General features: G+C 39.6%; 53 protein-coding genes and 1 riboswitch (2 of these 54 only partly in view). Of the genes, 35 read left to right on the top strand and 18 right to left on the bottom strand.

Going from position 1 to position 57,671, the window contains the following annotated elements; genetic code table 11:
• Together ACOMC3_RS15430 and ACOMC3_RS15425 are read left to right on the top strand one after the other, a co-directional pair.
• Nucleotides 1-1,660, top strand: the 3' portion of a protein-coding gene (locus ACOMC3_RS15430; RefSeq protein WP_420316781.1) for a YfbK domain-containing protein. The gene continues 176 nt to the left of window position 1, outside the view; only the last 1,660 of its 1,836 coding nucleotides appear in the window; its start codon lies beyond the left edge, outside the window; the stop codon is at nt 1,658-1,660.
• 63 nt (nt 1,661-1,723) lie between these two features.
• Nucleotides 1,724-2,713: an aldo/keto reductase gene (locus tag ACOMC3_RS15425; protein ID WP_420316780.1), complete on the top strand. Its 990-nt coding sequence runs from the start codon at nt 1,724-1,726 to the stop codon at nt 2,711-2,713.
• A gap of 3 nt (nt 2,714-2,716) precedes the next feature.
• On the opposite strand, the gene ACOMC3_RS15420 is transcribed toward ACOMC3_RS15425, so the two are convergent.
• From ACOMC3_RS15420 to ACOMC3_RS15410, 3 genes are all read right to left on the bottom strand, one after another.
• A complete protein-coding gene (locus ACOMC3_RS15420; protein WP_420316779.1) occupies nt 2,717-2,995 on the bottom strand; it encodes a hypothetical protein in 279 nt (92 codons plus the stop codon).
• 110 nt (nt 2,996-3,105) lie between these two features.
• Nucleotides 3,106-5,328 carry a TonB-dependent receptor gene (locus tag ACOMC3_RS15415; protein ID WP_420316778.1) on the bottom strand — a complete coding sequence of 741 codons (2,223 nt, stop codon included), beginning with the start codon at nt 5,326-5,328 and terminating at the stop codon, nt 3,106-3,108.
• 62 nt (nt 5,329-5,390) lie between these two features.
• Nucleotides 5,391-5,504: riboswitch (TPP riboswitch) on the bottom strand.
• Nucleotides 5,505-5,555: 51 nt separating this feature from the next.
• Nucleotides 5,556-7,424: an ABC-F family ATP-binding cassette domain-containing protein gene (locus tag ACOMC3_RS15410; protein WP_420316777.1), complete on the bottom strand. Its 1,869-nt coding sequence runs from the start codon at nt 7,422-7,424 to the stop codon at nt 5,556-5,558.
• 61 nt (nt 7,425-7,485) lie between these two features.
• Here ACOMC3_RS15410 and ACOMC3_RS15405 point away from each other — a divergent pair, with 61 nt between their 5' ends.
• The gene (locus ACOMC3_RS15405; RefSeq protein WP_420316776.1) at nt 7,486-8,421 is read left to right on the top strand and encodes a hypothetical protein; all 936 of its coding nucleotides are present in this window, start codon (nt 7,486-7,488) and stop codon (nt 8,419-8,421) included.
• Between the two features lie 117 nt (nt 8,422-8,538).
• Nucleotides 8,539-9,087, top strand: coding sequence for an NUDIX domain-containing protein (locus ACOMC3_RS15400; protein ID WP_420316775.1), 549 nt, complete (start codon nt 8,539-8,541; stop codon nt 9,085-9,087).
• Here the strand turns inward: ACOMC3_RS15400 and ACOMC3_RS15395 are convergent.
• On the bottom strand, nt 9,077-9,907 hold the full coding sequence (locus ACOMC3_RS15395) for a polysaccharide deacetylase family protein (protein ID WP_420316774.1): 831 nt from the start codon (nt 9,905-9,907) through the stop codon (nt 9,077-9,079). The genes ACOMC3_RS15400 and ACOMC3_RS15395 overlap by 11 nt on opposite strands.
• Nucleotides 9,908-9,965: 58 nt before the next feature.
• On the opposite strand from ACOMC3_RS15395, the gene ACOMC3_RS15390 reads away from it, so the two are divergent.
• Together ACOMC3_RS15390 and ACOMC3_RS15385 are read left to right on the top strand one after the other, a co-directional pair.
• Nucleotides 9,966-11,276: an MATE family efflux transporter gene (locus tag ACOMC3_RS15390; protein ID WP_420316773.1), complete on the top strand. Its 1,311-nt coding sequence runs from the start codon at nt 9,966-9,968 to the stop codon at nt 11,274-11,276.
• A gap of 55 nt (nt 11,277-11,331) precedes the next feature.
• The gene (locus ACOMC3_RS15385; RefSeq protein ID WP_420316772.1) at nt 11,332-12,567 is read left to right on the top strand and encodes a TCR/Tet family MFS transporter; all 1,236 of its coding nucleotides are present in this window, start codon (nt 11,332-11,334) and stop codon (nt 12,565-12,567) included.
• Here the strand turns inward: ACOMC3_RS15385 and ACOMC3_RS15380 are convergent.
• The 3 genes from ACOMC3_RS15380 to ACOMC3_RS15370 all read right to left on the bottom strand — a co-directional run bounded on the left by ACOMC3_RS15380 (nt 12,545) and on the right by ACOMC3_RS15370 (nt 16,064).
• Nucleotides 12,545-15,145: an ABC transporter permease gene (locus ACOMC3_RS15380; protein ID WP_420316771.1), complete on the bottom strand. Its 2,601-nt coding sequence runs from the start codon at nt 15,143-15,145 to the stop codon at nt 12,545-12,547. The two genes, ACOMC3_RS15385 and ACOMC3_RS15380, sit on opposite strands and share 23 nt — an antisense overlap.
• Nucleotides 15,142-15,468: a PadR family transcriptional regulator gene (locus tag ACOMC3_RS15375; protein ID WP_350207189.1), complete on the bottom strand. Its 327-nt coding sequence runs from the start codon at nt 15,466-15,468 to the stop codon at nt 15,142-15,144. Before ACOMC3_RS15375 ends, ACOMC3_RS15380 begins: the two co-directional genes overlap by 4 nt.
• A gap of 239 nt (nt 15,469-15,707) precedes the next feature.
• Entirely contained in the window at nt 15,708-16,064 is a 357-nt protein-coding gene (locus ACOMC3_RS15370) for a hypothetical protein (RefSeq protein ID WP_420316770.1), read from the bottom strand.
• A gap of 180 nt (nt 16,065-16,244) precedes the next feature.
• On the opposite strand from ACOMC3_RS15370, the gene ACOMC3_RS15365 reads away from it, so the two are divergent.
• The gene (locus ACOMC3_RS15365) at nt 16,245-16,889 is read left to right on the top strand and encodes a DUF6503 family protein (RefSeq protein WP_420316769.1); all 645 of its coding nucleotides are present in this window, start codon (nt 16,245-16,247) and stop codon (nt 16,887-16,889) included.
• 9 nt (nt 16,890-16,898) lie between these two features.
• Here the strand turns inward: ACOMC3_RS15365 and ACOMC3_RS15360 are convergent, their stop codons facing one another.
• The 3 genes from ACOMC3_RS15360 to ACOMC3_RS15350 form a co-directional block, all read right to left on the bottom strand.
• On the bottom strand, nt 16,899-17,735 hold the full coding sequence (locus ACOMC3_RS15360; protein WP_420316768.1) for a CPBP family intramembrane glutamic endopeptidase: 837 nt from the start codon (nt 17,733-17,735) through the stop codon (nt 16,899-16,901).
• Between the two features lie 246 nt (nt 17,736-17,981).
• Nucleotides 17,982-20,531, bottom strand: coding sequence for an ABC transporter permease (locus ACOMC3_RS15355; RefSeq protein WP_420316767.1), 2,550 nt, complete (start codon nt 20,529-20,531; stop codon nt 17,982-17,984).
• A 53-nt stretch (nt 20,532-20,584) separates the two neighbouring features.
• A complete protein-coding gene (locus ACOMC3_RS15350; protein WP_420316766.1) occupies nt 20,585-20,929 on the bottom strand; it encodes a PadR family transcriptional regulator in 345 nt (114 codons plus the stop codon).
• A 292-nt stretch (nt 20,930-21,221) separates the two neighbouring features.
• Here ACOMC3_RS15350 and ACOMC3_RS15345 point away from each other — a divergent pair, with 292 nt between their 5' ends.
• Genes ACOMC3_RS15345 through ACOMC3_RS15325 form a run of 5 tightly spaced genes read left to right on the top strand, consistent with a single transcriptional unit; the run spans nt 21,222 to nt 28,081 of the window.
• Nucleotides 21,222-21,551, top strand: coding sequence for a PadR family transcriptional regulator (locus ACOMC3_RS15345; RefSeq protein WP_420316765.1), 330 nt, complete (start codon nt 21,222-21,224; stop codon nt 21,549-21,551).
• Nucleotides 21,552-21,554: 3 nt separating this feature from the next.
• Nucleotides 21,555-24,188: an FtsX-like permease family protein gene (locus ACOMC3_RS15340; protein ID WP_420316764.1), complete on the top strand. Its 2,634-nt coding sequence runs from the start codon at nt 21,555-21,557 to the stop codon at nt 24,186-24,188.
• Nucleotides 24,188-26,815: an ABC transporter permease gene (locus tag ACOMC3_RS15335; RefSeq protein ID WP_420316763.1), complete on the top strand. Its 2,628-nt coding sequence runs from the start codon at nt 24,188-24,190 to the stop codon at nt 26,813-26,815. The genes ACOMC3_RS15340 and ACOMC3_RS15335 overlap by 1 nt, the downstream gene beginning before the upstream one ends.
• Entirely contained in the window at nt 26,812-27,702 is an 891-nt protein-coding gene (locus ACOMC3_RS15330; protein WP_420316762.1) for a M28 family metallopeptidase, read from the top strand. Before ACOMC3_RS15335 ends, ACOMC3_RS15330 begins: the two co-directional genes overlap by 4 nt.
• On the top strand, nt 27,689-28,081 hold the full coding sequence (locus ACOMC3_RS15325; RefSeq protein ID WP_420316761.1) for a hypothetical protein: 393 nt from the start codon (nt 27,689-27,691) through the stop codon (nt 28,079-28,081). Before ACOMC3_RS15330 ends, ACOMC3_RS15325 begins: the two co-directional genes overlap by 14 nt.
• A 23-nt stretch (nt 28,082-28,104) precedes the next feature.
• Here ACOMC3_RS15325 and ACOMC3_RS15320 read toward each other — a convergent pair whose 3' ends face one another.
• On the bottom strand, nt 28,105-28,467 hold the full coding sequence (locus tag ACOMC3_RS15320) for a SnoaL-like domain-containing protein (RefSeq protein ID WP_420316760.1): 363 nt from the start codon (nt 28,465-28,467) through the stop codon (nt 28,105-28,107).
• Nucleotides 28,468-28,715: 248 nt separating this feature from the next.
• On the opposite strand from ACOMC3_RS15320, the gene ACOMC3_RS15315 reads away from it, so the two are divergent.
• The 9 genes from ACOMC3_RS15315 (at nt 28,716) to ACOMC3_RS15275 (ending at nt 34,032) form a co-directional block, all read left to right on the top strand.
• A complete protein-coding gene (locus ACOMC3_RS15315; protein ID WP_348280047.1) occupies nt 28,716-29,588 on the top strand; it encodes an RNA polymerase sigma factor RpoD/SigA in 873 nt (290 codons plus the stop codon).
• Between the two features lie 68 nt (nt 29,589-29,656).
• On the top strand, nt 29,657-30,292 hold the full coding sequence (locus ACOMC3_RS15310) for a hypothetical protein (protein WP_420316759.1): 636 nt from the start codon (nt 29,657-29,659) through the stop codon (nt 30,290-30,292).
• Nucleotides 30,289-30,621 carry a tRNA-binding protein gene (locus ACOMC3_RS15305; RefSeq protein ID WP_420316758.1) on the top strand — a complete coding sequence of 111 codons (333 nt, stop codon included), beginning with the start codon at nt 30,289-30,291 and terminating at the stop codon, nt 30,619-30,621. Before ACOMC3_RS15310 ends, ACOMC3_RS15305 begins: the two co-directional genes overlap by 4 nt.
• A 73-nt stretch (nt 30,622-30,694) precedes the next feature.
• On the top strand, nt 30,695-31,471 hold the full coding sequence (locus ACOMC3_RS15300) for an exodeoxyribonuclease III (protein ID WP_420316757.1): 777 nt from the start codon (nt 30,695-30,697) through the stop codon (nt 31,469-31,471).
• Nucleotides 31,472-31,476: 5 nt separating this feature from the next.
• Nucleotides 31,477-32,559 carry a glycine cleavage system aminomethyltransferase GcvT gene (gene gcvT, locus ACOMC3_RS15295; protein WP_420316756.1) on the top strand — a complete coding sequence of 361 codons (1,083 nt, stop codon included), beginning with the start codon at nt 31,477-31,479 and terminating at the stop codon, nt 32,557-32,559.
• A 61-nt stretch (nt 32,560-32,620) separates the two neighbouring features.
• On the top strand, nt 32,621-32,812 hold the full coding sequence (locus ACOMC3_RS15290) for a hypothetical protein (RefSeq protein ID WP_420316755.1): 192 nt from the start codon (nt 32,621-32,623) through the stop codon (nt 32,810-32,812).
• Between the two features lie 41 nt (nt 32,813-32,853).
• Nucleotides 32,854-33,090: a hypothetical protein gene (locus ACOMC3_RS15285; RefSeq protein WP_420316754.1), complete on the top strand. Its 237-nt coding sequence runs from the start codon at nt 32,854-32,856 to the stop codon at nt 33,088-33,090.
• Nucleotides 33,087-33,788 carry a 2-phosphosulfolactate phosphatase gene (locus ACOMC3_RS15280; RefSeq protein ID WP_420316753.1) on the top strand — a complete coding sequence of 234 codons (702 nt, stop codon included), beginning with the start codon at nt 33,087-33,089 and terminating at the stop codon, nt 33,786-33,788. Before ACOMC3_RS15285 ends, ACOMC3_RS15280 begins: the two co-directional genes overlap by 4 nt.
• Before the next feature lie 25 nt (nt 33,789-33,813).
• Nucleotides 33,814-34,032: a hypothetical protein gene (locus tag ACOMC3_RS15275; protein ID WP_420316752.1), complete on the top strand. Its 219-nt coding sequence runs from the start codon at nt 33,814-33,816 to the stop codon at nt 34,030-34,032.
• 8 nt (nt 34,033-34,040) lie between these two features.
• Here ACOMC3_RS15275 and ACOMC3_RS15270 read toward each other — a convergent pair whose 3' ends face one another.
• Together ACOMC3_RS15270 and ACOMC3_RS15265 are read right to left on the bottom strand one after the other, a co-directional pair.
• Nucleotides 34,041-34,367 carry a nucleotide pyrophosphohydrolase gene (locus ACOMC3_RS15270; protein WP_420316751.1) on the bottom strand — a complete coding sequence of 109 codons (327 nt, stop codon included), beginning with the start codon at nt 34,365-34,367 and terminating at the stop codon, nt 34,041-34,043.
• Complete coding sequence (locus ACOMC3_RS15265; RefSeq protein WP_420316750.1) at nt 34,364-34,927, bottom strand: hypothetical protein; 564 nt, start codon at nt 34,925-34,927, stop codon at nt 34,364-34,366. The genes ACOMC3_RS15270 and ACOMC3_RS15265 overlap by 4 nt, the downstream gene beginning before the upstream one ends.
• A gap of 248 nt (nt 34,928-35,175) precedes the next feature.
• On the opposite strand from ACOMC3_RS15265, the gene ACOMC3_RS15260 reads away from it, so the two are divergent.
• A complete protein-coding gene (locus tag ACOMC3_RS15260) occupies nt 35,176-35,694 on the top strand; it encodes a DUF2911 domain-containing protein (RefSeq protein WP_420316749.1) in 519 nt (172 codons plus the stop codon).
• Between the two features lie 45 nt (nt 35,695-35,739).
• Here the strand turns inward: ACOMC3_RS15260 and ACOMC3_RS15255 are convergent, their stop codons facing one another.
• The 3 genes from ACOMC3_RS15255 to ACOMC3_RS15245 are packed head-to-tail and all read right to left on the bottom strand — an operon-like array spanning nt 35,740 to nt 40,881.
• The gene (locus tag ACOMC3_RS15255) at nt 35,740-36,615 is read right to left on the bottom strand and encodes a YicC/YloC family endoribonuclease (RefSeq protein ID WP_420316748.1); all 876 of its coding nucleotides are present in this window, start codon (nt 36,613-36,615) and stop codon (nt 35,740-35,742) included.
• A gap of 23 nt (nt 36,616-36,638) precedes the next feature.
• A complete protein-coding gene (locus ACOMC3_RS15250; protein ID WP_420316747.1) occupies nt 36,639-39,860 on the bottom strand; it encodes a translocation protein TolB in 3,222 nt (1,073 codons plus the stop codon).
• Nucleotides 39,841-40,881 carry an NAD(P)/FAD-dependent oxidoreductase gene (locus tag ACOMC3_RS15245; protein ID WP_420316746.1) on the bottom strand — a complete coding sequence of 347 codons (1,041 nt, stop codon included), beginning with the start codon at nt 40,879-40,881 and terminating at the stop codon, nt 39,841-39,843. The genes ACOMC3_RS15250 and ACOMC3_RS15245 overlap by 20 nt, the downstream gene beginning before the upstream one ends.
• Nucleotides 40,882-40,920: 39 nt before the next feature.
• On the opposite strand from ACOMC3_RS15245, the gene ACOMC3_RS15240 reads away from it, so the two are divergent.
• The 7 genes from ACOMC3_RS15240 (at nt 40,921) to ACOMC3_RS15210 (ending at nt 51,524) form a co-directional block, all read left to right on the top strand.
• Nucleotides 40,921-41,559 carry an MBL fold metallo-hydrolase gene (locus ACOMC3_RS15240; RefSeq protein WP_420316745.1) on the top strand — a complete coding sequence of 213 codons (639 nt, stop codon included), beginning with the start codon at nt 40,921-40,923 and terminating at the stop codon, nt 41,557-41,559.
• Nucleotides 41,559-42,212: a CDP-alcohol phosphatidyltransferase family protein gene (locus tag ACOMC3_RS15235; RefSeq protein WP_420316744.1), complete on the top strand. Its 654-nt coding sequence runs from the start codon at nt 41,559-41,561 to the stop codon at nt 42,210-42,212. The genes ACOMC3_RS15240 and ACOMC3_RS15235 overlap by 1 nt, the downstream gene beginning before the upstream one ends.
• A gap of 34 nt (nt 42,213-42,246) precedes the next feature.
• Nucleotides 42,247-45,573, top strand: coding sequence for a type IX secretion system sortase PorU (gene porU / locus ACOMC3_RS15230; RefSeq protein ID WP_420316743.1), 3,327 nt, complete (start codon nt 42,247-42,249; stop codon nt 45,571-45,573).
• Nucleotides 45,574-45,673: 100 nt separating this feature from the next.
• Nucleotides 45,674-46,885, top strand: a complete 1,212-nt coding sequence (gene porV, locus ACOMC3_RS15225) for a type IX secretion system outer membrane channel protein PorV (protein WP_420316742.1) — start codon at nt 45,674-45,676, stop codon at nt 46,883-46,885.
• 88 nt (nt 46,886-46,973) lie between these two features.
• Entirely contained in the window at nt 46,974-48,170 is a 1,197-nt protein-coding gene (locus ACOMC3_RS15220) for a pyridoxal phosphate-dependent aminotransferase (protein WP_420316741.1), read from the top strand.
• A 1-nt stretch (nt 48,171) separates the two neighbouring features.
• The gene (locus ACOMC3_RS15215) at nt 48,172-49,170 is read left to right on the top strand and encodes a bifunctional heptose 7-phosphate kinase/heptose 1-phosphate adenyltransferase (protein ID WP_420316740.1); all 999 of its coding nucleotides are present in this window, start codon (nt 48,172-48,174) and stop codon (nt 49,168-49,170) included.
• A 17-nt stretch (nt 49,171-49,187) separates the two neighbouring features.
• Nucleotides 49,188-51,524, top strand: coding sequence for a response regulator (locus ACOMC3_RS15210; RefSeq protein WP_420316739.1), 2,337 nt, complete (start codon nt 49,188-49,190; stop codon nt 51,522-51,524).
• On the opposite strand, the gene hemE is transcribed toward ACOMC3_RS15210, so the two are convergent.
• A complete protein-coding gene (gene hemE, locus ACOMC3_RS15205; RefSeq protein ID WP_420316738.1) occupies nt 51,518-52,558 on the bottom strand; it encodes a uroporphyrinogen decarboxylase in 1,041 nt (346 codons plus the stop codon). The genes ACOMC3_RS15210 and hemE overlap by 7 nt on opposite strands.
• Nucleotides 52,559-52,620: 62 nt before the next feature.
• On the opposite strand from hemE, the gene sdaAA reads away from it, so the two are divergent.
• Nucleotides 52,621-53,532 (top strand): L-serine ammonia-lyase, iron-sulfur-dependent, subunit alpha, encoded by a 912-nt coding sequence (gene sdaAA, locus ACOMC3_RS15200; RefSeq protein ID WP_420316737.1) that lies wholly within the window; start codon nt 52,621-52,623, stop codon nt 53,530-53,532.
• Here sdaAA and ACOMC3_RS15195 read toward each other — a convergent pair.
• The gene (locus ACOMC3_RS15195; RefSeq protein WP_420316736.1) at nt 53,529-53,978 is read right to left on the bottom strand and encodes a hypothetical protein; all 450 of its coding nucleotides are present in this window, start codon (nt 53,976-53,978) and stop codon (nt 53,529-53,531) included. The genes sdaAA and ACOMC3_RS15195 overlap by 4 nt on opposite strands.
• A 92-nt stretch (nt 53,979-54,070) precedes the next feature.
• Here ACOMC3_RS15195 and ACOMC3_RS15190 point away from each other — a divergent pair, with 92 nt between their 5' ends.
• The 5 genes from ACOMC3_RS15190 to ACOMC3_RS15170 all read left to right on the top strand — a co-directional run.
• Nucleotides 54,071-54,646 carry an adenylate kinase gene (locus ACOMC3_RS15190; protein ID WP_420316735.1) on the top strand — a complete coding sequence of 192 codons (576 nt, stop codon included), beginning with the start codon at nt 54,071-54,073 and terminating at the stop codon, nt 54,644-54,646.
• Nucleotides 54,647-54,652: 6 nt separating this feature from the next.
• Nucleotides 54,653-55,639, top strand: coding sequence for a GTPase ObgE (gene obgE, locus ACOMC3_RS15185; protein ID WP_420316734.1), 987 nt, complete (start codon nt 54,653-54,655; stop codon nt 55,637-55,639).
• A gap of 72 nt (nt 55,640-55,711) precedes the next feature.
• Entirely contained in the window at nt 55,712-56,290 is a 579-nt protein-coding gene (locus tag ACOMC3_RS15180) for a nucleotide exchange factor GrpE (protein WP_420316733.1), read from the top strand.
• A gap of 1 nt (nt 56,291) precedes the next feature.
• A complete protein-coding gene (gene dnaJ, locus ACOMC3_RS15175; protein WP_420316732.1) occupies nt 56,292-57,410 on the top strand; it encodes a molecular chaperone DnaJ in 1,119 nt (372 codons plus the stop codon).
• A gap of 125 nt (nt 57,411-57,535) precedes the next feature.
• Nucleotides 57,536-57,671, top strand: the beginning of a protein-coding gene (locus tag ACOMC3_RS15170) for a hypothetical protein (protein WP_420316731.1). It continues 755 nt past the right edge of the window; the window shows 136 of its 891 coding nt (coding positions 1-136); it begins with the start codon at nt 57,536-57,538; its stop codon lies beyond the right edge, outside the window.

Here is a 57,671-nt window from a genome sequence, read left to right as displayed (position 1 = left end):
AAACGGTGATCAGTCTATCCTTGAGTTTATGCATGAAGATTACGTTTTTGCTGATAAGAAAGTAGGAAACCGGAAGGTATTAGACATACAGCTAAGACTAAAACCAGAGCCAACAGAGGATTTGGAAGAGGCAGTAGTTGAAAGATCTTATAGAAGCGCAAAATTGAATGCTACAGGTGCTGTTAGTAGAGCACTTGCATCTCCAACTGCGGGAATGTATATGTCTTATGATCAAGGCTATTACCACAATACCGAAGAATATGCGACAATTCATGAAAATGGATTCAAGAAAGTTTTAGATGATGCGCTCTCCACTTTTTCAATAGATGTAGATGCGGCATCATACAGCAATATGAGACGATTCATTAACAATGGTCAACTACCACCGAAAGATGCAGTGCGGATTGAGGAGATGATCAACTATTTCGGATATGATTATAAAAATCCAACAGGAAAGGACCCTTTCTCCATTAACACAGAAGTAGCAAAAGCTCCATGGAATGAAAAACATTTGATTGCTCAGATCGGCCTTCAAGGGAAGAAAATTGAACTGGATAATTTACCAGCATCCAATATTGTATTCTTGCTTGATGTATCCGGATCTATGAGTGCTCCAAATAAGCTACCTCTTTTAAAATCTGCTTTCAAATTATTGGTAAATGAGTTACGTCCTCAGGATAAAGTGTCAATTGTGGTTTATGCGGGAGCTGCTGGATTAGTACTTGAGCCAACCGATGGAAATGATAAAAAGAAAATCATGGAGGCTTTGGATAAGCTGCAAGCAGGTGGATCTACTGCTGGAGGAGCTGGAATTGAGCTGGCTTATAGAACAGCTAAAGAAAATTATGTTGAGGGCGGAAATAACCGAGTAGTGCTAGCTACAGATGGTGACTTTAATGTAGGCGCTTCTAGTAATGCATCTATGGAGCGATTGATCGAGCAAAAGAGGAATGAGGGTGTCTTCTTAACGGTACTTGGTTTTGGAATGGGTAACTATAAAGACTCTAAAATGGAAATCCTTGCTGACAAAGGAAATGGCAACTATGCCTATATCGACAACATGAAAGAGGCGAAAAAAGTATTGGTAAATGAATTTGGAGGTACCATGTTCACGATTGCCAAAGATGTAAAAATCCAGGTAGAGTTTAATCCTGCTGTTGTTCAGGCGTACCGATTGATTGGATATGAAAATCGACTGTTAAATGACGAAGATTTCAATGATGACAAAAAGGATGCAGGTGAACTAGGAAGCGGACATACGGTAACTGCTCTTTATGAAATCATTCCGGTAGGAGTGAATAGTGAGTTTGTGAAAGATATTGATCCTCTGAAATATCAATCAAATGATCAAAAAGTGACTAGTACAACCGATGAATTGCTAACTGTGAAATTCCGATACAAGGATCCTGATGGTGAAAAAAGTAAGCTGATTACCAAGATTGTAGGAAACGAAATTGGAAGGTCTAGCGATAATCTAGATTGGTCAATGGCAGTTGCTGGCTTTGGCATGCTACTTCGAGATTCAGAGTATAAGAATGACTTGAATTATGCCAATGTTTTGAGTCTTGCAAAATCAGCAAAAGGAAGTGATGAGTTTGGCTATCGTGCAGAGTTTATTGAGTTAGTGGATTTGGCGAGCCGAATGAATGCGAGGCAGTAATTATTGTTGAGTTTAGTTCGAAGGCGAGGAATTATTCCTCGTCTTTTTTGCTTCATTTGTAATATGGATAAAGTACAACTCGGAAAATCAGATTTATTTGTTTCGCCTATCACATTTGGAGCTTGGGCCATTGGAGGTCAGGCTTGGGGAGGAAATGACGATAAGGATGCCCTAAAGGCAATGACTAAGAGTTATGATCTGGGTGTTACTTCCATTGATACAGCACCAGTATATGGATTTGGTCATAGTGAATCATTGGTTGGAAAAGCAATTAAAGAGATCGGAAGAGATAATCTTGAGATACTTACCAAGTTTGGTTTTAACTGGAAAACAGAAAAGGGAGAATATCAATTTCCAACAAGTGATGGAGGGAAAACCTATGCATACGCTGGCAGAGACGGCATTATGCAAGAAGTGGAGGACAGCCTTAGAAGATTAGGAACAGATTATATAGATCTCTATCAGATTCATCGGCCGGATGCCACGACACCTATCGAAGAAACCATGGAAGTTCTTAAGGACCTTCAGCAGCAAGGTAAAATCCGAGCGATTGGGATGTCTAACCATACAGTGGAAATGATGAAACGCGCAGATCAAGTAATTGAATTGGCATCTACCCAATCTCCATACAGTATGGTGTACAGAAAAATCGAAAAAGACATCCTTCCATACTGCCTGGAAGAAAATGTAGGGATTTTGGCTTACAGTCCTCTCCAACGAGGATTGCTAACAGGTAAGATCACATCTGATTATCAATTTAAAGGGGACGATCATCGTGCGGAGAATAAATTCTTCAAAGAACCAAATCGCTCGAGAACTAACGCTTTCCTTGATAAAATTAAGCCGATAGCTGAAGAACACGGCGTTACACTAGCTCAGCTTGTGATCAATTGGACGGTTCAACGAGAGGGTATCACCGTGGCATTGGTTGGTGCGCGAAATGAAAAGCAAGCTGAAGAGAATGCAAAGTCGTTGAGTATTAAATTATCAAAGGAAGAAATTAATACCATCAACTCGGAAATGGAGAAGGTGGAGATTGACCATGAGGTTTAACTGCTAGTAGTAGAGACCAATAAATACAAGAAAGCCGACTACCAAAGCAGCTTCAATGGTGTTTTGAATTCTGAGTGGTTGTTCTAATATTGTTTTCTTACAAATAAAACCAACAACCCAACTTACTAGAAATCCTGCAATTCCAATAGCAGCAAGACCGAGGCTAAACAAAAGTCCCCAGCCCTTGCCGTCATCCAACTCATTGTAAAACCAGATAGTCCACCCGGAGGTCAAAATAAGGTGGATGATTGAAACAACTTTGAGAACTGATAGCTTTTTCATGTGTTTTGCTCTTTTCTAATGTCACACGGAATCTTCGATTACATACGCTCAAAGTAAGATTTCAAATGGTGCATACCTATGACATTAAGCATCGCACCACATGATTTTTTTTAGAATCTAAGATTCAATGCCAAAAGAAAATTTCTACCGGCCTGAGGGTAGAAATAATTTTCTCTCACCTCATATTCTCCACCAGCATAACCAAACGTGTATCCATTAGAAGAGTACTCTACATCCAACAGGTTATTGACGAGTAAGCTAATATTCACATTCTCAATGGTAGAAACGGCGAAATTATAGCTCAATCTGACATCATTAACGAAATAAGGATCAATACTTCGGTCATTGTCACTAGTATTATCTAGATATTGCTTACCAACATATTTACTTCGCAAGGCAGCCTCAAACCCGTCAAAGGGAGAGTAGCTCAATTGACTACCTCCAATTACATTTGGAGAGAATGAGATATCTGTGTCTTGATGCTGTGTTTCTTCAATATTGAATTCATCAAAATTTGTCCCATAGTTGTAAAGTACTTCAGTAAAGTTTTGAATTTTATTCTTACTCAAGGTTAGGTTAGCATCCCATCTTAGTTGGTCTGTGAATTGATAAGCTCCTACTAATTCAATACCCATTCGATAGCTATCCGGGACATTCTGGCGAATACTTGATCCTACATCATTTAGCTCACCAGTTAGAACTAATTGGTTTTCATAATCCATCAAGTAATAATTGGCTTGGAAATTAAAGTCCTGTCCAAACTTGCGATATCCCACTTCCAGGTTTCTTAATGTCTCGTGCTTTGGAATTACTCCTCCTGGCGCATCGATAAAGTCATTTCTAACCGGTTCTCGATTGCCTATTGCAAAAGAAGCATATATGTTGGAGCTTTCATTTAACGTGTAAGTTGTTCCCACTTTGGGATTGAAAAAAGTGAAGTCGTCTTCAACACTAATGGCTCTTAAATCATTGTCAATGCCTACTGTCTCATAATTGATCTTTCTTACCTGCAGGTCAGCAAATAAATTGAGATCATTCAGTTGATAGTTTGTTTTTAGATAAACATTGAAATCCGTTTTTAGACCAACATTATCATAATACCGTTCTCGAATGTCACTATTGCTAGCATATTGCGCCCAGATGATCTCACCAAAATGATCCCCATCGTATTTATTCCAGGCTCCTCCTAACGTGATATCCAGATCATCATTTAGGTAATTAAATGAGAAAGTAGTCCCATAGAAATCATTATCCAGCCACCTTCTTCTAATCAGATCTGAAGAGGTAATGGTTGTATCACCCAGTACCACATTTCCCAAACCATAATCAGAAAAATCATCATCATTTCTGAACTGTTCAAAGTATCCTCTTCCGTATGTGTAATGCCCAGCTAGATTTACTGTCAAGGCATCACTCAATTGATGTGACAAGTGCAGTTGGTAGTGATCCTGTTTGTAGTTGTCTACCTCATTTTCATACAGGTAGTAGTTGAACGTTCGCCCTGCTGTACGAATGTTTTCGGCTTGTTCTTGCGTATAGCCATTATTAGATATCACTTCTTCTATGCCATCTCGATCATTTTCCAATACGGCTTGTGGAGTTCCCCACCAGCTTTGATAAGTAATCTCATGACCTCCGAAAACCAATGCCTTAACAATGGTCTTGTCACCGTAGTAGCCTCCTGAGAGAAAGTACGATTGAAGGTCGGATTCTGCACGGTCAATGTATCCATCGGAGGCGATTTTAGACAACCGTGATTCAAAAGACCACTTATCGTTTAGCAACCCTGTATTATACATCAAGGTATGCTTACGTGTATTGAATGAACCGAAACTATTGTTTACCTCCGCATAGGCATCTCTTGATGGCACATTGGTTTGAAGATTTACTGTAGCACCAAATGCAGCAGCACCGTTTGTGGAAGTACCCACTCCTCGTTGTATCTGGATGTTGTCCACCGAGGAGGCAAAATCCGGCATGTTTACCCAAAAGACACCATGTGATTCTGAGTCATTCACGGGTATGCCATTAATGGTCACGTTGATGCGTGTGGCATCACTACCGCGAATTCTCAGACCGGTGTATCCTATACCAGCACCAGCGTCGGAAGTGGTAACCAGAGACGGTGAAAGGTTCAATAAAACGGGTAAGTCTTGCCCCAGATTTACGTTTTCGATTTCTTTTTTAGAAATCTCTGAATAAGTCGTTGGTGTGTTTTCGTTGGCACGTGTGGCATATACGATCACATCGTCCAATTCCTGTGTTTTTAAACTGTCTTGCGAGTATGCAAAACCTGTCAGTAGCATTGCTGCCGACAACCATAAAGCTCTCATGTTGATAAAAATTAAAACATTTAACCATCGGAAAGCGGGGACTCTCCACCATTGGTTATCATACTTCGGTCTTTGACCGTTCCTACGCCGGCATTATCCGGATCAGGTATATGGGTATGATCTCAGCCCTGCCTAGACTTCTTGCGTCTATGCAATTGGCACCCCTTAATGTTTCGCAAAGGTAGGATGGATTCCGTCTAATGTCTAAATTTCTAACATCTAAAATCTTAATCAACTTCACTCAACTCCAGCCAACGCAGTTCTTTCTCCTCTAGCTCATCTTCAGTAGCTTTGATCTGATTGCTGATTTCTTGCAGTTTTTCGTACTCAGTTTCAGAATTCAAAGATTCTTGTAGCTTAGCTTTCTTTGCTTCTAACTTTGGAATCTCCTTATCTAGCTGGTCCAGTTCTCGCTGTTCGTTATAGGTGAGTTTGCGTGTACTTTTTTCTTTTACTGGTTCAGCTTTTGGTTGCTCTTTTTTTTCTTGAGGTAATTCAGCTACCGGCACTCCCTCTTTTGCACGATAATCTGTATAGTTACCAGGGAAGTCTCTGATTTTACCATTCCCTTCGAAGACAAACAAATGATCCACCAAGCGGTCCATGAAATACCTGTCGTGAGAAACAATCATCAGGCAACCAGCAAAATTTAGTAGGTAGTCTTCCAGCACATTCAAAGTGGTAATGTCAAGATCATTTGTTGGCTCATCCAGAATCAGAAAATTTGGATTGGCCATCAGTACTCGTAGTAGCTGAAGCCTTCTTTTTTCTCCGCCACTCAACTTGCCAACAAAGTTGTGCTGCATTTTCGGAGGGAAAAGAAACTGATTTAAAAGCTGAGAGGCAGTAACCTGGCTTCCATTATCCAATTGGATGTATTCAGCTACTTCCTTTACAATATCCAGAACCTTTTTAGAAGGATCAAAGATGGTTTCATCCTGAGTGTAGTATCCAAATTTGGTGGTTTGGCCAACATCAATCTTACCAGTATCCGGTTTGATTTGCTGTGATAAAATGTTAAGGAATGTGGATTTTCCAACGCCATTCGGGCCGATGATGCCAATTTTTTCTCGTCTTTTAAAGACGTAACTGAAATCTTTGACTAGTTGAATATCACTATAAGATTTACCGACATGCTCGAGTTCTAGAATTTTCTTTCCTTGCCGTTCACCTTTTAGGTTTACCTCCATTTTTTGCGTTTGAACTGCACTGTGCGCTTTGGCTTTTACATCTTGAAATGCATCTACACGATATTTGGCTTTTGTACCTCTGGCTTTAGGCTGTCTGCGCATCCATTCCAGCTCTGTTTTGAATAAGTTTTTGGCTTTATCAATGCTGGAAGCCTCCATCTCCATTCGCTCAGCTTTCTTCTCCAAAAACTGGCTGTAATTGCCTTTGTATCGGTAGATTTTTCCATGTTCTATCTCCAGGATTTCATTCGTGACTCGATCCAAAAAGTAGCGGTCGTGCGTCACCATCAGCAAAGTGAGATTGGCAGTTGCCAGGTAGTTTTCCAACCACTCGATCAACGCCAGATCCAGGTGGTTGGTAGGCTCATCTAAAATTAGGAAGTCTGGGTTAACGACCAGTGCCTGGGCCAGAGCCACTCGTTTCTTTTGACCTCCGGAGAGGTCTTTCATTTTCTGATCCAGATTGTGGATGCCTAGTTTACCAAGAAGTCCCTTAATTTGATGTTCATACTCCCAGGCATTGAGCGCATCCATTTTTTCAAGAATTGGTGAAAGGTCTGGTGCATTCTCAGGATCAGTCTCGGTTTTATACATCGCCAACTCATAGTCACGAATAACATTGAGTTCTTCTTTATCTTCAGAAAATACTGCTTCAAGAATAGAATCTTCCGGATTGAAGTCTGGATGCTGACGGAGCATGGAAACTGTCAGTCCTTTTCGAAAAGAGACAATTCCTTTATCAGGAGGTTCAATCCCTGCAATTACTTTCATTAACGTGGACTTACCAGTACCATTCACCCCAACCAAAGCAGCTTTTTGTCCCTGGTCTAGTCCGAACGTAATGTTTTCAAAGAGCTTCTTTTCATCGTAACTCTTACTTAGCTCCTCAACCGATAGATAGTTCATGCCGCAAAAGTAGCTACTCCATGATTGGAACAAATCACCTCTAAATGGTTTTATATTAGATATGAAGCACTTTACATTTTCCTTATTGATTTTATCATTGGTAGCATGCGCTCCTTCTAACTCTCAGAGCAAGAAAGAAGCAACTCAGCAGGTTGAGAAGCCTGATAAGTTTAATGAATACTGGTACGCAGGTGAAGCCGAAATCACAAGTTATAAACTTGAACAGGCTAGATATGGAGAAATTCATTCAGGACAGGCGGTTCTTGTATTCGTTACTGAACCCTTCTCAAAAAGTAAGCAGGTAAAACTGGATGACTGGCGGGATGCAAGTGAGGATAATGTGAGCGTGATGAAGCTGAATATGACGAAAAAATTTCTGACAGGCATTTATCCTTACTCCATGATGATGAGTACGTTCACACCTGTATCGTATGATCAATATCCAGACCCATTCAAAGTGACCACCTCGTCTCAGGAATGGTGTGGACATACCTGGATGCAATTGAATTTACAGGATGAGAATTATCGCTTAAAAGGCTTTTCTTACTTTGAATCTGAAGGCGATGTGGACAAAACAGTGCCAAATATCATTTTGGAAGATGAATTGTGGACACGTCTTCGATTTAACCCTGAGAACCTGCCAACAGGTGAGGTTGAGATTTTTCCATCCACTTTCTATCTGCGTTTGAGGCATCAAGAAACCAAACCTTTGACGGCAAATGCTTCAAACCTTGACGTGCATACTTCAGAGTTCTCAGGTAATCCTCACAGTATTTATACGCTGGAGTATGAAAACCGCAAACTATCGATTTACTATGAAGAAGAGTTCCCATTTACAATTCTCGGTTGGGAGGAAACGTATATGAGTGGTTTTGGTAATCCTGAAAGGCTAACTACTAAAGCGAAGCGGATAAATACTATTAAGTCTGCTTACTGGGGAAAGAACAGTAATAAAGATCGGGTGATAAGAAAGGAGTTGGGATTGGGAGTGGATTGAAACAACCCCCTCCGTCTGCACTTCCTTCGCTAGCCCCCTTCAAAGGGGGATTGCTTCTGATTATTTATTTTGCGAATGTCCCCTTGAGGGGACAATAGGGGTGTTTACTTTTGGGAAATGAGTAAAAACAAAAATCCCTGGATTACCCGTTCTTCAAAAACCATTTATGACAACCCCTGGATCACATTGACCGAGCATGATGTGACCAACCCTGGAGGTGGCAAAAGCCTGTATGGAAAGGTGCATTATAAGAACTGGGCGCTTGGGATTATCCCTTTAGATGAAGAGCAAAATACCTGGTTGGTAGGACAGTATCGATATACGCTGAATGAATATTCATGGGAAATACCCATGGGAGGAGGGCCGTTAGATATCCCAATATTGGAATCAGCTAAAAGAGAGCTTAAAGAAGAAACCGGGTTGACTGCAGAAAAATGGACGGAGATATGTAAGATTCACACTTCCAACTCTGTTACAGATGAAACTGGAATTGCATTCCTGGCCGAAGGGCTAACTGAAGGTGAAACAGCATTTGAAGAGACAGAAGATCTGAAAGTATGGAAACTCCCATTTACAGAAGTCTTAGCCATGTGTGATCGAAGTGAAATCACTGATAGCCTCAGTGTGGCTGCCATTTATCGGCTTGCACGAATGCTTAATCTTTAGATTTGGTACGCTCTAACAAATCAATTTGCGACGACCCATAATCACTCACAAAATCTACTTTAATCATGTAAATGGGGTCGCTCATTGCCTCCTGGAATGTAATAAATTTCCACCCTTCACTTTTATACCAACCAAGCAGTGCGTGTAGGTATTCAGCATTGATTGGATTGGCATGTAGCAATAAAATATGTTTGACATTTCTACCGGTCAATTCCGTTCCTTTCAATTGATACTTCAGAGAAATTTCCTTCATGTGTTGGATGTATTCATTACCTAATTGGGTCATCTTCTCCGTATCATCTTCTCTGAGTGCGCGACTGTAATCCCGATTGTAAATCCATTCATTATTATCTATTGACACAGGCGCAATGGTATATCCCTCTCTTTCCAGAAAAGCATAAACGGAATCTCGTTTGGCTTCAGTGTTACCTCTCCTAAGCATACTGTATCTGAAATAATTGGTATTTATCCATTCATCTGCAAGAAGCTTACAAGAATCGATATCAGCGATGTATTTAGAGGCGGATACTTCATTAAAATTGTAATGTCGATGTGTGTGGTTGGCTAAGGAATGCCCATTTTCCAACCACATATCAAGAATGACTTTGTTTTCTTCAGTCATGTTTCCTGAAGTAATAAATCCGGTTGCCTTTACATCAAAATCTTTGAGGATGGCAAGGATTCTTTTGGTGGAAACAATTTTCATACTGTCAGTCATGCCTGCAGAATACCCAAATGGAAGGTCATCAAAAGTGATGGCTACCTGCTGTGAGAATGTAAACATTGGTGCGAGAAGGACTATAATTAACAGTTTTTTCATCAATGGTCAAGTGTTCTTTTGCCTAAGATACTACCTTGCGGGCTGCAATTAATTTGGGATGACACTTAAACAACATTTAAGGAAAAACGTCGTGCTTGCACTGCCTGTGGTGATAGGCCAACTGGGCCACATCATGGTGGGTGTTGCTGATAGTGTCATGGTAGGTCGACTTGGTGTTATTCCGCTTGCAGCTGCAACTTTTGCAGGTACGATCTATCATATCCTCATGCTCTTTGGGATTGGGGTTAGTTATGCAATTACACCAAAAGTAGCTGCTACCGACATCACAGATAAATCAAGATTGAAAGAGTTTCTTCAGAACGGCTTTTTCATGAACCTTGGTCTTGGGTTAATTCTTTTTGGATTAGGTTACTTAAGTAGTCATTTCTTGGGATACTTTGGACAAGAAGTTCCTGTTGCTGAAGCTGCAGTTCCATATCTCATCATCATGTGTGGTTCTCTGATTCCGCTAATGATTTTTCAAACCTTCAGACAGTATGCAGAAGGTCTGTCTGATACTTTCAGTCCGATGGCTGTTTCGGTTTTTGCTAATCTCCTAAATGTGTTTTTTAACTACATGCTCATTTATGGTAAACTTGGAGCGCCAGCCTTAGGGTTAAATGGAGCGGGATATGCCACATTACTTGCACGCATAATCATGTTTTCGGTAATGATCTGGTGGGTTAGGAAAAAGATCACAGGATTTGAATGGAAGTATACTTGGTCAGGGATCAGGGAGTTGCTTCGTATAGGCCTTCCATCGGGATTGCAGTACGTGTTTGAAGTAGGTGCATTTGCAACAGCAGCGATTATGGTTGGCTGGATTGGTGCAGAAGCTTTAGCAGCACATAATATTGCATTGAACCTTGCGGCCATTAGCTACATGGCTGCCACTGGATTAGCTGCGGCCTCTACGATACGCATTGGAAATCAAATGAGACTGAAAGATCGAAGAAATCTTCGAATCGCAGGATTTTCATCTTTTGGATTGGTGACCATATTTATGGCCATGTGTGGGCTGACTTTTATTTTGCTGAGAAACGTTCTGCCAGCACTTTACATTGAAGATCAGGTAGTGAGAGCCACGGCAGCATCTCTTTTGATTATTGCGGCAGCATTCCAAATTTCTGATGGAATTCAAGCAGTCGGGCTGGGTGTGCTCAGAGGGCTTACTGATGTTAAGATACCGACCATTGTCACATTTGTTGCGTACTGGTTAATCGCAATCCCTGTTGGTTATTGGCTTGCTTTTCATGGCGGCCATGGGGTGCAAGGAGTGTGGTACGGACTATCTATAGGACTAACTATCTCCGGTGTGTTACATATCTGGCGCTTTAACAGGCTATCTAAGAAAATCAAATTTCTATGATAGCAAAACACATTGAAATTTTTCGATATTTGGCCGCCGATAAATAGCATATCAAGTGAGAAAAAAACAAGCTGCCCTCATTTTCATATTTGCAACTGTCCTGATAGATATCATTGGAATAGGACTGATCATCCCTGTATTGCCACAATTATTGATGGAGGTCTCCGGATTGAATACCAGTGAAAGCTCAATCATCGGGGGGACACTAATTGCTACCTATGCAGTGATGCAATTCTTCTTTGCTCCAGTGCTAGGAGGGCTAAGCGATCGATTTGGAAGAAGACCTTTGCTTCTAATAGCTCTCTTTGGATTAGGCATAGATTACTTAATCATTGTATTTGCGCCTAATCTGCTATGGCTCTACATCGCTCGTGTAATCTCTGGAATTTGTGGCAGTAGCATAACGGTTGCAAATGCCTACATCGCAGACATCAGCACACCTGAGAATAAAGCCAAGAATTTCGGAATGATTGGGGCAGCATTTGGGTTGGGATTTGTTATTGGACCCACACTCGGAGGATTACTTGGTGAAATAGGGACCCGAATCCCTTTTATGATTGCAGCTGGTCTTGCATTCTTAAATATGTTATATGGTATGATTGTTATTCCAGAGTCGCTTCCCCAAGAAGATCGCAGAGCTTTTACCTGGAAACGAGCGAATCCATTTGGCACTTTGAAGCAGATATTTAGCTACAAGAAAATACTCGGATTGATGATAAGCCTATTCTTCATATATGTTGCGGCGCATGCTACGCACACCAACTGGGCCTATTTTACAGATGAAAAATTTGGATGGACACCATTGGATATTGGCTTGTCGCTTGGGTTTGTAGGAATCATGGTTTCCATTGTCCAGGGAGGTCTGGTGGGGCCTATTGTTAAAAGAATAGGAGAGGTGAATGCAGTTTATACCGGATTTGTGTTCAATGCACTTGGCCTGCTAATGATGGGACTCGTACCATATGGTTGGATGGTTTATCTGGTCATTATCCCTTATGCTTTTGGTGGTTTAGCAGGTCCCTCCTTACAATCGATCATGACTAGTGAGGTTCCTAAAAATGCACAAGGCGAGTTGCAGGGTGGGATTACCAGCATCATGACCTTGACTTCCATAGTAGGACCACTGCTGATGACTGGGATTTTCAGGTATTATACCAATCAGGAAAATGAAATCTATTTTCCTGGTGCTCCTTTTATACTTGGAACAGCCATTGCCATCTTGAGCATCTTTATAGCCAGAACCTCACTGGTAAAGATCAAGCAACTAGCTACTCGTCCTTCAGGTACTTAACCGGATTTGAGGAGGCGGCTCTTAAAGACTGATATCCAACGGTTAAGATGACTAATCCCAGAACAATCAAGAGTGAAACAGCAAAAGTGATCCAACTGATATCGATTCTGTAGTGGTAGGACTCTAGCCATTCGGCTAAGAAATAAACAGCAAATGGAACCGCAATAACGAAAGCAATGACCACCCATTTGGTAAAATCGGTAAAAATCAATCGTAAAATGGTGTTGATCTCTGCGCCAAGAACTTTTCTGATGCTGATCTCTTTTCTTCGCTTCTCAATGATAAAAAGTGTAAGCCCATAAAGGCCAAGACAGGCAATTACAATCGAAATTGCAGAAAATAACCCAACCATACCTAGGTATCTGTTTTCAGACTCATAAAGATTAGCAACCCGGTCATCCATGAATGAATAAGTGAATTCTTGCGTAGACCCTAACTCATTCCACATCACTTCTATTTCTTCAATGCGCTCGATCAGATTGCTCATCTCCATTTTTAAAGTAATGGTATTATGAGCCGCCAGGTTATCAGAGACCCGATGGAAAATCAATGTCGGAGCTACTTCGTTTTGAAGCGTTTCAAAATGAAAATCTTCAACGACCCCCACCACACTGATTTCATTATCTCCGATTTTGATGGTGTTTTCTATATCAGATGAGAATTCAAAAGCCCTCATCGCAGCTTCATTTAGTATTACCGAACTACGTTGATCTCCTTCTGAATCAGATAAAAAGTTCCGACCATATTTTACAGGGATACCATAAATTTCAAAAAAGTTTGCATCTACATATGTATACCTCATCCTCAATGGGTCACCTTCCCAGTCATTGGGTCTTACAAACACAAAACTTCTGGTCCATGAGGTGGGTACTGATCGACTTGATGAAATGTCATTGATGTATGACTTATTTGCTAGTTCTGTCTTGAAAGACTTTAATCGTACTTGAGCCAGCTCCCGGTCGGTAAAACTCCTGGGGGAAGCATTTATTATGAGGATTCCTTCTGACTCAAATCCCATGTTTTTGTTGGCCATGTAATTGATCTGACGACTCACAATGATGGTGCTGGCAATTAGAAATAGTGCTATTGCAAACTGAAGGACAACCAAAACATTCCTAAATGATGTTGATGCATTCATTCCTAATTTTTGTCTTAAAACTTCAATAGCTCCAATAGATGAAAGGTAGAATGCCGGGTAACTTCCACTTAAAACTCCCAACGAAATGATGAGTATAGCACAGGCAGCTATTATTTCAAATCCGGAAAACTGGGAAAGTGCAATGTTCAAATCAAAGAACTGATTGAATGGGTCAATCGTGAAAACGACAATAAGCAGCCCAAGGACCGTGGCAATAAATGACATGACAAACGATTCTGTGATGAATTGTGTACGAAGCTGACCTTGAAATGCACCCAACACCTTCCTTAATCCAACTTCTTTTGCCCGTTGTGTTGCCTGGGCAGTAGAGAGGTTCATGAAATTGATGATCGCAATTAACAGGATGGCAATTCCGATAGCCAGAAGCGTTCTGGCATTTGCAGAATCACCAAAAAATGTATCGTAAACTTCCTCGAATGGAAGCAACCTGAAGTTGGTGTTTTCTCTTACTTGTTTGTCCCAAATCGATTCGATGAGGTTTGGAAAATCTGCGTCAAGTTGAAGGGCGTCACTCGGATCTCTAAGTAAAACGTACGTTTCCAAAAAAGACGCATTCCAGCTATTGGCAAGTTCAGGATATATCGGAATACTTTCCATTGGAATCAGCATCGTCGGCTGCAGAGAAGCATTGTCCGGATGATTTTTGATGACAGCAGATACCTGATACCTAAGTGTGGTATCCTCTTCCTGTAAAAAGACTTCAATGTAGTTTCCTACCGCATCGCTTGTATCGAAATATTTATTCGCTGTTTTTTCATTCAGAACGATCGAATTTTTCGTCGGAAAGAGCTTTGCCTGATTCCTATGAATCACTGGGAATGTGAAAATTTTGAATAAGGATGGATCTGTATAGACAATTTCCTCTTCGAGGTAACGATTATTTTTTTTGATACTGGCACTGGAAGTATAGTACCTGGATGATTCTTCGATCTGGTTATAGTCACTTATTAGCCGATCTTTTAAGGGTACCCAGGTATCGTAAGTGGCTTGTGTTCCATCAGGTGTTATACGCTCTTTGTAGGCCATGAAAATGCGATCTTTCTTTTGATGATGATCATCGAAAGTGAATATCTGATACGTGTATAAAAAAATAAATACGAAGGCTGCTACTCCTATTGAAAGTCCGAAGATGTTGATGAATGAGGTTGACTTCCTTTTAAGTAGTGTTCGAAAAGCGACCTTGAGGTAGTTTCTGAAAATCATAGTGTTGAGAGATAGGTGATAAAAAGATTTTAAGTTGGTTGGTTTTAGAGAGTGGAATACTTCCAATATGAATTTGAATCGGGCTTTAAATAGCCCTTCTTCCTGAACACGCCAGTAAAATGCTTCAGTGATATCACCTTGAATTTCATCCGAATAATCTGCTCGAAGGAAAAACTCAAGGAACCGTAAAGCCCATTTTGGCGGCTGATGTTTCATGCCAGACTAAAATTTAATTTGGGAATGGTTTTCCAGATTTCATTTCTTCGATGCTGCAGCTCCTGAGCAGTTTCATAGCCTTTATTTGTAGCCCGATACAATCTTTTGCCTTTTCCTCCCCGCTCCGGTGTTGGTTCACCAAGTCGGGACTCAACAAAACCTTTCTTTTCGAGGCGCTTTAATACCACATGAATGGCAGGGAGTGAGATGGTCTGTGAAAGTTGATTTTTATACTCCTTGGCTATTTCAACTCCGTAGGTTTCTTCCTTCATGAGTAGGATGATTAAGATCATTTCTTCCAGTGTTCCAAGTTGAAGATTCATTAGCGTTTGGTTTATAGGATGGTGACAACTCATAAAAGTTGCATCCAAAATCAATTAAATTAATTTTTGTTTAAAATATAGATACGGATAAAATTAATTTTTGTTTAAAAAATAAAATACATCACTGGTCAGGATAGGATGGAAAGACCCTGAAACAAATTCAGGGTGACGTTCTGTATTTAAATAGATTTTCTTTTCTGGAGGTCATTCTGAACTTGTTTCAGAATCTATCCCTCTTATTAGCCCGCCACTTTCAACACCCTCCACGTCCACATACCGGCCACAAACTCAATGAAAGAAAAGCCGACTAAGGCAAGTGTGCCGCGTTCAAAGACATAGAGCCAGATGAAGAAAACAAATTGAATGATTCGCACCTGCACGGTGAAACCAAAAAATGGAGTGAGGTTTTCATTAGCATTTCGGATGTAGTAATAGCCTAACACCGCCACCACAAATCCAAGGACGATTCTCCAAACACTTTCAGGATCAGGGATACCAATTTGTGTGAGTATCCATGCAGGAGCCAACATAAGGAAGAGGCCTTCAACCAGTAAGTAGATCCCAAATACCCAGACAGTTTTCGCAGGTTTATTCATGAAATTCTTAAATAATGATTTCAAAGGTTATCATTTCGACTGAAAGGAGAAATCTGTGCCAAAATAAATGTCTGAACAAGGATGGATTTCTCACTTCGTTCGAAATGACAGGAAAGACTGTTTGCGGGTTTTTGAATAAATTCCCATTTGTTTAAATCTCATTTTCAATCTACTGAAACTATGCGAAAATTGCTCCCCTTCCTTTTAGTGTGTCCGCTGCTTCTTAGCGCACAAACTTCTGCAGAACAAGTACTGGCCAAGGCTGTTTCATACCACGATCCTCAGGACAATTGGTCTTTGCTAAAAGCAACTTTGCAGTTTAAGGAAACCCGTCCTTCCGGCCCGGATCGATCGACGATCATTGAACTTGATAATACCGAGAGCTATATGAAAATTAACCGGAATGATGAGGAGGTGTATGAAGTCAATGGGGAAGTGGGCGACGTACTCAAGGGTGATCAAGACAAAGCGCGAGCACTTGTTCTTCGAAATTATTACCTATACCTATGGGGCTTGCCGATGAAGCTGTACGATAAATCCACTCCTGAAATATCTCTGGCTGAGGATGAAAAAGTAGGCGATAAGTTGTGTAAGGTGCTTCGCGTAGCATACGAGGAGGATACCTGGTATTTCTACATCGATGATGTTTCCGGGCGAATGTTGCAGTACAAGTTCTACAAAGACGAAGCAGCTGGAAAAGGAGAACTCATCACGCTTGAAGATGAAATCATGGTAAAAGGAATCAAAATTCCTCAAAAAAGGAGCTGGTATCTACTACCAGAGATGGAGTATTTAGGGACGGATATTTTGGAGGGGGTGAAATAATATGTCTGTCTATGGACTAAATAATGTTTTCAATGCTCTCGCATGCTCGACAATTACTTGCCATCGACTGATCACAACCAATAGCATTAGTCCACTCAAGACTAAGGAAGGTATTCCTATTATTGGGATGTTGGCTAAGGCATGAGCAATGAAACAAGGCAAAATTGATCCGGTGTAGTATTTGATATACCCAAAGATAATGGATCCTAGAAACAGCGAGATTAAACTCAATATTGAAATAGTTGTGAGTTGAAAATACTGGGTGTGAAAAGTGCTAAACATGATGGCCATGAGTAATATGGCATATCCATAATTGAATCCATCTTTAAAGCGAGATAGAGTAAATCCTCGGAAAAATAATTCTTCTACGATTGGAGGAATAATAATGGAACTGGCCAACATATAGATCCAGAATCCAAAATTCCATTCTCCATTGAGAATATGCCAATGTGAAGGTCCGCTACCAACCAGGCCATAGGGCCATAACCCGAATAGAACTTTCGGAATTAATCCAATCAAACAAAAAACGAAAAGGGAGATTTTAATTTGCTCTAAAATCGACTTTTTAGACCTTGAAAGGCCCAGACCCGTTTTCATCGGCACCCGTCTTGCCACAATAAAAACAATGACCAGTAAAAAAATACAACCATATTTTATTAGCGATCCAACGCTGGAAATCGAGGCGAGGCGGATAAAATCTATCTCTGGCATTTGAATCAAATCTGATCCCTGACTAAGCCATTCATTGAGATTAAGAAGCTTGCTTAAAAGGCGACCAAGCAGACTTCCCACCACAAACAAGCCGATGACTTCCAGAATCAGGTATAATCTGCTTAAGGTTTTCATTTTTCAATGGATGAGAATCACAATCATGATGAAAATTTTAAGGCCATGGTTGCTTTTAGGATTTCGAAACGATTCCTAAATATTTGATTTATTAAGAAAAATACTTTTTCATTCACATGGACTCCTTTCGGGAGCGACACACAAAAGAATGAGTTCATTTATTATTAATGGATCTATTTTCCAATTAAAGTGCTTCAACTCACCCCAAACCCAAAGGCGTCTGACAGCTCCAAGGAGGGGATTATCTCACTCATCCTTCAGCGTCCTTGCCGGATTGATGTGGTAGATTTTCACTGAATGCATAACTATCGCAATGAGTGCCGTGACTAATACGACCATGCCAGCAAGAAGGAACAGCCACCAGGCAATCTCAATCTTATAGGCATAATTATCCAGCCAGCTAGACAACAAGAAATAAGCAATTGGAGAAACAATCAGCATCGCAATGATCACTCTCCAAGCAAATGGTTTGAAGAGATTGGCCATCAAGCTATTTAGGTTAGCTCCCAATACTTTGCGTACGCTTATTTCTTTTGTTTTCTGTGTAGTGATCAAAGAGATCAAACCATATAGTCCCAAACAAGCGATGATCAGTGTAACGATAGTCAGTGCCTGAAACATCTTAGCAAATGCTACATCCTCCTGATACAATGAATTCAGATAATTATCTAAGAATATCAAATCGAATGGGAGGTCTGGAAAGATGCTGCTGAATTTGGCTTCAATGCCTTCAACCAGCTCCTTCATATTTCCCGGTTCTACCCGGATATAAACATCCTCCTGTAAAGTCCTTGGATACATGATGGCCATAGGCCCAATCTCATTATGCAAGGATGAAAAATGATAATCGGCTACTACTCCAATAATATTACCAGTGCGAATCTGTCCCACCTGAATCGGCCTTCCAATCGCTTCTTCCGGTGACGAGTAGCCCATATATCCTACCGCTTTCTCGTTTATGATGACCGCTCCGGCACTATCGGTAGGATACGATCGATTAAACTCTCGTCCCGCAACTAATGGAATGCCTAATGTTTCAAAATATCCATAATCCACTGCATCAATAAACATGGGTTTTGATTCTTCCATGTCAGGCGTTTTCACCGGCACATTTCCATTGTCTCCATCCATTCTCCCATCGGCAATGGCTGCACCTGATACCCTGGGTAAGGAATTTAATTGAGTTTTTAATACTTCGCCTTGAGTAAGAAGAGATTGTTCGGGAACCCGTAATACGGCCAGAGAAGATTTATCAAAGCCAAGGTCTTTCTGACGCACAAAGGAAATTTGCTCATAAATGATGCTACTGCCAGCGAGTAACCCGATGGTGATGATGAACTGCATCGTTACCAACACTTTCCGAACATTGATGCCTAATTGTCCTCCAGAAATGGTTCGTGCCAATGCAGAAATTGCTTTCGTCTTAGCCATAATGATGGCTGGATAAGCCCCACCCATTACACCGACCATTAAGGCTAAAATAATTGCTTCAAGCGCCAGCCAATGATTGGATTGCCATACTTCCACCGCATGGATATTGATGCCCAGGTATGATTCAAGAAAATTGATTGTCGGAAGCAGAAGAGCAATGGAAATGATGAAGGAAAGGAGGGACAGAATCACCGACTCAATGGCGAATTGAAAAACTACCATTCGTTTACTCGCTCCAAGTGCTTTACGAACGCCCACCTCTTTCGTTCGAGTGAGTGATTGAGCCACAGATAGGTTGGTGTAATTGAATATAATCAGGAAGAGAAGCAGGGCTCCTGTGATGCTGAGCGCATAAATATTTGTCCAACTACCGGATGCAACAATATCATTCTTAATCTCTCCTAAATAGACATCCTCCAGCGGCTGCAATACAAAACGAAATAAATTGTGCTGGTCTTCAGGCCAATGCACCTTCATAAAGTCTACCAACTGTTCTTCAAGCGCTTCTTTTTCTGTAGGATCTTTTAATTCAATGTAGGTATGAAAAGAGATCCAACCCCATGTGTTTAAGGTTACAGGATATCCAAAAGGAACCTTGAAGGCATGAAAAGGAATGATAAAATCAAATGTGAAGTGGCTGGTGGACGGATAGGGATTTAACACGCCAGTCACAATATAGGGTGTCTCGGATATTTCAATTCGCTGACCAATGGCAGAGTTAGTGCCAAAATATTTCTCTGCCATCCTGGAAGACAATACCACTGAGTTGGTATTTTTTAGTGCTGTTTGCTCATCACCTTCTGCTAAGGAATAATCAAACATATCGAATATGGTACTGTCAATGTAGAAGATGCCATCTTCATAAAAATTCTTGGTGTCAACCTTCACTGGCTGAGTAGATGTGTCTCTGATACGCATGTAGCTTACGATTTCATCGTATCCTTCCATCAATGCAGGGCCAACAGGAGGTCCTACTGTTGCTAAATGGCGATCACTTCTGCCTGTGATACGTTCATTATGAGTCACCTTGAAAATACGATCAGATTTTTCATGCCATTGATCGTAACTCAATTCCCTGGTGACCATTAGTGCAATGATCAAACTAAGTGCAAATCCGATGGTAAGACCAACACCATTCAAAACGGCACTCATCTTATCTTTTTTGAGATTTCTCCAGGCCGGTCTTAGTGTGTGTTTGATAAACATTGTTGAGGTACTGAGTTGATTAATGTTTTTCCAGGTGTATTTATAGCGAGTGAATAGAAGGGTGGTTATGATGAGGTGAAGCTTGGTTCGAAACTTTCCATGCTTCTTTCGAAATACCTCCATCTCTTCAATCAGGTCACCAATTATTTCTTCTCTCACCCTTTTATTAAAGAGTGCACTACACAAAAATTTCACAATTCTTGGAAGCTCATTCATGTGGTGATGAATTGCGTTTGAAGCACTTTTTCTGGGATTTTATCCCAAAATTTGGCTCTCAGATTCTTGGCTTCCTCTAATTTCTTCAACCCCAATGCTGTGATTTCGAAAATTCGTTTTCGCTTTCCGCCACGAACAGAAGTTGCTTCACCCATGTAACTTTTCACCAGTCCTTTGTCTTCCAGTCTGGCCAAGGCTCCATGTGCAGTACTTAAGTTGATATTCCGCTTTGCTGTTTGATTGATTTCATCTTTTACGGTATTGCCGTAAGTATCCGGATGGGTGGTACAGACAGCTAAAAGCACCAATTCTTCAAACTCTCCAAGATGTGTTCCTTTCATAGAATGATTAAATACGTATATGTAGAAAATATGTTTTGTGCTTAACAGTTTCCCCCTTTGGAGGGGGCTAGGGGGAGGATTTATTATACGTAAATACAGAGCTTATTATTTACTTAACAAATGTGAAACTTATGTATTACATTCACGTTTGTTAAGTAAATAATTCAAAAGCAAAACGTCATTCTGAATTTATTTCAGAATCTTTTCGATTGGGTGACAATACGTATTTGATAGACTCTGAAACAAGTTCAGAGTGACACTTAGAAGCTGTTTGAATTCAAAATTTTAATCCATGGAATATCAATTAGGTGAATTTGAAGAGCTTGTCTTATTGACAGTGGCAGCTCAGCATAATGAAGCATATGGAGTTTCGATTCATGAATTTCTAACCGAGGAAACCAAAAAGAAAATTAATATCAGCGCGATTCATGTCGCATTGAAACGATTGGAAAAGAAAGGTTTTGTTGACTCTCGTTTCGGTGGCATTACCGAAGAACGAGGGGGCAGACGGAAGAAATTCTACATCGTTACAGCGCTTGGTAAAAAGGTCCTTGATGCGTCGCATGACTTGCGAACGAGCATCTATCAAAAAATTCCACAACTTCAATTTGTAAAGCTCTAATAAATGGCAGAATTACAGCCACCAAAATGGGCCTCTCGCTTTCTGAGATGGTATTGTAGAGAGGACTACCTCGATGAGATCGAAGGCGATCTCTTTGAGCTTTACAGCTTCCGTGCAGAAAACTCTACTCGCAAGGCAAATCTGTTTTTTGTATGGAATGTGCTGCGATCCTTCCGGTGGATTAACCTTAAAAAAACTCAACTCTCAAATAATTGGACTATGAATTTATTCAAGAATTATACTAAGATCTATTTCCGCCGATTCAGGAAGGAGACAGTACATTATGCCGTAAATATCCTGGGACTCTCGCTCGGACTATCAATCTTGTTTTTCATCCTGATGTTTGTGTATGATGAGCAAAACATTGACAGCTTTCACAGCAAAAAGGATCGAATCTACCGGGTTGTCAACGAAGTTCAGGAAGAGGAGGGTTTAAACCATTATTTATCGGGACCTAATCCTTTAGCGAAAGCCCTCAAGACTGATTTTCCAAGTGTGGAAGAAACGTCATGGTTGACATATTTTGGATCTCATGTATTAGCTAAAGATGACATTCGGATAGCTGACAGGGATTGGGCCATTGTCAACAGAGGCATGTTTGACATTCTGGACATTGATATTTTAGATGGGAACCCGGTCAAGCAAACCGAAGGAGATGCCGGAATTGTAATAACAGAAGAGGTAGCGATGAAGCTGTTCGGAAGAACCGATGTGGTTGGAGAAGTGGTGGATGGATCTCGATTCGGCACAATAGAGGTTGTGGCAATAATGGATGATATGCCCCGAAATTCAACCTACCAATTTAAAGAGCTTTATGTGCTCAATCCGGATCAGATGGAAGAAGGATGGCAGAACTTCTTAAATGACTGGGATACCCAATTCATGCAAACATGGGTGTTACTAAAGGAGGGAACGACACCAGAAGATGTGTATGCCTCTAAAGACCAATTCATCGAGAAATACATTGCTGAGGAAAACAAAGGCAAGTATGATTTTTACCTACTTCCACTCACTGATGTGCATCTCGGTTCAATGCACATAGAAAATGGTGGTCCTGCACCTTTGTTAGCGATTCCTTACAGTGATCGGGAGTTTGTTTCAATGATCCTGATTATGGGAATGCTCGTAATATTTATTGCAGCATTAAATTATGTGAATCTTTCTTCCGTTCAGGCCTTGAAGCGAACACTGGAGGCAAGTATGCGCAAGATTAATGGCGCCACCAATAAACACCTGTTTGGACAATTATTCTTTGAAACATTTTTGACGGTAATCATAAGCTATGTTCTTGCCTTGCTTTTGATTGTCGTTTTATTTCCTTTCTTCTTGCAGATCGCGAACAAAGATTTCGGTACTAGTCTGTTGTTCTCTACTGACTTCATTTTCTATCATGCGATCAGCATTCTTATTATCTGGACTATTTCAGCGCTCCTTCCAGCACTTTATTATTCCCAATTAAAACGATCACTCCTTGTCATGAAAAATGCGTTTTCAGGCAGAGGTGACTTATTGCGAAAAGGGTTGGTTGGAATTCAGTATGCACTGTCCATCTTTCTCATCATTGGCTCATTAGTGATCTATCGTCAGCTCAACTATGTTCAATCAAAAGATCTTGGCTTCAACAATAAAAATATGATTGTCCTGGATATTAATTCTGGAGCAGCTCGTGGTAATTTCAAAAACATCGTTGAGGGAATTAAGAATAATCCAAATGTCATTAATGCTTCTACCTCATCGCGGGTACCCGGTGAATGGAAAGACATCCCGATTGCCAATGTGAGCAAGAATTTGACGGACGATGCGATGGAATTCAGCCATTATGCTGTGGATAAATATTGGTTAGATACCTATGATATCAAACTATTGGATGGCCAGAATTTCACTGGAGCTGATCAATCAGATAGTTTATATATCCTCATTAACGAAGAGGCAGTAAAAGCCCTAAATCTTGAACAGCCAATTGGTGAAAGTGTGTGGGTAATGTCGAACAGTGATTCAGTGAAAATGAGAATCAAGGGAGTCGTGGAGAATTTTCATTTTGAATCGCTCTATGAAGCTATTGGTCCGGTGGTAATCACCCATTGGAACAATCACATTCGATCGATAGATTATTTCACCATTAAGTATGCTCAAAACCCAAAAGAGACAATAGCACATGTTGATGAAGTCAACGCAACGTTTGATCCGAATACACCAGCTGAAATCAATTTTCTTGATCAGCAATGGGAGCGCTTTTATGAAGCTGAAGAAAGTAGAAGTACGATTATTCTCATTGCTTCCATTGTTTCAATTATCATTTCTGCTTTTGGCTTATTTGGATTGATAAACTTCACAGTAGAGCGAAAGACCAAAGAAATTGGTATCCGAAAGGTGATGGGAGCAAATGTTCAAAACATTACTACCCTGATATTGAAAGACTATTTAATTCTACTCATCATTTCATTGGTGATTGCTGCACCAGTATCCTGGTGGTTATTTGGTGATTGGCTGGCTGATTTTGCCTACCGAATCAATATGAGTGTGGATCTGTTTGTAATTGCATTTGTGCTTGTCCTCATCATTTCATTCACGACAGTTTTAGCCAGGATTTATAAGATTGCTAAGGCCAATCCGGTTCAGTCCATTCGATACGAATAATGCATCAGCAACCACCAAAGTGGCCTTTGAAATTCCTGCGATGGTTCTGTAGGGAAGACTATTTGGATGAAATCGAGGGAGACATTATTGAACTCTTTTATAATCGATCCACCAAACCACAGAAAGAAGCTTCGCTTTTTTTGATTTGGAACGTCATAAGGTCGCTTCGGTGGGTTAATTTAAAACATGCTCCTGCCTTCAAATCAGGGCTTTTTCGAAACTACTTTAAGGTTGGCTTCAGAGCTTTGGTCAAAGATCGTCAGTTTACGGCGATCAATCTTTTTGGACTGTCATTAGGGCTGGCGGTGTTCCTGACAATCGTCTTATTAGTCAGGCATGAGCTTAGCTTTGATACGTTCCACTCAAAAGCCGATAGAATCTATCAGGTTATCCAGGTACATCAAAATGCAGATGGCGATGATCCTGAAATCTGGACTTCTTATCAGCTTTCAGATGCCTTACGAAATGAAGTGGATATTGTCGAAAACGCGGTGACCATACATGCGACATCCTCTACTCGGGCGGAGGCCGATGGTAAACGTTTTTTTGAGGAGGATGGAATTGTGGCTGGCCCACAGTTCTTTGAAATCTTTGATTTTGAATTAAAAGATGGCAATCCGACACAGGTATTAAAGAATAAGCGTTCAATTATCCTCTCTGAGTCTTTAGCTGAGAAATATTTTGGATTTGAAAGCCCTATTGGCAAGGAAGTAGACCTTGAATTCTATGGAAGGTTTACGGTGACAGGCGTTTTAAAAGACATTCCCGCCAATTCATACATTCAATTTAACTTCATCATTTCTCAGGATTACGACATTTTTCTTGAAAATGTGTCAAGCAATTTCAGCGGATATTTCTATGCCTGGGAAGGCGATCCTGTTGCCACTTATGTGCTGCTAAAGGATGCCAACAATAAGGAGCTCTTTGAAGGGAAGGTTGAAACTCTACTTGAAAAGTATCTGGATAAAGAAGCGATCAACCCTCACTATTTACTTGGATTACTCGATCTACATTTCCATTCTCATGGTATAGATGGTAGAGTCAATGATTATGTAAAAGGCGATTTCTCTAAAGTGAAATTTCTTGTCATCGTTGGCTGTATCATTCTGTTGATGGCATGCTTTAATTACGTCAGTATTTCAACGGCACGCTACATCAAGCGTACAAAAGAAGTTGGGGTTAGAAAAGCGATGGGAGCACACAGTAAGCAAGTGGCCATTCAGTTCTTAATTGAATCCTTTTTGATGGTATTGTTTTCATTCCTATTGGGAATGGTTATCACACATTTCATTTTACCGTACTTCAATCTACTCACAGGTATCCAACTAGCCTTAACTACTGTATTTATCATTGAATCGATTCCGTATTTTATTGCAACAATTATTCTGGTAACGCTATTTGCTGGATTTTATCCTGCCTTTCATCTAAGCCGATACTCAGTAATCAATGTGTTGAAAAACATGACCATTTCGTCCACAGGGAATGACTCTTTGAGAAAAGGCCTGGTCGTGGTGCAGTACCTGTTTGTTATGACAATTTTGGCTGGTTTGTTCATTGTAAACCAGCAGTATACCTACATGAATAGTAAGTCATTAGGATTCAATACTGAGCAGTTGCTAATCGTTGAAATCAATAGTGGACAGGTGAGAGATAATTACTTAGAGATTAAAGATGAGTTGCTTAAGCTACCAGATGTACAAAAAGTGACCGGAATAACCCGGATGATCAGTGGATATCGATCAGGAACAGCTGTAGATGTCAATCCTGTAGAAAATCCTGAAGAAAAAACGCCGATGAGGTATTACGGCATAGACCAGGATGGGATATCTACATTGGAATTATCATTGGTTGCAGGTCAGGGGTTTTCCGGAATTAATGGCCAGGACAGTATTTCTGTTATTCTTAATGAAACTGCAGCAGCGATGTACGGGGGTCATGAAGCAGTTGGTAAAATCGTAAAAATTCAGGAAGTAGGAGAGGATGAGCTGAATGCCAGAGTCATTGGAATTGTTAATGACTTTCACTACCAATCCCTTCGTGAACCAATTGGGTCTGTCGTATTAGGTCATTACAACAATCCTTTTGTTAGCCTGGATGATATTGTGATCCAACTAAGTGGTCATAATACCATGGCCACATTGGAAGAAATTGAACAGATTCATAATCGTTTTGATACGAATCAAGTGATGACCTGGGAGTTTATGGATGACATGATTCAGCGGGAGTATGAGCAGGAAGCTATTTTTAGAAATGTTTTTGCGGGTGCTTCGATCATCTCCTTTTGCATTGCTATTTTAGGAATGATTGGACTTTCCTCGTACAACGTGATTGCACGAAGAAAAGAAATAGCCATCCGTAAAATATTAGGAGCTGGATTTCTAAGTTTGATTAATCAGCACACGAAAGAGTTTATCAAATTCTTATTGCTTGCATCCATTGTATCTATTCCATTATGTTGGTGGCTTGCATCTGAGTGGTTGGTTAGTTTCGAATATCGAGTGAGTATTTCACCACTTATTTTCCCAGGAGTAATCGCTCTTGTTATGCTAATTACCAGCATCGTCATATTGGCGGTCTGTCGTAAAACAATCAACTCAAACCCTGTAAATTCAATTCGTTACGAATGATCCGAATAGCAACGCTAATTTGTTTGCTTCATGCTTATACTTCTTATGGTCAGCTTGAAGCTTTGATTAAGGAACAGCAGAAATTCATTGGTGAATTTTCCGGGGCAATTGAGTGGGAAGGAATGTCACTTAATGCACGAAGCTCACCAGAGGAAAGAGAAACTGCCAGAATCTACCTGGAAAGTCAAATTCAATCAATTGGGCTTAAACCTCAGAGGCAGTCGTATAAGATGCCCAACTTAAATCAGTTTATTGATATTCTTTTCGCCCCTTTCAAAGGAGCAAATGTTTACATGATTATTCCGGCTACTAATAAAAGCAATGAGTATTTAGTACTCGGCGCACACTTTGATTCTGAGGTAGACTGTCCCGGAGCAATTGATAATGCATCAGGCTCAGCACTTATATACAGTGTTGGGAAAATGTTCAATTCATTGGATGAACGTAACATGAATGTGATCATCGTCTTTTTTGATCAAGAAGAGGAAGAATTAATAGGAAGTCAGGCTTTCGCCAAATACCTGAAATCTGAGGAATTAAATATTCATTCAGTTCACACATTCGACATGGTTGGCTGGGATGAGGATGGGGATGGAGAAATGGAACTTGAGTTGCCAACTCCAGAATTGGAAAAGGCATATTTCGAGGTTGCGTCCAGGCTTGAAATCCCACTCTATGTTACCAGTATAAACTCAACAGATCATCACTCATTCAGACAAGCAGGCTTTCAGGCAATTGGGATCAATGAAGCATACGGTAAACGAGACACTTCACCATATAAGGATACACCGGACGATACTTATGAGACTGTCAATTTTAACTACTTGGCAGAATCAACCTTGTATGTCTATGAAGTAATAAAAGAAATTGTGAATGGAAGCGATTAAAAAACATTACAAGACTAATCCGATCTACACTGTGTCTATACTTGTTTTTGGTGTGGGCTTTTTTGTTAGAGGAGTAGACTATCTGATCATTGGCAGTATTGCACCTTTCATCATTGGAACATTTATGCTTTCAGGAATCTTTTATGCTTTCTTAAAAAAGAATAAGTCATCCAGGAGATTAATGAAAATTATTGCAGTGATGTTGATTTTTTGGGGAGTAGTCAGGTTAGGACTCGAATTACTTTTTTCATTTGTTCCAGTCACTGAAGCTCATATAATGTCTCAGTTCACATGGACAAACAAATGCCTAAGCATATCTGCGATATTATTTGGTATCTATTTTTTCAAGAACCAAAAGGTCAATCAAACCTCTCCATAGTAAGAGGTCTGACTGAATCCGATTTATCCAGGCATAGTATAGTAGAATCGTTCATGGACGACCTGTCCATTTTCCCACTTCTTCACTGATACTTCCTCCATTTTGGCACGATTGCCATCCTTATAGGTGGCTTCCATCCATGACTCTGACATGGTAACACCTTCATCTTCATTTGAGGTAATAGCCGTTACACCACCTCCATGAACCTCTTGTACCATATCTAGCCATTGGTGTTCCCTGGCTCTGTTTGCTTCTTTACCTTCTGTAGTTCCGGACATTGGTTCAACCATTACCACATTGTCAGCATAAAATTTTTCGAAGGCGTCCATCATTTTTCCTTCACCAATCATTTGATGTAATTCTTGTTCTTTCTCGAGTAAGCTCATATTCTTAAGGGTTTAAAGTTTAGTGTATTAACGAGTTTACTACTACCGGATGGACAAGGTTTTGAAATATATCTTTAATTATTTTAGTGTTTCGTCGATAAAATCAGCTAATCCGAAACTATCGCGCACAATTTCTGGTTGAATTAACGTATATTATAAGGCAAACTATTGCAAATACATAGGTCTAACGCCTATCTTTGCAGATTGCTTTTTTATACCCATAACAAATTAGTTTTTAAAGAGATAATATGCGACAGTTAAAGATTACCCAGTCAATTACCAACAGGAGAGAGAGCCACACCCTGGAGAAATATTTTACTGAGGTAAGTAACGTTCCAATGATTACCCCGGATGAGGAGGTGACGCTTGCCAAGCGCATCAAAGAGGGCGATGATCTTGCATTGGAAAAACTCGTAAAAGCAAACTTAAGGTTCGTAGTTTCTGTAGCAAAGCAGTACCAGAACAGAAGTTTACCACTAAATGACTTGATCAACGAAGGAAACCTGGGATTGATCAAAGCAGCAAAGAAATTTGACGAGACAAAAGGATTTAAATTCATCTCATATGCAGTATGGTGGATTCGTCAGTCCATTATGCAGGCACTTGCTGAGCAGTCTCGAATCGTTCGTCTACCGATGAACAAGTCTGGTGCAATCAACCAGATCAGAAGGGCATACGCAGAGCTTGAGCAGCAGTTTGAGCGTGAGCCGACAGAAGAAGAATTGGCCGACATTCTAGACATGAAGCCTAGTGAAGTGAGAAATACACTTGGAGCAGAGGTAAAGCAAATGTCTATGGACGCACCTTTTGGAGAGGATGAGAGTGGTTCATTACTTGACGTTCTTGAAAATGTCACTACTGGACCTACAGATGGCAATCTTGTTTTCAACGACTCATTGAAGGTTGAAACGATGAGAGCATTATCAACACTTACAGCTCGAGAAAGAGAAGTAGTGATGATGAGCTTCGGAATTGGTTGTGACAACCCGTTCACACTGGAAGAGATTGGTGATGCCATGGGTCTTACCAGAGAAAGAGTACGACAGATTAGAGAAAAGGCACTTCAGAAATTGAGAGAGCCGGGCAAAAATAGAAGACTAAAAGAATTCTGCGCAAGCTAATAATCTGGGAAAAGCATAAATTTAAATCCTGACCATCGCGTCAGGATTTTTTTTGCCCAAATTTTAAAATGTCCATTCAAGACCAACTTGCATTTGCCTTAGATCGAAATGACCAGGAACCAAATAAATTGGTGGCTAAGCAGATTGTAAATGCAGGAGGTACAAAAGAAGTCAAGGACCTGATTTCTTTCATAAAAACTAAGCCCAAGCAAAGAGCTCAATCTGATACTATTCTGGCATTGGCATATGTGGGTGAGTTAGCTCCAGCCTTGCTCTCCGGTGAAGCATCTTTTCTAATTAGCCAATTGAATAGCTCGGTCAACCGGGTGATTTTTGGAAGTATGATTGCGTTGGCCCACATTGCTCATTTGAAGAAAGGAATACTTTTCGATTCACTCCCGCAGATTATTGATGCAATGGATAGTGGGACAGTCGTTTCTCGAGACTATGGATTTAGAATTATGGTAACGTTGTATACTGACAGAAAATACACTGAGGACATGTTTCTTCTAATTCAGGAGCAATTAATGAAAGCTCCTTCCAATCAATTGGGACAGTATGCAGAGCGGTTGATTGAGGTGTTGAATGAGAATCATTTGCAGCCTCTAATTGAAACTTTGGAAGAACGGCGAACTGACATTTCGAATGAATATCACATCAAAAGATTAAATAAGAACCTAAAAAAGCTTTATAAACAATTATGATAAGTTGGAATGATTTTGAAAAAATTGACATGCGTGTCGGTACTATTAAGAAAGCCGACGAGTTCCCGGAAGCTCACAAACCGGCCTACATTCTGACCATAGATTTTGGACCTGAAATTGGTATCAAAAAAAGCTCAGCTCAGATCACTACGCTATATAACAAGAAGCGCTTAAAGGGAGAACAGGTAATTGCAGTGGTCAATTTCCCACCAAAACAGATAGGTCCATTTATTAGTGAATGCTTAGTGATGGGTATTTACAATGAACAGAATGATGTGGTACTACTCCGACCACAGCGAGAAGTGATGAATGGATGTAAGGTTGGATAATGAAGAGGTGTGATGTTTCTTTGCGCACTCAAATTGAATCGTAAATCAATAATTCTAAAATCCTCAAATTTATATGTCTCAAACACACCTTGTTTCCTGGAATGTCAATGGCATTCGAGCCATGATCAAAAAAGATTTTATCAAAGACGTAAAGGAAATGAACCCCGATGTACTGTGCCTTCAAGAGACCAAAGGGCAGCCGGAAGATGTGAAGACAGCCTTAATGCTTTTACCTGAATATGAGGTGGCAGTAAATTCATCAAAGGAAAGGAAAGGATACTCCGGAACAGCTATTCTTTCAAAAGAAAAGCCACTTGAAGTTTTCTATGACATGGGAATCGAGGAGCATGATCAGGAAGGGCGAGTGATTGCAGCTGAGTTCGAAAATTTCTTTGTGGTGACTGTTTATACGCCCAACTCGGGAGAGGGTATGAAGCGATTGGATTATAGAGCTACCTGGGACGAAGCGTTTCGAGAATACATCATAAGCCTTGAAGAAAAGAAGCCGGTGATTATTTGCGGAGACTTGAATGTGGCACACACTGAAAATGACCTTGCCAGAGCAAAAGAAAACTATAATAGACAATCAGGATATACACAAACAGAGATTGATGGTTTAGATGCTTTGCTAAATGAAGGTTATGTAGATACTTTCAGATTGAAGTATCCGGATGAAATAAAATATTCGTGGTGGAATTATAAATACCGAGCTCGGGAGAGAAATGTCGGGTGGAGAATTGATTATTTTTTGGTGAGTGAAAAACTAAAAGATCAGGTGGCTGAAGCTCACATTTACAATGAATATTTAGGATCGGATCACTGTCCGGTTGGATTAAAACTTAACAGCTAAGAAGTATGGAAACGAAACAAATCCCTTTGAATGATCTGCATGAAAAACTAGGTGGTAAAATGGTGCCATTCGCAGGTTACAATATGCCAGTTCGATATTCTTCAGATAAAGAAGAGCACATGACAGTTCGAGATTCGGTGGGCGTATTTGATGTGTCTCACATGGGAGAGTTCATGCTTCGTGGACCTCACGCTCTTGATCTGATTCAGTGGGTAACCAGCAACGATGCTTCCAAAATCGTGGATGAACAGGCGCAGTATTCCTGCCTTCCAAATGATAAAGGAGGTATTGTGGATGATCTGTTGATCTATCGAATGAGTGAGGAGGAGTACATGTTGGTGGTGAATGCTTCCAATATTGAAAAAGACTGGAACTGGATCAAAAGCCAGGATAAGTGGGGGGTAGAGATGAAGAACATCTCTGATGATATTGTGCTTCTTGCTGTTCAGGGACCAAAAGCGGTAGAAACTCTTCAGAAATTAACGGATGTAAACCTATCTAAAGTGAAGTTCTACACCTTCGTTCAGGACAAACTAGCCGGAAAAGAAATGATCATTTCAGCTACTGGATATACCGGTTCCGGTGGATTTGAGCTTTATATCAATAAGAACGATGCGGAAGTGGTTTGGAATAAAATCTTTGAGGCAGGGGAAGAGTCCGGCATCAAGCCAATCGGTCTTGGCGCTCGAGACACATTACGACTTGAAAAAGGATTTTGTCTATATGGCAATGACATTACGGATGAAACCTCTCCTTTGGAAGCTGGTTTAGGATGGGTGACCAAGTTCACGAAGGATTTTGTGAATAGCGAAAACCTGAAAGCACAAAAAGAAGCTGGCGTGACTCGTAAGTTGGTTGGCTTTGAAATGATTGATCGAGGGATTCCACGTCACGATTATGAACTGGCAGATGCAGATGGAAATGTCATTGGCAAGGTAACCTCTGGTACCATGTCGCCATCTCTAAATCTGGGAATAGGGATGGGGTATGTAACGAAAGAGCACAGTGCTCCCGATACAGAAATCTACGTGCAGGTCCGGAATAAAAGTTTGAAAGCGAAGGTGGTGAAGCCGCCATTTTTGAAGTGACAGAAAGTGTGATTCTGAAGAACAGAAGGATCATTTTTGAAACATTTACGTACTTTTAAGTATGGTTAAGGAATTTGAAGACTTAAAAAAAGAGCTGGAAAAGCTTCCAAAAGCACAGCAGAAGGAATGGGTGGATAATTGGCTGGACGAGATAAAGTGGTCTTCTAAGTTTGAATCCTCTCAAAATGAACTTGAAATGCTAGCAAGGGAAGCTTCTGAAGAATATAGAGACGGCAAAACTAAAGACCTGTAGTTAAGTTGAAGTCTGTAACTACCAGCAGATTTAGAAAACTTATGCAAAAGCTTCCTATTGAGGTTCAAAATCAGGCTGCTGACTCTTACATTCTCTGGAAAGAAAATCCAAACCACCCATCACTAAGGTTTAAAAAAATCCATGCTTCACTGCCCATTTATTCGGTTAGGATATCTCTTTCCTACCGGGCGATTGGTAAGCTTGAAGATGATACACTGATCTGGTTTTGGATTGGAAACCACAATGATTACGATCAACTCATAAATCAACTAAAATGAAAACCATAGAAGTTTGCTTAACACCTGACCTCATCCATCAGCATGACCTGACCGGTAAAATCGTGGTGGTCGTAGACATCTTTCGAGCTACTTCCTGCATTGTGACCGGATTGGCCAACGGTGTAGAGTCAATCAAGCCGGTAAAGGAAGTAGACGAATGCAAAGCTCTTGGTCAACAAGGCTATCTCATGGCTGGCGAACGAGGAGGTCAGAAAGTGGATGGATTTGATATGGGAAATTCTCCTTTTGAGTACCTGGAAGATTCTGTGAAAGGTAAAAAAGTAGCCATCTCTACTACAAACGGCTCTCAGGCCATTCTGAAATCTGAAGGCGCTGATGCCATTTTGATTGGTTCATTTCTAAACCTGGAGGCCCTTACTGAATACATTTTGCAGCTACCTATTGGAATGGTTGTTCACTGTGCTGGATGGAAAGGCTCACCAAACTTAGAAGACACCCTATTTGCAGGAGCACTGATCGATGAATGTGCAGAGGAGATGGAACCCATCGGAGACTCTGCATTACTTGCACATCAGGTGTTCATCGCCAATCATGAGAACCTATTAGGCCTGGCTTTAACTTCAAGTCACGCTGAGCGCCTCAAAGGATTTGGTATCGAAAAAGATTTGGAGTTTTGCATGGAAGCAAGCAAGTATCAGGTGGTGCCCAAGTTCATTGATGGGGAGTTGGTATCTTAAGTAGATTCAATTCGTATAGTTTGAGATGTCGATCTTTGCTATTTATATTCTTCTCGCAATAGTAGCCATCATTCAGATTGCCATCTTCATCATGGCACGACGTATTCGCAAGCGCGAAAAAGAAAATAATGTGCTTCTAAAGTACAATATCAATTCAAGGCAAAAAGCTTGGCAGCTATTAGCTGATCCTGATGTTTCTGATGATGATAAAGTTAAGATCAGGGAATACTATGATGCTGAATAAACAATGAACTACTTCAACTTCTCATTTTCCTGGTGCCTGGAACCATCTCTTGAATCTTTCTTTTCTAGATTTTTCTTAAGTGCTTCTGTAAGGTCTACACCAGTTTGGTTTGCCAGACAAATCAATACCCATAAAACATCGGCTATCTCATCCCCAAGATCTCTGTTTTTGTCAGATTCCTTAAAAGATTGCTCTCCATAAGTTCTGGAAATGATTCTTGCTAATTCACCTACCTCTTCAGTAAGAATGGCCATATTGGTGAGCTCATTGAAGTAACGCACCCCTTTCGTTTTTATCCATTCATCTATGACCTTTTGTGCTTCTTCTATGGTCATCGATTACTGTTAGCCTCTAAATTTTCGTTGATGTGTTTTAGCTCAAAACCTTCTTCTTCAAGCTTCGATAGAAAGAATGCCATTCGTGTCTTTTCTTCATTCATCAGGCTATCCATGTTGGGATCAAATTCTGCAAAAGTTTCATGAGGAAATCGTTTTCCAGGCTTATAGTGGTCTTTCCAAAAAAGGCTTTCTACGATCTTTCCATCTTGATAATAGTACTTAAATTCTTCAGCTAAACGATCATCTCTAAAATTCATCATGTGCCCAGAAAATATGGGTGCCTCATTTTCAAAGTAGAAATAATCATCTCGCTCAAAATGAGGAGTTTTGATGATCCCAACAAGTTTCATGAGCCGACCTTCATTGAAATAGCCACGAACTTTGTATGCTGAGTCTGATTGAACAAAATCATCTTCTATGATGCTGACTCTATGATTTTGATCAATGTGCTTCACTTTGTAATCAATCGCCTCAACCAAATTTCTATTTTCTTTTTTTATTTCTGAGCCGCATGAAGACATAATGAGTGCGAGGAGGAGAAGGGCAAAATATTTCATATCGTAGGTTAGTTTAGTAGCAGGAGTCGCATTTTGCAAAACCTACTTTATTGAAAAGTTAATTAATTCCATCGACGAATGGTATGTACTTCCATGGATACAGGATATTTTTCGATGTAACGAAACTGACTATTGAGAATCATTTTGATATTAATATCACTTTCTGATAAACAAAATCATTGAATTTGCGTGCATACATGAACCAATTCACGGATAAACGAAAACATAACATTAAAAAACAGACCAACATGAAATCATTAAAAGCAGTATTATTATTGACATTGACTTTCATCTTTGCTTTTTCAGTAAACGCACAAAAGGATAAAAGCAAGCGTCCGAGCCCTCCTGCACAAGTATCTAAAGAGGTGAATGGCACTAAAATCACCATTGACTATAGCAGGCCATCAAAAAAGGGCAGAGAGATCTTTGGAGGGCTAGAAAAATATGGAAAAGTCTGGAGAACAGGCGCCAATGAATCAACGTGGGTTGAGGTATCAAAGGAGGTAAAGGTTGAAGGTAAAGCTTTGCCAGCAGGCAAGTACGGTCTATTTACAATCCCCGGTGAAGACGAATGGACAATCATTTTCAATAAGAAGTGGGATGGATGGGGAGCTTATGAGTATATAGAAGCAGATGATGTACTTAGAGTTACGGTAAATTCATCGTCTACAGATGCAGTGGTGGAGCAATTTACAATCGACATTGAGGACAGTGGAGATGTAATTTTGGCTTGGGATCAAACTAAAGTCGAATTCTCCATTCGCTGATAGAACTTAAGAAAGGCCTGGTAATTAAATTATCAGGCCTTTCTTTTACACAATGTTCAAAATCTGTTCTTTGATCTTCTCAAGTTCATCTTTCATCATCACAACGGTACGCTGTATTTCAGCATGATTGGCTTTTGATCCAATCGTATTAATTTCCCTTCCTATTTCCTGAGAAATAAAGCCAAGCTTTTTCCCAGCAAATTCCTCCTTATTGATCACCTCATCAAAATAGTCAAGGTGTTGTTTCAGCCTTACTTTTTCTTCAGTAATATCAAGTCTTTCCAAATAAAATATAAGCTCTTGCTCAAATCGATTTTCATCAACCTGAACTCGGTCTTTGATTTCATCAAGATTTTTTTGAAGTCTGATTCTTATATTTTCTGTTCTGTCAGCGTCATTTTCTTCCACCGTTTTAAGTCCATTTCTGATATTTGAAATGTACTCTGCGAGCTTTGATGCAAGTGCTTCACCTTCTTGCCTTCTGAACGAAACGCACTTACTAATGGCCTCATCAATGCTTGATTTGATGTCTTTCCATGGTAATGATTCAGGATCTAATTCTTGCTGCTTGATTACATCAGGAGCTTGTAATGCTAGCTTTACCAGGTCAGAATTATGGTTGTCAACATTTGCAGCCAATTCACTGAACTTGCGATAATACGCAGTGAAGCGTGCATCATCAACCTGAACTTCAAGATCACCATCTGACGACATTTCAAGTTCGATGGTCAACATCACCTTTCCTCGTTTTATCTGGTCTGTGATATAGTTCCTTATCTCCGATTCTTTATCTGAAAGCTCTTTCGGAATTCGAGGTGAGAAATCAAGAAACTTACTATTTAAAGCTTTAATCTCCGTCTTGATGGAAAGGTTTTGGCTGGTACGTTCATCACGCCCATATCCTGTCATGGATTGTTGCATAGGCTGCAAAGGTAAGAGTTGAACTAAAAATCCAATCCCAGAGTGAAATAATATCTCCGGTCCTTGATGTCACCATCTAGATAAGGTCTAGCCACATCGAATTTGATGTAATATCCAAGAAGCACAGTTCTAAGACCATAGCCAAATCCTCCCAACCAGGGATTTTGGAATTTTACGATTTCAGCTTCAAATGGCCCTCTTTCAAATCTTCTGGTAATAGGTCTCCCATCTTTAAATGGTGGAGATCCTGTCCAAACTGATCCGATATCAAAGAAACTGATCAACTGGAAATTTCTTAAAAAATTAGACTTTATTGGTCCGTTCGTTAAATACTGGAAGAGTGGTACCCTAAGTTCACTATTGAAAACTAAAACATCTGTCCCGTGAGCCTCATTGTAATCCAAGCCTCGCAGGTTGGTAACAAATTCATTAAAAAGCAGATCGCTGTTGTCTTGATTATTGGCTATAAATAAAGGATCATCTTCACCCTGTACATCGCTGGAAGCAAATAACCAGTTATCCATTCCTCCAAGCATATATTTCTTTCTGGCAGGCCCCATTTGTTTTCCGTAAAGTACTCTGCTTGCCCAGGTAATTTCTTTATGAATTTTTTGATAATGTCTGAAATCAAACCTAAGGTTGCTGAAATTCAAATTTGAGTTTGTCGCATTAAAGTGAGATGTAAACTCAAATAGCGCGCGTGTCCCTTGGTATAAATTAAAGGATCGCTCAATGGCGTTATCAAATATTAATGCCACACTTCCTCCAGCATATCTTTCACGATTGTTACCTGCTAGATCGGAAGCCTGACCAGTTACACTTAAATAATTAAGATTTGTGAATGATGTTTCAGTAAAAAACGGTGAGGCTTCTACCCTAAATGTGTGTGTAACAGGGAGTGCTGCTGTTAGTTTGAACCTGTTGAGTTTATACTTATGTCGTAAAGCATCGTCAAGGGATTGGTTCTCTAAAATATAAGTTTTGCGGTCAACGCGAGCTTTAAAGTCCATCCAATACTTTAGATATTGGAACTCAGCGAAAATATCGCCTTGTTGAAAATCGGTCTTGATTAGAGCTCCCCCCTTAATTTTATAATTTTCAAGCACATCATTGATTTCTGTTTCCATAAACATCATGAAGTTCCTGTATGGATCCCATAAGAATGATGTGATTACGTTATTGAAATTAAATTTTGGGTTGTATGGAATTGGACCAATTCGTTCATTATCCTGCTCGAAGCTCTGGTATTTGCTAAAGAATGATTCGGTTTCAAAGGTTGTTTCTCCACCTTCATCTTCAAAGACATAATTATCAGTGTCTATCCAGTTTGGATTGCTTAAATCTTCTGAGTTCGTCTCTGACTCATCTTCAAAAACAAAATCTTCTGTATCAACCTCATCTTTGATTATTTCTGGTTCCGGCTTTGCGCTGCTTTCCGCACTTTGCAACACTCTTGCAACTACTCGAACTGCATTTTCTCTACGTTTTCTTGGTGTTTCTGAAGTGAATTTGCTACTTGAAAGATTGGTAATGGTATCTAAGTACACCCTTTCTTCACCCTCTTCAACCATTATATATGTTAGCCGGTCTGGGTCGAAATGTAAATCGTAGCTAATAATGCTTCGGTCAAAATTTGTGATTTGTGTAGTAAGGGAATCATAAAGGTTGTATCGATACAAATTTGAGATTCCCTGTCGATCACTTAAGTAATAGACTTCATTTATGTTTTTAACATAAGGCTTTCTATCCTCACCAAAATTGTTGGTGATTCTAAAGAAATTAGTTGTGGTCGTGTCTAAATCATAAACAAAAAGATTGAAGTTATTGTCTAGTGATTCCAAAGGAATATCAGACACCCTGACTGAATCCGTGACCCTATTTGAACTGAACACAATTGCAGCAGTACCAGGAACAAAAGTAGGATCTAAATCATCGTAAATATCTCTTGTAATTCTACGCAGGGCATTCCGATTCATCGCAATCAGAAAAATGTCATTTTGGCCGTCGATATCTCCTGATACAACCGCAAGCCTTCCATTGTCATTAAAAGAAAAACTTTCGATTTGTCTGAATCTGGTTAATGGTTTCTGGCCTTTTTCTCCAGTTTCTACATTGAATGTATTTAAGTATAAAAAACCTCGTTTAAATAAAATTACACCTAGTGTGGATTCATCTTTCCAATCAAGAAGAGGTAGATGAGTATCTACATCTTGTCCATTGATTCGATACCCTCCTGTTGCAATTTTTTCGGTTTTATCAGAATTCAGATCTGTAACATATACTTGATACTTTCCATTTTTAAGCATTGCATAGGCTACTTTGTCAGCATCCTTATTAAATCGAATGGTTGTTGTAATGAGGTCTTTCGAATTCTTAATGTCTTTTAACAACCGTTCCTCGCCAGATGGAATATAATTTTCCTCAACTTCAATTTTTTGAAGGAGGTAGTAGTTTTTCCATTCATTTAAAAAATTCTTAAATGATACGCCTAAAGTGTTGGCAATACTGTTTTCCTCTTTTCTGATAATTCTGGTTAGGTTCAAAATATTGGAGATATTTCCTTCTCCATATTTCACAGCTATGTAATTCCAAATACTATGTCCTACAATAGAGGCTGACTCACCATCAATTCTTTTAAGTTTTTTAATTTTTTTGCGGCCCATGTAATCCCGCAAGTAGTCATCCATCTCCCTGGACCAACCATATGCCAGATACCTTGCAGCACCGTCAACAAACCAATCTGGAAGAGTTAATAGATAACTATTTTGGAATATTTCTGCCAGGCTACCCCCATACATCATATCATTGATGAGGGTACTCGATAGTTGGTAAATAAGGTCTTCTTTAAACTTATGTGCTTGACCAGGATAAGCTACCTCCAATTGGAGCTTGACAAATTCTGTACGGCCACCTATCGTATAGACTGCACCATCAATGCCCACGTTACTTTGTTGAAGGTCGTGGATTGAATTGTAGATGAAAATTTTTGTTTTGCTATAGGGTGCATATCCAAGCTTATCAGTTAATTCAACAAACTCATCTTCTAGAAAATTAATGGCCTCAAGAGCATATTCCTGACCACCTGGATAATAGTAAATTTCGAAGTTATTGGTGCTGTAGAAGTACCAATCAAAGTTTTTATACTGTATTCTATTTTGGCCAAATGGAGTTGTATAATGCTGCCCATAGACTGCACTAACCAGAAAAAAAAGTGGTATAATATATTTAACTAACCCTTTGAACATTTACTTCCTCATCAATTTCATCAACACCAAGTAATACATCTACGAAATGCTTGGCAAAATGTGGTGTTAAAGAAACACCTTTCGTGCCAAAACCATTAAAAATTCCTAATGTTTTATGCTCAGAATGAAAACCAATATATGGTTTTCTATCATGAGTTGCTGGCCTTACACCAGCTCGTTTATCTAAAATTCTATAATCTCCATTATATAACTTTTTAAAACGGTCTTCAAGTATCCTGATTCCAGATTCTTGAGGTTCAAAAGTTAAATTATTATGGTCATAAGTTGAACCAACCGTAAACTTATTATCCTTTGGGATCATAAAAACCCCTTGATTGATAATATGTTGTGAGCTCAAGGAGCATTCAATGTCAATAATTTCGCCTCTAACCGGCTTAAATGGTAATTTCCAATAGGGATTTGAACTGATGCCTTCACAGAAAATCGCTTTAGAAGCTACTATGTTTTGATAATCTACAGATTCATTTTCAATCTTCATTTTCTCATAATCAAACACCTCAGCTCGGTATATTCCCTTATCAATAAAGAATGATTTAAGAGATTGAAGCATTTGAGGGATATCTACATACCCAGAGTGGTTGAGAATGATTCCACCAAAAGGGTCATTTACATCCTCATAACCAATAGATTTTGGCGGTATGTCATTTATGAATCTATCAAAGGTTTCATTGCCTCGATTACCTTGCCAATCATTTTGATCTTCTACTGATCTAAATGGCCGATAAATTGGAATTTTGTGAAGAAACGATTTTTTTAATTCCCGCTCAAGTTTTTCATAGTTACTTTCAAGCGATGGAAATAGTTGATCTGCCCGCCAGGTTTTTACCATTTTACGACCAGTGATAGGATTATAGATTCCTGCTGCCTTTTTTGAAGAGGTATCTCCTTTATCCTCATCAAAAATCACAACCGAAAGATCCCTTTGAATCATCTCGTAAGCAAGCCAGGAACCTGCTAACCCTTGCCCGATGATTAAATAATCTGCCTTTACTTTTCCCACTTTACTTTTGCAATCTCAAAAGGGCTTAAAACTAAACACATGAAGATAAAATCCTTTGTATTCAATCCTTTCTATGAAAATACATATGTTGTTTCTTCCGATAGTAGCAATTGTCTGATTTTTGATCCGGGGTGCTATGAAGATTATGAGATAGCTGAACTCAAAGAGTATATTCACATGAATGATTTGAAGGTAAAAGCGATCATAAATACGCATTGCCATATTGATCATGTGCTAGGTAATGATGTGCTTAAACTAGCATATAAGGTTCCCCTAAAAATTCCGGTGAATGAAAAGGAAGTTTTTAACGCTATTCCGGCTTATGCTCCTCAATGGGGGATGTCAGGATACAGGCATGCTGAAGTTGACGATTATCTAAAAGCTGATGAGGATCTAGTGCTAGATGAAATCAGCATGAAACTCATTGAAGTACCAGGTCACTCGCCCGGTCATTTGATGTTCTATATCGAAGATGAAAAAATAATTATTGGTGGTGATGTACTATTCAGAGAAAGTATTGGAAGAACAGATCTTCCTGGAGGAAACCACGAGGACTTATTGAGAAACATCCAGGATAAAGTTTACACCCTCCCTGATGATGTCGAAGTATTACCAGGTCATGGTCCATCAACAACCATCGGTCATGAAAAGAGAAACAACCCATTTGTGAAAGGATAATGAAGCATATTCCAAATATTCTAACATGTTTGAATTTAGTTATCGGATGTGTTGGCATTTATTACATCTTAACAGATCAACAGCCACTAGCTTTTTATTTTGTGATCGTAGCAGGGTTATTTGATTTTTTGGATGGATTTGCTGCTCGCATGCTCAAAGTGCAATCAGAAATAGGAAAACAACTTGACTCACTTTCTGACTTGGTATCTTTTGGATTACTTCCAGCCTTTTTTATGGTTGACTGGCTCAGTGAATTGTCTCAATTCTACTGGATTGGATTGGGTATTGCCGTTTTTTCAGCAGTCAGGCTAGCAATTTTCAATGTAGATGAAACTCAAACAGATAGTTTCAAGGGATTGCCGACCCCTGCCAACGCCATCATGTTGACTTCACTGGTTTTTATTCCATTTCAGCTATACGAGTACACGCTAATTAGCATATGTATATTCTCAGCTATCCTTTTAGTTTCTCCGGTCAGATTAATAGCATTAAAGTTTAAATCTTTTAATTGGAGAGGGAATGAAGCGCGATGGATACTATTAATTGGTATCCTGGTATTATTTGCAGTCTTCAGAATAACATTTGTGCCATTCTTAATCCCATTTTATTTAGTGGTATCCATAGTTTCTTTTGTCTTGAGAAGCAAAGAATAGAATTTTTAGAGCAGGGTAGACGTTTATCATTACGATGAAAGAAAAAATTCTCTTGATAGTATGTATCCTCAGCTTTCATATAGGCTGGGGACAGACTTCTATATTGTCAAGTGGATCATGGTATAAGGTTGGCATTACTACTACGGGCATTTATAAAATTGATAGGAATACACTTGATGCCTTGGGAGTTTCGGACCAAATCGATCCTCGAAAAATCAAAATATTTGGAAATGGTGTCAAAGGAGTTTTACCTCAGGAAAATTCTGTAATAAGACCAAGTGATCTTATTGAAAATTCAATTTTTGTATCTGGAGATTCCGATGGATCTTTTGATCAAACGGACTATTTGCTATTCTATGGTCTAAGCCCGGATAAAGAAATCTGGACTAAGGAGGGATTTCTTTATGAAAAAAATTTCTATTCAGACACTTCTTACTATTTCATAAATGTTGACGGAAGCGAAGGGAAAAGGATCTCTTCAAGAGCCAGTCTGGAGGGATCACCGGTCACAACGGTAACAACTTTCGATGATTTTGTGGTTTATGAAGAGGATTTGAACAACTTAATTTCATCTGGCAGAGGATGGTATGGAGAGATGCTTTCCAGCGGCGAATCAAAGTCTTTTTCTCATCGGTTTGATGGAATAACCTCTGATATTGAACTGATTTTAAGCGGAGTGAGTCAATCCTCTGAAGGTGGCACTTTCAATATAGCTGTTTCTGGAAATTCAATTGGGGCACTTCCAATTGCATCTATACCTGATGGTCCTGGGACTACTTACAGTATAAAAGCCAGACAAGAAACTGATTCATTCAACATACCTGCTACGAATCAGTTTATGTTGGATATCGCGTTTGATGGAAATGCATCAGGAGAGAGAGGGTATATTGATTATTACTCGATGACTTTTCAACGCTCCTTGCAATTGTATAATACTGAAACGTCTTTCCGGTGGGCCAGGAATCAGGGGGATTTGCTTAGATATGAAATCGCCAATGCAATTGGATCAAACATTTGGAATGTGACAGACCCGACGAATGTTGTAAGTCAAGATATTGCAGTGGAGAACTCCAAAATTATTTTTCAAAGTCAGTCAGTAGGAATTGAAGAGTACATCGTTTTTGAGGGAAGCGAATTTCCTACACCATTTGTATTTGGTAGCGTTTCAAATCAAAACCTGAGAGGCAATACCAACTACGATGGAATAATAGTTACCAATCCAAAATTTCTATCTGCAGCAGAACAACTTGCTCAGTTTCATTCGGAGTTTGACGGGCTGAATATCAAGGTAGCAACGACCACCCAGGTATACAATGAATTTTCTTCTGGTCGACAGGATGTGAGCGCTATTCGAGATTTTGCGAAACATGTCTATGACAATGGAAGGTCATTAAAGTACTTACTGCTTTTGGGAGATTGCTCCTATGATTATAAAGACCGTATAACAAACAATACCAACTATGTCCCTACATATGAGTCTAGACAAAGTTTTCATCCAATCTTTAGTTATTCTTCTGATGATTACTTCGGCTTTTTTGAATCAGATGAAGGGTACTGGGAGGAAACACAATCTGGAGATCACACCATGGAAATAGGGGTGGGCCGTCTTCCAGCCAAATCCATCAGCGAAGCGAATGCAATGGTCAATAAGATCATCTATTATTCAACGAGTCCCAATACACTCGGTAAATGGCGAAATGAAATCACCTTTGTAGCTGATGATGGTGACGGCAATATTCACTCTCGCCACGTAGAAGATTTATCGGAGCTTATCGATACCACATACGCTCAATATCATATCAATAAGGTTTTACTAGATGCATTTACTCAGGAAGGAACAGGCTCTTCAGAAGAATCACCACAGGCAAGATCTGCTTTGAAGACAAGAATCAAGAATGGGACATTTTCGGTAAACTTTATCGGGCATGGCAATGAAAGACTATGGATGGAGGAAGAAATTTTTACGAAAGCGGATATTGAAGAGATGACCAATAGAGACAAGTTGCCAATTTTCGTTACGGCGACTTGTGAGTTCGGCAGACATGATGATCCAATAAGTGTTTCAGGGGCAGAGGAGCTTTTATTGCTGGAAAGAGGTGGAGGGATAGCTTTACTTACTACAAGCAGACCAGTTTTTGCAAGCACAAACTTTAGTCTAAATCAGGCATTTCACGAAAATGTTTTTCGTAAAGAACAAAATCAGAATCTTAGGCTTGGAGATGTCATTCGATTAACCAAAAACGAAGGGCTAGAGGGAGCTGTTAACAGGAATTTTACATTATTGGGCGATCCAATGATGATGCCATCCTATCCAAAACTGGATATTAAACTCAACAATTCTCCGGATACTTTGAGCGCATTAGAAGAGATCACAATCACAGGACAAATTGAAAATGGTGGAATCTTAAAGAATGATTTTAACGGAACTTTATTTGTTTCCATTCTTGATGAGGAACAGTCATTCAAAACACTCGGGCAAGAAAGCGCACCTTATACCTATTCACTTCGTAGTAATGCGATTTTCAGAGGTGAAGCCACGGTTTCCGAAGGCACATTCACATTTTCATTCATTGTCCCAAAAAATATTTCTTATCAAAATCTCAAAGGTAAAATGAGCCTTTATGCATGGGATCAAAAAAATAATATAGATGCAGGTGGATCATCCAGAAATTTTATCATTGGTGGAACAAATCCTAATCCTGTAGGAGATGAAAATCCTCCTGTTATTAAGGCATATCTGAATGATTCGACGTTTATAAATGGTGATTTAGTGGGTAATTCTCCATTATTAATTGCCAAAATTGAAGATGAAAGTGGCGTTACAACAACAAGTGCTGGGGTTGTGCAAGGAATTACCCTCACACTGGGAGAAGAGGTATTTAATTTGAATGATTTCTATATTTCTGATAAAGATGATTTCAAAAAGGGTTCTATAGTTTATCCATTGCAAGATCTTTCAGCTGGGCGATATGTAGCTACAATCAGGGTATGGGATGCTTATAACAATGCTTCAGAAACTGATATTGAATTTGTAGTAACCGAAGAGCCTACTTTGTTTGTCTATAACGCCGTAGCTTACCCAAATCCAGTAAAAGGATCAACTACTTTTTCATTTGAACATGATCGTGAAGAAGAAGATATTGAAATCACATTTGTGGTTTTTAGCACAAAAGGTGAAGTAGTAAACAAGCAAAGATTTGTTTTTGAAAACAGCTCAAGAAACATAGAAATACCCTGGAATGCTCAAACCAATTCCGGAAAATCGTTAATTAAGGGTATTTATTTTAGCAAAATGATAATTAGAAGCAGATTAGACGGAGCAACAAAAGAAATCAATCAAAAGCTCGTTATAGTAAATTGATAACCTAATTGGTATTTGATAAACAATAGTTTTATTCAAAATTTTAACCGGTATTCACCTGATAATGTTAAGTTTGGCATCCTTTTATAAAAACATTCGAATGAATCATTTTTTGAAGAAGATATTGACAATTCTTCTTGTCTTGGTTTCTGTTCTCTCATTTGGACAGTCCACCTTTATTTCTGGTCAGGATAGTTTAAGAAATCCAATTACTGTTGCTGTACCGTTCCTTGGGTTTGCTCCAGACAGCAGAGCATCTGCAATGGGCGATGTGGGTGTAGCTACATCACCAGATGCTAATAGTATTCACTGGAACAATGCCAAATTAGCATTTATCGACACAGATATGGGTTTTGCGTTCTCATATTCACCATGGTTGGGCAATATAGTGGATGACATGTCTCTCAATTATCTCTCTTTCTATAAGAAAATTGACCAGACACAGACATTTGGCGCTTCTTTCAGGTACTTTGATTTGGGAGAGATTGCACTATATGATGAATTTGCTAATCCTAACGGTGTTGAGAATCCTAGCGAATTAGCTATAGATGGTACCTATTCAAGAAAACTTTCTGAAAATATGGGTGTGGGCGCAACACTACGCTTTGTCTGGTCAAACCTAGCTGGAAATATTACCGGAGCACCGGATGCAAAAGCCGGGACAAGTGTAGCTGTCGATCTTGGGTGGTATTACACCAAACCATTTATGCTTTCCGGGAAAAACTCAGAACTTTCTTTAGGTGCACACATTTCAAATATTGGTCAGAAAGTAACATACAGTGCAGAAAGTAATGAGAACTTCATACCGGCAAATTTCAGAATAGGTTCAGCCTTCAAGACCAATCTGGATCCATACAATACCATTACACTTGCCTTTGATATTAACAAACTAATGGTCCCAACTCCTCCCATCTACGAGACGGATCAGGATGGTAATATTGTGACAGATAGCAATGGAAATAAAGTGATTGCAAAGGGCAAAGATCCTGATAGACCACTCCTTTCTGGTACGTTTGGATCATTTGCTGATGCTCCACGAGGATTTCAAGAAGAAATTCAAGAATTAACCTACTCTATAGGTGCAGAATATTGGTACCGAGATATCTTTTCGGCTCGTGCAGGATATTTCTCTGAACATGAAAATAAAGGAGATAGAAAATATTTCACAGTAGGTGCTGGTTTTAGATACCAGATATTTGGATTCGATTTTTCCTATTTAATACCACAGGGACAAAATCATCCACTAGCAGATACCTTAAGAATTTCTCTATTATTTAATCTGGATCAAAGCGCCAGAGAGGATGGCGAATAATTAAATAGCCAACCACAAATCTTTTAGGGAAGAGTTAGCCATTAAGAGTTGACTCTTCTTTCTATTTTTGGGGCATAATATTCACAAAATGAACGCACTTTCCAATCGTATTAAAAGTATTCCTGAATCAGCTACACTGGCTATGGCTGCAAAAGCCCGTGAGATGAAAGAAAAGGGGGTTGAGGTGATTAGCCTAAGCCTTGGTGAGCCTGACTTCAAGACTCCAAAACACATAAAAGAAGGTGCAATTGAAGCGATTAATTCAGGAAATTACTTTGCTTATCCACCTGTCAACGGGTATCCTGATCTAAGAAAAGCGATATCAGAAAAATTTGATCGAGATAATGGATTGAAGTACGGACCAGATCAAATAGTTGTATCAAATGGAGCGAAACAATCGATCGCCAATGTTTTTATGGCTATTCTCAATCCAGGAGATGAAGTTATTGTATTAACTCCTTACTGGGTTAGCTACTCTGCAATGATATTGCTTGCAGAGGGTAAGCCCGTGTTTGTCAGAGGTACCATTGAAAACGATTTCAAGGCAACAGCAGCGCAGGTGCAAGCTGCCATCACTGAAAAAACCAAGGCAATTATATTCTCTTCTCCTTGCAATCCAACAGGATCCGTGTTTACGCGCGATGATTTGGTGGATTTTGCAGAGGTGTTGAAAAATAGAGAAGACATTACTATAATCTCAGATGAGATTTATGAGCTGATCAATTTTGGAGACAAGCATGAAAGTATTGGAACTATTGATGGGATGATTGATCGTACAGTTACTGTAAATGGATTTTCAAAAGGCTTTGCCATGACTGGCTGGAGGGTAGGGTATATTGGCGCTCCACAATGGATTGCCAAAGCAGCAAACAAAATGCAAGGTCAGTACACTTCTGGAAATTGTTCGATAGCTCAAAGAGCCGCTCTTGCTGCTTTAAATGGTTCTATGGAGCCTACAAAGGAGATGGCAAAGGCTTATGAGCACAGAAGAGAGCTTGTCTATAAGCTACTGAAGGAAATTCCAGGTTTTGAGGTCAATATGCCTCAGGGGGCTTTTTATTTTTTCCCTAACGTGAGTCATTACATCGGCAAGTCTTATGGAGAAATTAAGATCAATACTGTCAATGACTTGTGTATGTTTTTGCTTGAAGATGCACATGTTTCATTGGTTACCGGTGAGGCATTCGGTGACCCAGAATGTCTTAGACTTTCTTATGCGGCCTCAGACGAGGATTTGAAAAAAGCCATTGCACAAATGACTGTATCACTTGCTAAATTGTCATGAGATGAAATCAATTGAAGACGTATTTGAGGCTTTTAAGGATAAAACAGTTTTAGTGGTTGGGGATGTAGTTGTTGATTACTACATGAGAGGAAAGGCAAGCAAAATATCTAAAGAAGCCCCTGTCCCTGTTCTTACACTTGAAAAGAAAGAAAAAAGATTGGGTGGCGCTGCTAACGTGGCGATGAACATCCGTGCCCTTGGGGCAACTCCGATACTCTGCTCAGTGGTTGGAGATGATCCAGATGGAGAAGCATTTGAACAGCTCCTGGAGTATGAAAACATGCCTAATAAGGGTATAATTAGAAGCCAAAATAGGGTGACAACTACTAAGCTTAGGATAACATCTGGATTACAACATTTAATCCGTGTTGATAATGAAGATGTTCATCCATTGATAGATCTGGATCAGAAATCATTACTTCATCACATTAAAAATTTACTTGATGAATGTGATTTAGTGATTTTTGAAGATTATGACAAAGGAACAATCAATCCAGAAGTAATTGAGGAAACAATCAAATTAGCTAAAAGCAAAAACATACCAATCGCCGTTGATCCGAAAAGGAGAAATTTCACTAATTATCAAGGAGTATCATTATTCAAAGTGAATGTAGCTGACCTCCAGGACGGCTTGGATATTGAGTTTGATGCATTAGATGAGTCAGAACTTTCAAGTGCAGCTACTCAACTTAAACAAAGCGTCGAAGCAAATAATTATTTTATTACGCTTTCGAAAAATGGTATCTTCTACGATTCCGGTACCGAATCTGGTAAATTAAATGCACACCCACGCCAAATTGTTGAAGTATTAGGGGCTGGTGATACAGTTATCAGCATTGCAGGCCTTTGCCTCACACTTGGGCTACCTTTAGAATTCATAGCTGAAATGGCTAATATTGGTGGTGGAATGGTTTGCGAATTGCCTGGAGTAGTGCCTATTGATAAAGAAAAATTATTTCAAGAGGCTAAAGAAAATCCGATACTCAAAAAATATCTTTAATTTGGCTGTTGTCAGCCATGAAGAAGACCCTAATTACCCTGGCCGTTCTCCTTTCATTAATCAATGTTTCCGCTCAGGAGGTTATTGATGGGGTTATAGATTTATCAAAAGTTGATCTTCAAAATAATTCGGTAACGCTTAACGGCGAATGGGAATTCTATTGGGAAAAATTAGTCAAGCCCGATTCAATAGACTTGCATGAAAAAGACTATTATGAATTTCCCAAACTTTGGAATGGAGGGGTCACTAGAAATGGAACGGAACTAACAGATCAGGGATATGCTACTTATAGAGTTCGAGTATTGTTGCCCCCTAAAACTCCACAGCTGGCAATATCATTAGGTGAATCTTACAACTCCTATGTACTTTTTTATGATGGTTTTGAAATAGGCAGAAACGGTAAGGTCGGGAAATCATTGGAATCATCTACTCCAGATTGGATGCCTCAAGTGATACCTATCGCAAGGTTTAGAAATACTTTGGAATTTATAATTCATGTTTCAAATTTCAGGCATACCAAAGGAGGTGTGCGCGAGCCAATAATGATAGGCGATCGTAAAGTTTTAAATGCGAAACGAGATTTTGATTTTAGCTATGACTTTCTATTAAGTGGAAGCTTAATTATGGGTGGCCTATTTTTTCTAGGCCTTTTTATGTTTGGACAGCACGAAAGATCAGTGTTGTTCTTTGCACTGTTTTGTCTGACATTCAGCTATCGAATGGTAGGAAGTGGTGAATACGCTATTCATGCACTATATCCGAATATGAAATGGGATCTTATTATCAGGGCTGAATATCTAGCCCTTTTTATTCCATGCGGCATATTTACTATATATAGTTATTTACTGTATCCGGAAGATAGCAAGAGAACTATTTTGCTTGGTTTTTCGGTAATCTCCGGAATTTTTTCATTGCTATCACTTTTTGCACCACCAATTGTTTTTACGAAGCTGGTAGAGCCATACTTTATACTAGTAATAGCAGCAATTTTTTATCTCATCTATGTTTACTGGATCGCATATAAAAGAAACAGAACAGGTGCTCAATACGCATTCGCAAGTACTGGAATTGTGTTTATGGTGGCCGTCTATCTGATTTCTGTATATCTGACTCCTGTTCAGGAAAATACCTTTCTGACATTCATTGGATTCATTTTATTCTTTTTCTTCCAATCACTGATTCTGTCTTATAGGTTTGCTCACTCGCTTAAGAAGGCAAAAGATGCTGCGGAAGCTGCTTCCAAAGCCAAGACAGATTTCTTGAGCACAATTTCCCATGAGATTCGTACGCCATTAAATGCGGTGGTTGGGATTTCGCATTTTCTGATTAATGAAAGTCCAAGAAAAGATCAAAAGGAAAGTTTAGAGTCCCTGCAATTTTCCGCAGAGCATCTAACCGCCTTGATAAATGATATTCTTGATTATAATAAATTGGAATCAGGAGCTATTGAATTCGAGTTTACTGAAGTAAATCTGCGAACTCTTTCTGCCAAAATAATTAAGGCACATAGTGCTTTAGCAAATGAAAAAGGTATTAGCCTGATCTTGGAATTGGATGACAAGATGCATCCTCTGGTACTAGCTGATCAGACTCGGATTTACCAGGTGCTCAATAATCTAATAAACAATGCACTTAAGTTCACATCCAAAGGATATGTCAAGTTAAAGACAACTTTGCTGAATGAAGATGAGCGAATTCAAACCGTTAGAACAGAAGTATTAGATTCAGGTATTGGGATTCCATATGATAAGCAAAAAGTAATTTTTGAACGATTCACTCAAGCTGGATCATCTACGACACGTGAGTTTGGCGGTACTGGATTAGGTTTAGCCATCATTAGAAAAATATTGAATATGGTGGGTTCAGAGATTTATGTTAAAAGTGAACCCGGATCTGGTACAATCTTCTGGTTTGATCTGAGTTTTAAAAAGGTGCTAACTGAGGAGGTAGATCATGCAGAACAAGAGGAGGCAGATTCTAACATAATTACGGGTAAGAAAATATTGCTCGTTGAGGATAACCAGATGAATATAATGGTTGCCGAAAAGTTTCTAAAAAAATGGGAATTAAGAGTGGAGGTAGCTCGCAATGGGCAGGAAGGCGTAGAAATGATGGAGGCTAATAAATATGACCTTGTACTCATGGACCTTCAAATGCCAATAATGGATGGGTATAAGGCTACTCGGAAAATTCGCATGTTTGATGAAAAGACCCCAATCATTGCATTAACAGCATCAGCACTTCTTAAGGTTCGTCAAGATGTAATTGCGGCTGGCATGAATGACTATATCACCAAGCCATTCGATCCTAATGAATTAAAGAGGAAGATAGCCTCTTACATCAAATATCAATGAGAAGATAATTCCTTCACACACTCAATGAAATATTTTACTTTTTCAGGGTCCGTGTCAGGATAAACACCGTGACCAAGATTAGCGATGTGCGGATGATCACCAAATGCATGTAGCATTTTTTGTGTCTCAGATTTAATTGTATCCAGACTCCCATATAATGCACAAGGATCAAGATTTCCCTGTAAAGTTTTATTTGGAAACAATGATCTTGCTTCCTCTGGATTCATATTCCAATCTAACCCTACCGTATGGCAATTAATATCCTTCATCTCAGGAAGTGCCCACCAAGCACCTTTTGCGAAGACAGTGATTGGTACGTCATTTATTGCATCACATATTCTAGAAATATACTTCAATGAAAACCTGGAATAATGTTCAGAGGGTAGTACGCCTGCCCATGAGTCAAAAATTTGGAGCATATCAGCACCTGATTCCACTTGCTTTTTAAGATATCCTATGGTCGACTCTGTTATCATATTCAGCAGCTGATCAGCGAGCTCAGTATCCGAGTACAGAAGCCTTCGTGCCTTTGAAAATGTCTTACTTCCTCCACCCTCGATCATATAAGAAAATATAGTCCATGGTGCTCCGGCAAATCCGATTAATGGCACTCTTCCATTCAATTCAGTTTTAGTAATTTTAATGGCCTCATACACATAACTTAAATCTGAAGGATCAGCAATTTTCAAAGCTTTAATATCAGCCTTACTTTGAACGGTTTTTGGGAAATGAGGACCTTTCTTTTCCACCATTTCATAAGTAAGACCCATTGCCTCAGGGATGACTAGAATATCTGAAAATATAATTGCAGCATCTACCCCCAAAATATCCACTGGTTGAATCGTCACTTCAGCAGCTCTTTCTGGTGTTTCCACCAGCTCTTTAAAGCCAGATAAGCTGTTTCTCACTGCGCGGTATTCTGGCAGGATTCGACCTGCTTGTCTCATCAACCAAATTGGTGTTCTTTCTGTCTTTTCCCCTCGGGCAGCTCTCAGAATAAGGTCATTTTTTAGCATGGCCGCAAAAATACGCATCTACAGGAAACTCAGAACTTAATGGACCGGTTAAATCGGTCAAACAAATTGTATCTTTGAGTATGGGCGTTTTATTTAACAGTTTCGAAGAGTGGAAAAAAGAGTGTGAGAAGAATGATATTCCCTTATTCCAGCCTGTCCTTGATTTTGAAATTAACCAAAAAGGTAAAGCTGAATCTGATATTTGGGCAGGAATCGACCAAGCCTATCAGGTCATGAAAGAAGCTGTTAAGTCAGGCCTTGAAGAGGATATGAGTTCTTATTCGGGCATGATCAATAATGGCGCAAAGAAAGTGATGAACTTTCCAAAGACAGTCCTATCTCCTGAATTCCAAAAACTAATTGCCCGAGCACTTGCTGCAAAAGAAGTAAACTCATGTATGGGGAGAGTGGTGGCTGCTCCAACAGCAGGGGCTAGTGGTATTCTTCCAGGTACCTTAGTGACATTACAGGAAATTCATGATATCCCGGATAAAAATATATATGAAGCCCTTCTCATTGGTGCTGGTGTTGCCCTGATATTGGAAAAACGTGCGTCTATTGCTGGTGCAGTTGGAGGGTGTCAGGCAGAGACAGGCGCAGCTGCAGCCATGGCGTCAGCGGGAATTACCTATTGTTTAGGAGGTAATAATGATCAAATTTTCAATGCAGTGGCCATTACTATTCAATGTATGCTAGGTCTTGTATGTGACCCGGTTGCCGGTCTGGTAGAAATACCATGTGTGGTAAGAAATGCCAGTGCAGCCGCAATTGCCAACTCGTCGGCGCAGATTGCTTTGGCAGATGTTAGCCCCGTTATTCCTGTTGATGAGTGTGTTGACGCAATGGGTGAAGTAGGTCAAAGTATGGAAGCAAGATATAAAGAAACTGCAATGGGAGGACTTGCAGCTACACCAACGGGGAGAGCTATTTCTAAAAGAGTTTTGATTCAGGACATTGAAATTCTTGATGATGAAACAGAGGGAGCAGATTAAGAAGGAATAAAATCCTCAACCAGCCAAAAGGCATACTTTATTAGCAAAGTGATGATGGTGCTCCATAATACAGCACTGATCCACATCCATTTCAAAATCAATTTTTTCTTAGAGCTTATTAAATTAACTAACAGTCCTCCTCCTGGAGGTGTTAGTATGAGGGGAGTAAGGATGCATAATCCTTTTAATCCAAATTTTTTCCATAGCATAACGAACCTTCTATTCCTTTTGGTAAAAACTCGTTTATTTTTTCTGAATCGAGAAAAAAATTTTCTAATCTCATCACCAAAAAAAGTAAATAGGTAGATGGTGGTCATCATTCCTAGTGAAGTAAGAATAATAGTGGCTATGATGGGCAGATCATTCGCCACACCAAAAGTGGGTCCAAATATGAATTTGAGCCCACTAAGGAAGTAAACTGTAAAGTATTTTAGTACGGTAGCCATTTCTTGTGGCTAACTTAGTGATACTACTTCAAAATCAGGCTGTCAGAAACAATTTTAGCCCTTATCTTTGTCGCTTTTTACAAATTGAAGGTATGCTAAATATTATTTTGTTTGGTCCTCCGGGAGCTGGGAAAGGCACTCAAAGTGAGCGATTAATTGAGAAGTTCGGATTGTGCCACATTTCTACAGGTGATTTGTTTAGGTGGCATACCAAAAATGATACCGAGCTAGGTAAGAAAGTCAAAGAAATCATGGACAGTGGTCAACTGGTTTCTGACGATATCACGATAGCCATGTTGAAGCATGAGGTAGAAAAGAATCCAGAAGCGACGGGTTTCTTATTTGATGGATTCCCACGGACCGTAGATCAGGCCATCGCCTTAGACAATCTCATGGAATCCATGGGTACTAAAATTCACTCTGTCATTGAATTGAAAGTGACAGAGGACGAAGTGAGACAAAGAATTGCTAAACGTAAGCAGTTAGAGAATAGAGCAGATGATGCCTCTGATAAACTGGATCGAAGGATCAGTGAATACTTCAATAAGACTGCACATGTGTTACCTTTCTATCAAGAACAAGGCAGACTATCTAGAGTGAATGGTATCGGTGATATTGAAGAGATATCAAGAGAGATCGATAAGACGGTTTCTGCAATAGAGGTCTAAAGACCAATGGATTCCAACTTTATAGATTATGTAAAATTCTATGCCAAATCCGGTGATGGCGGAGCTGGATCTGTTCATTTCAGAAGAGAAAAACATGTACCAAAAGGTGGGCCAGACGGAGGTGATGGTGGCCATGGTGGCAATATTATATTAAGAGGCAATAGCCAGCTTTGGACTCTGATTCATCTTAAATATCGAAAACACATTGTCGCTGAAAACGGTGGTCACGGTGAAGGAAATCGGAGATTTGGAAAGGATGGCGAAAATATTATTCTGGAAGTACCTATAGGAACCATCGCTCGAGATTCAGAAACCAACGAAAAACTCGTTGAGATAATGGAAGATGGGGAGGAGAAAATCCTTCTACCTGGTGGAATAGGAGGGCAGGGAAATGCACATTATAAAACATCAACGAATCAAACTCCTAGATATGCCCAACCCGGAATAGAAGGTAAGGAAACTTGGGTCATTCTTGAATTGAAGATTCTTGCAGATGTTGGGCTGGTAGGGTTTCCGAATGCAGGTAAATCAACCTTGCTTTCTGTAGTTTCAGCAGCAAAACCTGAGATTGCTGATTATCCGTTTACCACTTTGGTTCCGAATCTTGGAGTAGTACCTTATCGAGATTATAAGTCATTTGTTATGGCTGATATTCCAGGAATAATCGAGGGTGCTGCTGAAGGTAAGGGACTAGGCAATCGTTTCCTGAGACATATCGAACGGAATTCTATTTTGTTGTTCATGGTCCCGGCAGATGCATCTGATATTAGAAAAGAATATGCCATCCTCCGGAGTGAATTAGAAATGCACAATCCTGAGCTAATGGACAAGGAAAGACTTTTGGCCATCTCTAAATCAGACCTACTTGATGAGGAGCTCATGAACGAAATGAGACAGGAACTTCCCGAAATAGAAACAATATTTATTTCAAGTGTAGCCAACCTAGGAATTCAGGAGCTCAAGGATAAGATTTGGCAGCTTTTAAATAACTGACATATTGGCACATCAGTGATCATTGGCAAAGAAATTGTCAATTGTTGATCGTCTTTTAAGCAATTTGAAAGGATGAAGGAAACAAAAGAAAAAGTGAATAAAGAGCAGGAAATCGTAGAAGAGCAAGAAGCTCAAACTGAAGAAGGTCAGACTAAGAAAACCAAAAAGGAAAAAGAAGATAAAAAAGAGGAGAAACCAGCTGAGCACACCTTAGAGGAACAGCTTGGAGAGGCTAAAGATAAATACCTTAGACTGTACTCTGAGTTTGAAAACTTCCGCAGAAGAACTTCAAAAGAAAAACTTGACCTCATAAGCACTGCAAATAAAGATTTGATGAATGATTTATTGCCAGTGCTTGACGACTTTGAAAGAGCAATGAATGCTTCCGAAGGAAGTGATGACATCAAAGCACTTAGAGAAGGCATGGAGCTAATCCAGAATAAATTGAATAAATCACTTCAAAATCGAGGATTGAAAAAAATGGAGGTGAAGAAAGGCGATGAGTTTGATGATGAAAAGCATGAAGCAATAACTCAGATTCCAGCTGATAAAAAGTTGGAAGGCAAGATTGTAGATGTGGTCGAAAACGGATACACATTGGGAGAAACAGTGGTACGATTTGCAAAAGTTGTTGTAGGAGCGAAGCAGTAAAATGGCAAAGAGAGATTATTACGAAATATTAGGAGTTGATCGTTCGGCGAGTAAGGATGAGTTGAAAAAGGCTTATCGAAAAATTGCGATAAAATACCACCCCGACAAAAACCCTGATGATAAAGAGGCTGAAGAGAAGTTTAAAGAAGCTGCCGAAGCATATGAGGTTTTAAGCAACGATGATAAGCGTCAACGCTACGATCAGTTTGGTCATCAAGGTGTTGGAGGAGCTGGAGGAGGTTTTGGAGGTGGAAACATGAATATGGACGATATCTTCTCTCAATTTGGCGACATCTTTGGAGGAGGGAGTCCGTTTGAAAGCTTTTTTGGAGGAGGCGGTAGTAGAGGTGGTCGTAGAACCAGAAAGGGAACCAATCTCAGAATTAAGCTTAAACTTACTCTTGAAGAAGTAGCCCATGGTGTTGAAAAGAAGATTAAAGTAAACAGACTTGTTGTCGATCCTGACACAAAATTTCAGACCTGTTCAAGCTGTAACGGAACCGGTCAGGTTCGAAAAGTGATGAACACTATGCTTGGGCAGATGATGAGTACTTCTACTTGTCCAGCATGTGGAGGAAGTGGCCAAACGGTTGAAAGTCGCGCTACTGGAGTAGACAGCTCAGGATTAAAGCGTCAAGAAGAAGTAATTCCAATAAAAATACCAGCAGGTGTTACAGACGGAATGCAATTATCTATGTCAGGCAAAGGAAATGAAGTAGCCGGTGGTATCCCTGGAGATTTGCTAATTCTGGTTGAAGAAGTAGAGCATGACATATTAAAAAGAGATGGAAACAATATCATCTTTGACCTGTATGTAAGCTTCATTGATGCAGCACTCGGCACTTCCATTGAAGTACCCACAATAGATGGTAAAGTAAAAATCAAAATTGAACCAGGTACTCAAAGCGGAAAGATCCTGCGGCTAAGAGGAAAAGGGATTAAGTCTGTTGAAGGTTATGGGCAGGGTGATCAGTTGGTGCATGTAAATGTTTGGACACCAAAAAAACTAAGCTCAGATGAAAAAGAAGCACTTGAAGCCCTAAAGGAATCTCCGAATTTTCAGCCTGATCCCGGAAAATCAGATAAGAGTTTCTTCGAACGGATGAAGGAATTCTTCTAAGAAAATCAATGAAATTTTATAAAGGTGTGGGGTATAATAACTTCACACCTTTTTTATTTTAAAAATATTTAACGCGATAGCATCAAAAACGTAACCTCAGAATAACGTTTGCGTAATAACAATCCATGTTGCGGTTGGTATTGATGGCAGGTATATCCCTGCTAATGAGTCTGAGTGCGTTTGCACAGCTTAAGAAGTTCTACACAGTAAAGAAATCTCCTGAATTCGATACCGTTAATTTTTATCTTAAAGCAACAGCCA

Origin of the sequence: Ekhidna sp., from assembly GCF_965212185.1 — a bacterium.
Taxonomy (GTDB): Bacteria; Bacteroidota; Bacteroidia; order Cytophagales; family Cyclobacteriaceae; genus Ekhidna.
The sequence above is the reverse complement of the archived record's forward strand: the minus strand, read 5'-3'. Positions and strand labels throughout refer to the sequence as shown.

Coding starts and splice junctions, on each gene's coding strand:
- ACOMC3_RS15405 (WP_420316776.1), top strand. CDS start 7,486: ATGAAGCACTTTACATTTTCCTTATTGATTTTATCATTGGTAGCATGC.
- ACOMC3_RS15330 (WP_420316762.1), top strand. CDS start 26,812: ATGATCCGAATAGCAACGCTAATTTGTTTGCTTCATGCTTATACTTCT.
- ACOMC3_RS15335 (WP_420316763.1), top strand. CDS start 24,188: ATGCATCAGCAACCACCAAAGTGGCCTTTGAAATTCCTGCGATGGTTC.
- ACOMC3_RS15375 (WP_350207189.1), bottom strand. CDS start 15,468: ATGAATCTTCAACTTGGAACACTGGAAGAAATGATCTTAATCATCCTA.
- ACOMC3_RS15310 (WP_420316759.1), top strand. CDS start 29,657: ATGTCCATTCAAGACCAACTTGCATTTGCCTTAGATCGAAATGACCAG.
- hemE (WP_420316738.1), bottom strand. CDS start 52,558: ATGCGTATTTTTGCGGCCATGCTAAAAAATGACCTTATTCTGAGAGCT.
- sdaAA (WP_420316737.1), top strand. CDS start 52,621: ATGGGCGTTTTATTTAACAGTTTCGAAGAGTGGAAAAAAGAGTGTGAG.
- ACOMC3_RS15285 (WP_420316754.1), top strand. CDS start 32,854: ATGCAAAAGCTTCCTATTGAGGTTCAAAATCAGGCTGCTGACTCTTAC.
- ACOMC3_RS15215 (WP_420316740.1), top strand. CDS start 48,172: ATGAAATCAATTGAAGACGTATTTGAGGCTTTTAAGGATAAAACAGTT.
- ACOMC3_RS15365 (WP_420316769.1), top strand. CDS start 16,245: ATGCGAAAATTGCTCCCCTTCCTTTTAGTGTGTCCGCTGCTTCTTAGC.
- ACOMC3_RS15210 (WP_420316739.1), top strand. CDS start 49,188: ATGAAGAAGACCCTAATTACCCTGGCCGTTCTCCTTTCATTAATCAAT.
- ACOMC3_RS15395 (WP_420316774.1), bottom strand. CDS start 9,907: ATGAAAAAACTGTTAATTATAGTCCTTCTCGCACCAATGTTTACATTC.
- ACOMC3_RS15255 (WP_420316748.1), bottom strand. CDS start 36,615: ATGCAACAATCCATGACAGGATATGGGCGTGATGAACGTACCAGCCAA.
- ACOMC3_RS15315 (WP_348280047.1), top strand. CDS start 28,716: ATGCGACAGTTAAAGATTACCCAGTCAATTACCAACAGGAGAGAGAGC.
- ACOMC3_RS15360 (WP_420316768.1), bottom strand. CDS start 17,735: ATGAAAACCTTAAGCAGATTATACCTGATTCTGGAAGTCATCGGCTTG.
- ACOMC3_RS15410 (WP_420316777.1), bottom strand. CDS start 7,424: ATGAACTATCTATCGGTTGAGGAGCTAAGTAAGAGTTACGATGAAAAG.
- ACOMC3_RS15325 (WP_420316761.1), top strand. CDS start 27,689: ATGGAAGCGATTAAAAAACATTACAAGACTAATCCGATCTACACTGTG.
- ACOMC3_RS15320 (WP_420316760.1), bottom strand. CDS start 28,467: ATGAGCTTACTCGAGAAAGAACAAGAATTACATCAAATGATTGGTGAA.
- ACOMC3_RS15380 (WP_420316771.1), bottom strand. CDS start 15,145: ATGAAACATCAGCCGCCAAAATGGGCTTTACGGTTCCTTGAGTTTTTC.
- ACOMC3_RS15390 (WP_420316773.1), top strand. CDS start 9,966: ATGACACTTAAACAACATTTAAGGAAAAACGTCGTGCTTGCACTGCCT.
- porU (WP_420316743.1), top strand. CDS start 42,247: ATGAAAGAAAAAATTCTCTTGATAGTATGTATCCTCAGCTTTCATATA.
- ACOMC3_RS15270 (WP_420316751.1), bottom strand. CDS start 34,367: ATGACCATAGAAGAAGCACAAAAGGTCATAGATGAATGGATAAAAACG.
- porV (WP_420316742.1), top strand. CDS start 45,674: ATGAATCATTTTTTGAAGAAGATATTGACAATTCTTCTTGTCTTGGTT.
- ACOMC3_RS15235 (WP_420316744.1), top strand. CDS start 41,559: ATGAAGCATATTCCAAATATTCTAACATGTTTGAATTTAGTTATCGGA.
- ACOMC3_RS15340 (WP_420316764.1), top strand. CDS start 21,555: ATGGCAGAATTACAGCCACCAAAATGGGCCTCTCGCTTTCTGAGATGG.
- ACOMC3_RS15250 (WP_420316747.1), bottom strand. CDS start 39,860: ATGTTCAAAGGGTTAGTTAAATATATTATACCACTTTTTTTTCTGGTT.
- ACOMC3_RS15195 (WP_420316736.1), bottom strand. CDS start 53,978: ATGGCTACCGTACTAAAATACTTTACAGTTTACTTCCTTAGTGGGCTC.
- ACOMC3_RS15220 (WP_420316741.1), top strand. CDS start 46,974: ATGAACGCACTTTCCAATCGTATTAAAAGTATTCCTGAATCAGCTACA.
- dnaJ (WP_420316732.1), top strand. CDS start 56,292: ATGGCAAAGAGAGATTATTACGAAATATTAGGAGTTGATCGTTCGGCG.
- ACOMC3_RS15280 (WP_420316753.1), top strand. CDS start 33,087: ATGAAAACCATAGAAGTTTGCTTAACACCTGACCTCATCCATCAGCAT.
- ACOMC3_RS15420 (WP_420316779.1), bottom strand. CDS start 2,995: ATGAAAAAGCTATCAGTTCTCAAAGTTGTTTCAATCATCCACCTTATT.
- ACOMC3_RS15425 (WP_420316780.1), top strand. CDS start 1,724: ATGGATAAAGTACAACTCGGAAAATCAGATTTATTTGTTTCGCCTATC.
- ACOMC3_RS15190 (WP_420316735.1), top strand. CDS start 54,071: ATGCTAAATATTATTTTGTTTGGTCCTCCGGGAGCTGGGAAAGGCACT.
- ACOMC3_RS15300 (WP_420316757.1), top strand. CDS start 30,695: ATGTCTCAAACACACCTTGTTTCCTGGAATGTCAATGGCATTCGAGCC.
- ACOMC3_RS15290 (WP_420316755.1), top strand. CDS start 32,621: ATGGTTAAGGAATTTGAAGACTTAAAAAAAGAGCTGGAAAAGCTTCCA.
- ACOMC3_RS15350 (WP_420316766.1), bottom strand. CDS start 20,929: ATGAAAGGAACACATCTTGGAGAGTTTGAAGAATTGGTGCTTTTAGCT.
- ACOMC3_RS15370 (WP_420316770.1), bottom strand. CDS start 16,064: ATGAATAAACCTGCGAAAACTGTCTGGGTATTTGGGATCTACTTACTG.
- ACOMC3_RS15180 (WP_420316733.1), top strand. CDS start 55,712: ATGAAGGAAACAAAAGAAAAAGTGAATAAAGAGCAGGAAATCGTAGAA.
- ACOMC3_RS15240 (WP_420316745.1), top strand. CDS start 40,921: ATGAAGATAAAATCCTTTGTATTCAATCCTTTCTATGAAAATACATAT.
- ACOMC3_RS15305 (WP_420316758.1), top strand. CDS start 30,289: ATGATAAGTTGGAATGATTTTGAAAAAATTGACATGCGTGTCGGTACT.
- gcvT (WP_420316756.1), top strand. CDS start 31,477: ATGGAAACGAAACAAATCCCTTTGAATGATCTGCATGAAAAACTAGGT.
- ACOMC3_RS15265 (WP_420316750.1), bottom strand. CDS start 34,927: ATGAAATATTTTGCCCTTCTCCTCCTCGCACTCATTATGTCTTCATGC.
- ACOMC3_RS15415 (WP_420316778.1), bottom strand. CDS start 5,328: ATGAGAGCTTTATGGTTGTCGGCAGCAATGCTACTGACAGGTTTTGCA.
- obgE (WP_420316734.1), top strand. CDS start 54,653: ATGGATTCCAACTTTATAGATTATGTAAAATTCTATGCCAAATCCGGT.
- ACOMC3_RS15275 (WP_420316752.1), top strand. CDS start 33,814: ATGTCGATCTTTGCTATTTATATTCTTCTCGCAATAGTAGCCATCATT.
- ACOMC3_RS15345 (WP_420316765.1), top strand. CDS start 21,222: ATGGAATATCAATTAGGTGAATTTGAAGAGCTTGTCTTATTGACAGTG.
- ACOMC3_RS15260 (WP_420316749.1), top strand. CDS start 35,176: ATGAAATCATTAAAAGCAGTATTATTATTGACATTGACTTTCATCTTT.
- ACOMC3_RS15400 (WP_420316775.1), top strand. CDS start 8,539: ATGAGTAAAAACAAAAATCCCTGGATTACCCGTTCTTCAAAAACCATT.